This is a genomic window from Streptomyces sp. NPDC050211 (assembly GCF_040656035.1).
Lineage (GTDB): Bacteria > Actinomycetota > Actinomycetes > Streptomycetales > Streptomycetaceae > Streptomyces.
Genome location: NZ_JBFALC010000012.1, coordinates 169,014 through 226,317, shown reverse-complemented (window position 1 = coordinate 226,317; position 57,304 = coordinate 169,014). Strand labels below are relative to the sequence as shown.

General features: G+C 67.7%; 48 protein-coding genes and 2 pseudogenes (1 of these 50 running past the window's edge). 25 read left to right on the top strand and 25 right to left on the bottom strand.

What is annotated here, in order from left to right; all coding sequences use genetic code 11:
- Window positions 1–109: 109 nt before the first annotated feature.
- From AB0I98_RS16155 to AB0I98_RS16140, 4 genes are all read right to left on the bottom strand, one after another.
- A complete protein-coding gene (locus tag AB0I98_RS16155; protein WP_362941288.1) occupies window positions 110–1,000 on the bottom strand; it encodes an SRPBCC domain-containing protein in 891 nt (296 codons plus the stop codon).
- Window positions 1,001–1,129: 129 nt separating this feature from the next.
- On the bottom strand, window positions 1,130–2,767 hold the full coding sequence (locus AB0I98_RS16150) for a polyamine aminopropyltransferase (RefSeq protein WP_362941285.1): 1,638 nt from the start codon (window positions 2,765–2,767) through the stop codon (window positions 1,130–1,132).
- A 58-nt stretch (window positions 2,768–2,825) separates the two neighbouring features.
- Window positions 2,826–3,416, bottom strand: a complete 591-nt coding sequence (locus AB0I98_RS16145; RefSeq protein ID WP_362941283.1) for a DUF2617 family protein — start codon at window positions 3,414–3,416, stop codon at window positions 2,826–2,828.
- A 382-nt stretch (window positions 3,417–3,798) separates the two neighbouring features.
- A complete protein-coding gene (locus tag AB0I98_RS16140) occupies window positions 3,799–4,047 on the bottom strand; it encodes a hypothetical protein (protein WP_362941280.1) in 249 nt (82 codons plus the stop codon).
- A 129-nt stretch (window positions 4,048–4,176) separates the two neighbouring features.
- Here AB0I98_RS16140 and AB0I98_RS16135 point away from each other — a divergent pair.
- The 7 genes and pseudogenes from AB0I98_RS16135 to AB0I98_RS16105 all read left to right on the top strand — a co-directional run.
- Window positions 4,177–4,935: pseudogene (locus AB0I98_RS16135) on the top strand (aminotransferase class I/II-fold pyridoxal phosphate-dependent enzyme); the annotation flags it as partial.
- Window positions 4,936–5,216: 281 nt separating this feature from the next.
- The gene (locus tag AB0I98_RS16130) at window positions 5,217–5,387 is read left to right on the top strand and encodes a hypothetical protein (protein WP_327344343.1); all 171 of its coding nucleotides are present in this window, start codon (window positions 5,217–5,219) and stop codon (window positions 5,385–5,387) included.
- Window positions 5,384–6,892 (top strand): N-6 DNA methylase, encoded by a 1,509-nt coding sequence (locus AB0I98_RS16125; protein ID WP_362941277.1) that lies wholly within the window; start codon window positions 5,384–5,386, stop codon window positions 6,890–6,892. The genes AB0I98_RS16130 and AB0I98_RS16125 overlap by 4 nt, the downstream gene beginning before the upstream one ends.
- Window positions 6,892–8,202: a hypothetical protein gene (locus tag AB0I98_RS16120; RefSeq protein ID WP_362941274.1), complete on the top strand. Its 1,311-nt coding sequence runs from the start codon at window positions 6,892–6,894 to the stop codon at window positions 8,200–8,202. Before AB0I98_RS16125 ends, AB0I98_RS16120 begins: the two co-directional genes overlap by 1 nt.
- 13 nt (window positions 8,203–8,215) lie before the next feature.
- A complete protein-coding gene (locus AB0I98_RS16115) occupies window positions 8,216–9,385 on the top strand; it encodes a pyridoxal phosphate-dependent aminotransferase (RefSeq protein ID WP_362941271.1) in 1,170 nt (389 codons plus the stop codon).
- Between the two features lie 626 nt (window positions 9,386–10,011).
- A complete protein-coding gene (locus AB0I98_RS16110) occupies window positions 10,012–11,565 on the top strand; it encodes an AAA family ATPase (protein WP_362941268.1) in 1,554 nt (517 codons plus the stop codon).
- The gene (locus AB0I98_RS16105; protein ID WP_362941265.1) at window positions 11,565–12,473 is read left to right on the top strand and encodes a hypothetical protein; all 909 of its coding nucleotides are present in this window, start codon (window positions 11,565–11,567) and stop codon (window positions 12,471–12,473) included. The genes AB0I98_RS16110 and AB0I98_RS16105 overlap by 1 nt, the downstream gene beginning before the upstream one ends.
- Window positions 12,474–12,590: 117 nt before the next feature.
- Here AB0I98_RS16105 and AB0I98_RS16100 read toward each other — a convergent pair whose 3' ends face one another.
- The 5 genes from AB0I98_RS16100 to AB0I98_RS16080 form a co-directional block, all read right to left on the bottom strand.
- Complete coding sequence (locus AB0I98_RS16100) at window positions 12,591–15,671, bottom strand: HsdR family type I site-specific deoxyribonuclease (protein WP_362941262.1); 3,081 nt, start codon at window positions 15,669–15,671, stop codon at window positions 12,591–12,593.
- A gap of 3 nt (window positions 15,672–15,674) precedes the next feature.
- Complete coding sequence (locus tag AB0I98_RS16095) at window positions 15,675–16,868, bottom strand: hypothetical protein (protein WP_362941259.1); 1,194 nt, start codon at window positions 16,866–16,868, stop codon at window positions 15,675–15,677.
- Complete coding sequence (locus tag AB0I98_RS16090) at window positions 16,861–18,429, bottom strand: class I SAM-dependent DNA methyltransferase (protein WP_362941257.1); 1,569 nt, start codon at window positions 18,427–18,429, stop codon at window positions 16,861–16,863. Before AB0I98_RS16090 ends, AB0I98_RS16095 begins: the two co-directional genes overlap by 8 nt.
- A 362-nt stretch (window positions 18,430–18,791) precedes the next feature.
- Complete coding sequence (locus tag AB0I98_RS16085) at window positions 18,792–20,108, bottom strand: DUF6009 family protein (protein ID WP_362941254.1); 1,317 nt, start codon at window positions 20,106–20,108, stop codon at window positions 18,792–18,794.
- 56 nt (window positions 20,109–20,164) lie between these two features.
- Window positions 20,165–22,603 carry a UvrD-helicase domain-containing protein gene (locus AB0I98_RS16080; protein ID WP_362941251.1) on the bottom strand — a complete coding sequence of 813 codons (2,439 nt, stop codon included), beginning with the start codon at window positions 22,601–22,603 and terminating at the stop codon, window positions 20,165–20,167.
- Window positions 22,604–23,146: 543 nt separating this feature from the next.
- Here AB0I98_RS16080 and AB0I98_RS16075 point away from each other — a divergent pair.
- Window positions 23,147–25,171: a hypothetical protein gene (locus AB0I98_RS16075; protein WP_362941248.1), complete on the top strand. Its 2,025-nt coding sequence runs from the start codon at window positions 23,147–23,149 to the stop codon at window positions 25,169–25,171.
- On the top strand, window positions 25,168–25,530 hold the full coding sequence (locus AB0I98_RS16070; RefSeq protein ID WP_362941245.1) for a hypothetical protein: 363 nt from the start codon (window positions 25,168–25,170) through the stop codon (window positions 25,528–25,530). Before AB0I98_RS16075 ends, AB0I98_RS16070 begins: the two co-directional genes overlap by 4 nt.
- A gap of 210 nt (window positions 25,531–25,740) precedes the next feature.
- Here the strand turns inward: AB0I98_RS16070 and AB0I98_RS16065 are convergent, their stop codons facing one another.
- On the bottom strand, window positions 25,741–26,913 hold the full coding sequence (locus AB0I98_RS16065; RefSeq protein WP_362941242.1) for a serine hydrolase domain-containing protein: 1,173 nt from the start codon (window positions 26,911–26,913) through the stop codon (window positions 25,741–25,743).
- A gap of 72 nt (window positions 26,914–26,985) precedes the next feature.
- A complete protein-coding gene (locus tag AB0I98_RS16060) occupies window positions 26,986–28,329 on the bottom strand; it encodes a transcriptional regulator (protein WP_362941239.1) in 1,344 nt (447 codons plus the stop codon).
- Between the two features lie 252 nt (window positions 28,330–28,581).
- Here AB0I98_RS16060 and AB0I98_RS16055 point away from each other — a divergent pair, with 252 nt between their 5' ends.
- The 5 genes from AB0I98_RS16055 to AB0I98_RS16035 all read left to right on the top strand — a co-directional run bounded on the left by AB0I98_RS16055 (window position 28,582) and on the right by AB0I98_RS16035 (window position 31,769).
- Window positions 28,582–29,073: an ATP-binding protein gene (locus tag AB0I98_RS16055; protein WP_362941236.1), complete on the top strand. Its 492-nt coding sequence runs from the start codon at window positions 28,582–28,584 to the stop codon at window positions 29,071–29,073.
- Between the two features lie 44 nt (window positions 29,074–29,117).
- Window positions 29,118–29,390, top strand: coding sequence for a hypothetical protein (locus tag AB0I98_RS16050; protein WP_362941233.1), 273 nt, complete (start codon window positions 29,118–29,120; stop codon window positions 29,388–29,390).
- 147 nt (window positions 29,391–29,537) lie between these two features.
- Complete coding sequence (locus tag AB0I98_RS16045; protein ID WP_362941230.1) at window positions 29,538–29,705, top strand: hypothetical protein; 168 nt, start codon at window positions 29,538–29,540, stop codon at window positions 29,703–29,705.
- Window positions 29,706–29,781: 76 nt separating this feature from the next.
- The gene (locus AB0I98_RS16040) at window positions 29,782–30,978 is read left to right on the top strand and encodes a cupin domain-containing protein (protein ID WP_362941227.1); all 1,197 of its coding nucleotides are present in this window, start codon (window positions 29,782–29,784) and stop codon (window positions 30,976–30,978) included.
- The gene (locus tag AB0I98_RS16035) at window positions 30,912–31,769 is read left to right on the top strand and encodes an aldo/keto reductase (RefSeq protein WP_362941224.1); all 858 of its coding nucleotides are present in this window, start codon (window positions 30,912–30,914) and stop codon (window positions 31,767–31,769) included. The genes AB0I98_RS16040 and AB0I98_RS16035 overlap by 67 nt, the downstream gene beginning before the upstream one ends.
- On the opposite strand, the gene AB0I98_RS16030 is transcribed toward AB0I98_RS16035, so the two are convergent.
- Window positions 31,757–32,614 carry a hypothetical protein gene (locus AB0I98_RS16030; protein WP_362941221.1) on the bottom strand — a complete coding sequence of 286 codons (858 nt, stop codon included), beginning with the start codon at window positions 32,612–32,614 and terminating at the stop codon, window positions 31,757–31,759. The genes AB0I98_RS16035 and AB0I98_RS16030 overlap by 13 nt on opposite strands.
- A 1,045-nt stretch (window positions 32,615–33,659) precedes the next feature.
- Here AB0I98_RS16030 and AB0I98_RS16025 point away from each other — a divergent pair.
- From AB0I98_RS16025 to AB0I98_RS16010, 4 genes are all read left to right on the top strand, one after another.
- Window positions 33,660–34,859 carry a Shedu anti-phage system protein SduA domain-containing protein gene (locus AB0I98_RS16025; RefSeq protein ID WP_362941218.1) on the top strand — a complete coding sequence of 400 codons (1,200 nt, stop codon included), beginning with the start codon at window positions 33,660–33,662 and terminating at the stop codon, window positions 34,857–34,859.
- Between the two features lie 255 nt (window positions 34,860–35,114).
- Entirely contained in the window at window positions 35,115–35,864 is a 750-nt protein-coding gene (locus AB0I98_RS16020; RefSeq protein ID WP_362941315.1) for a DUF317 domain-containing protein, read from the top strand.
- Between the two features lie 106 nt (window positions 35,865–35,970).
- Window positions 35,971–36,429 (top strand): hypothetical protein, encoded by a 459-nt coding sequence (locus AB0I98_RS16015; protein WP_362045337.1) that lies wholly within the window; start codon window positions 35,971–35,973, stop codon window positions 36,427–36,429.
- 251 nt (window positions 36,430–36,680) lie between these two features.
- Window positions 36,681–37,223 (top strand): hypothetical protein, encoded by a 543-nt coding sequence (locus tag AB0I98_RS16010; protein WP_362941215.1) that lies wholly within the window; start codon window positions 36,681–36,683, stop codon window positions 37,221–37,223.
- Between the two features lie 134 nt (window positions 37,224–37,357).
- Here the strand turns inward: AB0I98_RS16010 and AB0I98_RS16005 are convergent, their stop codons facing one another.
- The 8 genes from AB0I98_RS16005 to AB0I98_RS15970 form a co-directional block, all read right to left on the bottom strand.
- On the bottom strand, window positions 37,358–37,750 hold the full coding sequence (locus AB0I98_RS16005; protein WP_362941212.1) for a hypothetical protein: 393 nt from the start codon (window positions 37,748–37,750) through the stop codon (window positions 37,358–37,360).
- A 103-nt stretch (window positions 37,751–37,853) separates the two neighbouring features.
- A complete protein-coding gene (locus AB0I98_RS16000) occupies window positions 37,854–39,557 on the bottom strand; it encodes a mobilization protein (RefSeq protein ID WP_362941209.1) in 1,704 nt (567 codons plus the stop codon).
- A 4-nt stretch (window positions 39,558–39,561) separates the two neighbouring features.
- Window positions 39,562–40,167, bottom strand: a complete 606-nt coding sequence (locus AB0I98_RS15995; RefSeq protein ID WP_362941206.1) for a plasmid mobilization relaxosome protein MobC — start codon at window positions 40,165–40,167, stop codon at window positions 39,562–39,564.
- A 35-nt stretch (window positions 40,168–40,202) separates the two neighbouring features.
- Window positions 40,203–41,492 carry a hypothetical protein gene (locus AB0I98_RS15990; protein ID WP_362941312.1) on the bottom strand — a complete coding sequence of 430 codons (1,290 nt, stop codon included), beginning with the start codon at window positions 41,490–41,492 and terminating at the stop codon, window positions 40,203–40,205.
- A gap of 352 nt (window positions 41,493–41,844) precedes the next feature.
- Entirely contained in the window at window positions 41,845–42,534 is a 690-nt protein-coding gene (locus AB0I98_RS15985; RefSeq protein ID WP_362941309.1) for a hypothetical protein, read from the bottom strand.
- Window positions 42,535–42,539: 5 nt separating this feature from the next.
- Entirely contained in the window at window positions 42,540–43,385 is an 846-nt protein-coding gene (locus AB0I98_RS15980) for a helix-turn-helix domain-containing protein (RefSeq protein WP_362941203.1), read from the bottom strand.
- 335 nt (window positions 43,386–43,720) lie between these two features.
- A complete protein-coding gene (locus AB0I98_RS15975; protein ID WP_362941200.1) occupies window positions 43,721–43,936 on the bottom strand; it encodes a hypothetical protein in 216 nt (71 codons plus the stop codon).
- Between the two features lie 332 nt (window positions 43,937–44,268).
- Complete coding sequence (locus AB0I98_RS15970) at window positions 44,269–45,717, bottom strand: recombinase family protein (protein ID WP_362941197.1); 1,449 nt, start codon at window positions 45,715–45,717, stop codon at window positions 44,269–44,271.
- Window positions 45,718–45,746: 29 nt separating this feature from the next.
- Here AB0I98_RS15970 and AB0I98_RS15965 point away from each other — a divergent pair.
- Window positions 45,747–46,178 (top strand): annotated as a pseudogene (locus AB0I98_RS15965) (aminotransferase class I/II-fold pyridoxal phosphate-dependent enzyme); the annotation flags it as partial.
- Between the two features lie 106 nt (window positions 46,179–46,284).
- On the opposite strand, the gene AB0I98_RS15960 reads toward AB0I98_RS15965, so the two are convergent.
- On the bottom strand, window positions 46,285–46,812 hold the full coding sequence (locus AB0I98_RS15960) for a YbjN domain-containing protein (RefSeq protein ID WP_210579884.1): 528 nt from the start codon (window positions 46,810–46,812) through the stop codon (window positions 46,285–46,287).
- Window positions 46,813–46,949: 137 nt separating this feature from the next.
- On the opposite strand from AB0I98_RS15960, the gene AB0I98_RS15955 reads away from it, so the two are divergent.
- The gene (locus AB0I98_RS15955) at window positions 46,950–47,081 is read left to right on the top strand and encodes a hypothetical protein (protein ID WP_362941194.1); all 132 of its coding nucleotides are present in this window, start codon (window positions 46,950–46,952) and stop codon (window positions 47,079–47,081) included.
- 36 nt (window positions 47,082–47,117) lie between these two features.
- Here the strand turns inward: AB0I98_RS15955 and clpB are convergent, their stop codons facing one another.
- The gene (gene clpB / locus AB0I98_RS15950) at window positions 47,118–49,715 is read right to left on the bottom strand and encodes an ATP-dependent chaperone ClpB (RefSeq protein ID WP_362941191.1); all 2,598 of its coding nucleotides are present in this window, start codon (window positions 49,713–49,715) and stop codon (window positions 47,118–47,120) included.
- Window positions 49,716–50,023: 308 nt separating this feature from the next.
- Window positions 50,024–50,362 carry a hypothetical protein gene (locus AB0I98_RS15945; protein ID WP_362941188.1) on the bottom strand — a complete coding sequence of 113 codons (339 nt, stop codon included), beginning with the start codon at window positions 50,360–50,362 and terminating at the stop codon, window positions 50,024–50,026.
- Window positions 50,363–50,716: 354 nt separating this feature from the next.
- On the opposite strand from AB0I98_RS15945, the gene AB0I98_RS15940 reads away from it, so the two are divergent.
- Together AB0I98_RS15940 and AB0I98_RS15935 are read left to right on the top strand one after the other, a co-directional pair.
- Complete coding sequence (locus tag AB0I98_RS15940; RefSeq protein WP_362941185.1) at window positions 50,717–51,661, top strand: helix-turn-helix transcriptional regulator; 945 nt, start codon at window positions 50,717–50,719, stop codon at window positions 51,659–51,661.
- A 23-nt stretch (window positions 51,662–51,684) separates the two neighbouring features.
- On the top strand, window positions 51,685–52,668 hold the full coding sequence (locus AB0I98_RS15935; protein ID WP_362941182.1) for a helix-turn-helix transcriptional regulator: 984 nt from the start codon (window positions 51,685–51,687) through the stop codon (window positions 52,666–52,668).
- Here the strand turns inward: AB0I98_RS15935 and AB0I98_RS15930 are convergent.
- Entirely contained in the window at window positions 52,631–53,653 is a 1,023-nt protein-coding gene (locus AB0I98_RS15930) for a helix-turn-helix transcriptional regulator (RefSeq protein WP_362941179.1), read from the bottom strand. The genes AB0I98_RS15935 and AB0I98_RS15930 overlap by 38 nt on opposite strands.
- A 268-nt stretch (window positions 53,654–53,921) precedes the next feature.
- Here AB0I98_RS15930 and AB0I98_RS15925 point away from each other — a divergent pair, with 268 nt between their 5' ends.
- From AB0I98_RS15925 to AB0I98_RS15915, 3 genes are read left to right on the top strand one after another with little or no spacing between them, the layout of a single operon-like run.
- On the top strand, window positions 53,922–55,463 hold the full coding sequence (locus AB0I98_RS15925; protein WP_362941176.1) for a circularly permuted type 2 ATP-grasp protein: 1,542 nt from the start codon (window positions 53,922–53,924) through the stop codon (window positions 55,461–55,463).
- Window positions 55,460–56,392 (top strand): alpha-E domain-containing protein, encoded by a 933-nt coding sequence (locus AB0I98_RS15920; RefSeq protein ID WP_362941173.1) that lies wholly within the window; start codon window positions 55,460–55,462, stop codon window positions 56,390–56,392. The genes AB0I98_RS15925 and AB0I98_RS15920 overlap by 4 nt, the downstream gene beginning before the upstream one ends.
- A 2-nt stretch (window positions 56,393–56,394) precedes the next feature.
- A complete protein-coding gene (locus AB0I98_RS15915; protein ID WP_362941170.1) occupies window positions 56,395–57,237 on the top strand; it encodes a transglutaminase family protein in 843 nt (280 codons plus the stop codon).
- Between the two features lie 40 nt (window positions 57,238–57,277).
- Here AB0I98_RS15915 and AB0I98_RS15910 read toward each other — a convergent pair whose 3' ends face one another.
- Window positions 57,278–57,304, bottom strand: the final stretch of a protein-coding gene (locus tag AB0I98_RS15910) for a substrate-binding domain-containing protein (protein WP_362941167.1). The gene runs 1,080 nt beyond the window's last position; 27 of the gene's 1,107 nt are visible here — the last part of the coding sequence; the start codon falls outside the window, past its right edge — the gene reads right to left on this strand; its stop codon occupies window positions 57,278–57,280.

Genomic DNA, 57,304 nt, shown 5'->3' with positions numbered 1-57,304 from the left:
CGTCCGGCGTTTGAGGACGAGGCCGTTCAGGCCGAAGCGGGGGTCTGGGGGCGGCAGCCCCCAGGGATGGGACGGGTAGGGGCGGCGGGGGCGAGAAAATCCCCGCCACTCAGCGCCGCTTACGCAGCACCCTGCCGACAACGATCGCCGACGCCAACACCAGCGCCGCCGCCGGAGCCGCCCACCGAAGCGTCGAATGAGGGGCCACCGTCTGAGGCGCGGGAACCGGCGCATACCGGCCACGCGGCGGAGCGTGATCCACCTCTTCCGCACTGCGCCCGATCATCGTCCGCCGAGCATGAGCGGCTTCGGCAGGCACAGGCTCCTCGGCCTCGGCGAGCGGATCGAGACCCGGCGCAGGCACGTCCGTCTCGAATACGGAGGACTCATCCGGCGTCTCGACGACAGCGTCCGCAACGTCCGCGCCCTCCGCCCCCCTCGGTTCCTCCGGCGTTTCGACAACGGCGTCCGCGGCTTCCGCGACCTCCGCCTCCGTCGGCTCCTCCGGCGTCTCGACGACGGCATCCGCAGCCTCCGCGACCTCCGCGGCCCCCGCCCCCCTCGGCCCCTCAGACCCTGCCTCCTCGGCCCCCAGATTCTCCGCGAAACGGTTCAGCAGACGGCCCACCGCCGAGGTGACCGCATCCCCCGCCAGTTCCGCCACGCGCCCATCCGCGGTGGCCGTGCCCTCGAACGTGAGCGTCGTGCCACCGTCCGTGTCGCGGAGGCGAAGGGTGAGGGCGAGCTTGACCGAACCTGTGCCGCGGGCCTCGGTCGCGTCGCCCTCGATGGCGTACGAACCGTCGTCCTGCCCGGAGAGCCGGGCGGAGCCGCGGTAGGTGATGGTGTGGCCGCCGACGCGGACCTTCAGCCTGCCGGTGACGGGCTCGGCACCGGCGTCCTGCTGGAGCCCGGGGACCGCCCGGGCGATCCGTGCGGGGTCGGCCAGCGCCTCCCTCAGCCGCTCGGCCGGAACCGGAACGAACACCTCATGCTCCATGTTGGCCGAGCGTACCCGCAGGTGCCGTTCGCATGCTCCCGTTGGCCACAACTCGCTCGGCGTTTGTGCGGACGTCGCCTGCTGGCTGCCACCTGCCCGGCATCCACAACAAGGCCCCCTCAATACCGCTCAATACCGCGGATGCACCAACGTCGAAGCCCCCACCCCCCTCACCCGCATCCCCTCCAACACCCTCGCCCCCGCCGTCAACTCCCCCTGAGTCAGCGTCCGGAGCGCCGGCTCCGCTCCGAGGACCAGCGGCGGATTCCCCCCGGTCGTCGCCAGAACGAAGCCCCAGTCGTGCGGGCCATCCGCCGTGCCGCCGGTCGAGCGATCGGGCCCGGCGCGGAAGCCCGCGTCGTGGCCGGTGATGCCGTAGGGGGAGGTCGACAGGGACGCGGCGCGCATCGTGGTGTCCACCGTCCAGAACGCCTTCGGGCGGGAGGACACCGGACCGGCGTGCACGACGAGGCGGCCGTCCCGCGCCAGCGCCCGCCGGGCCAGGCCGTAGAACTCCTGCGAGTACAGCTTGGTGCTCGCCGTGATCCCGGGGTCCGGCAGGTCGGAGATGACCACGTCGTACGCCGATCTGGGCGCCGACCGCAGCCAGGCGAAAGCGTCCGCCGTGGTCACGTGGACGCGGGGGTCGTCGAAGGCGTGATCGTTCAGCGCGGACAATCCCGGGTCCGCGCGCGCCAGGCGGACCACTCCCGCGTCGAGTTCGACGACGTCGACGCGGTGGACGTCCGGGTGGCGCAGCACTTCGCGGGCGGCCAGCCCGTCGCCGCCGCCGAGGATCACCACGCGCGCGTGCGGGCCGTTCATCGCGGGGTGGACCAGCGCTTCGTGGTAGCGGCGCTCGTCCTGGCCGCCGACGCGGAGCCGGCCGTCGAGGTAGAGGTCAAGGGGGCGGCCGTCGGTGTCGCCGGTGAGGACGACCTCCTGGACGTCGGTCTGCACGGCCACGCGTACGTCCCTGCCGTACACGGCGTGCCGGGCCGCACGTTCGAAGTCGTCGACGTGGACGGCGGCGGCCGCGAGGACGCCAAGGACGGTGAGGTTGGCCAGCACCAGCAACCACCGGCTGCGCAGGGTGAGATCGCTGCGGAACAGGCCCAGTACGAGCGCACCGCCGACCACCGCGTTGACCGCGCCCGTGATCAGCGCACCGGTCAACTGGCCCAGCTGCGGCAGGAGTACGAAGGGGAAGGCGAGGCCGCCGACGAGCGCGCCGACGTAGTCCGCCGCGAACAGGTCGGCGACCGCGCCGCCCGCGTCCTGGCGGCGGATGCGCTGGATCAGCTCCATCAGCAGCGGGACTTCGGCGCCGATCAGCAGGCCGATGGCAAGGGAGAAGGCGACGAGCAGGAGCCGGGGGCCGTGCGCCCACAGTCCGCCCCAGTCGCCGGTCCAGGCGAAGACGGCGTACAGAGCCATCGCGCTGCAGCCGCCGACCAGCGCGAGTGTCGCCTCGATCGCGCCGAAGCCGGCCGCGGCGAGGCTGCACAGCCGCTTCGCGGCGAGGGAGCCGATGCCCATCGCGAAGACCATCACGGACAGCACGACGGAGGCCTGGGTGACCGAGTCGCCGATCAAGTACGAGGCGAGGGCGACGAGTTCGAGTTCGTACACGAGTCCGCAGGCAGCGCAGACGAACACACCCGCGAGGACCAGGAACCGGCCGACGCCGGGCCGGACGGGCAGCCGCGCGGGGCGGCCCCAGGGCGGCGGTGTGCCGGGTGGGGCGGGCGCGTGCGGTTCGATCACCTTGCGACGGTACGTCACGCCGCGGGCACGCTTCGTCACCCACACGTGTGGAGTCGGTTTACAGTCGGCGGATACCGGTTTGGGCCGCGAACTCCCCCGCGCCCAGGTGGGAGGAGACCGGCGACGGGCTCGGCCGGCCCGCCGGTACCCGCACCCCGACCCGGGTCCGTGTCGCCACCAACTGCCCGTCCTGCGGGTAGGCGTGCCAGGTCCGCCAGTGCACCTGCCCCTCGTGCCGCTGGGCCAGCAGCGCGGTGAAGGCGTGCGGGCTGCCGGGGAAGACTCCGGCGAGGCCGTGCGGATGGTCGGAGACGAGGGCCAGCAACTCCTGGGCGCGGCCCGCGAAGGAGCCCGGGGAGAGCATCTCGACGCGCGCCGCGAACTCGTACTCCCAGTCGCCCACCCGCTTGGCGACGCCGAGCGGGAGCGGTGTGCTGCTGCCCGGAATACATGCCACCGTCTCCGAGCAGACGCCCTGTTCCTCCTCCAGGAGCACCTGGTGGGACGCGCCGAGCAGTCTCAACTGGAGCTTGGTCCCGGTCAGTTCGAGGTCGAGGGTGGCCAGTGCGGGAAGCGGCTCACGCCCCAGGGCCCAGGCGAGGTCGGCCGCGCGCGTGTCGGTGTACGAGGTTTTCAGGGTCGTGAGCATGGGTCGGCTCCGCTAGAAAACAAAGAAAAAGGGAGGGGTGGTCCGGCACTTCCCGGTCCACGCCGGGAGATCAGCCCGGTCAGCCCGGTCGGGAACAGGTGTCCGCGGGACGTCCGAGGGGCCGCTTCGGTGATGTAGAGGGAATCATGAACTGAGGCGCCTCCACAGCGTTTTTACCCAACTTCGTAGGGTTTCCATCCCTCAGTGGGCTCCACAGCTCAACTGTTCAACCACGGCGTGCGCCTCAGCGCATTTGGCGTGCACCGGAGCGCACGAGCGCCCGCCGGGAGCTGTCCCCGGCGGGCGCGATGCGGGACCGGCGGCGAGCGCGGGTCCCGTGGTCGGATGCGGTTCCCCCTTGGGGGAGCTCAGCTGCCCCGTGTCAGCTGCCTCCCCCACCGCATCCGCCACCGCCGCCGCCCCCGCATGACGACCCGCCGCCGCACGACGAGCCGCCGCCGCTGTCTCCCCCGCCCCACCAGCTGCCGCTGGCGCCGCCGCCGCTGTCGCCGCTCCCGCCGCTGTACCGCCCCGCGCGCCGGCGACGCGCCTGGCCGCCCCTGCGTGCGTTGGCGACCATGGCCGCGAAGAACAGGACGATGAAGACCGTCAGGATGATGCCGAAGGTCATGGCGTCACCCTCCTTCCGTTTACCCCGGAGCGGCCCCCCGTGGGCGCTCCGCTGGTTGCGTGACCTGGGCATGCCCGGCCGCATTGACTGTCAAAGCAGAGTTGAGGAACTCCAGAGCTTGGGCGCAGGATGGCCGGCATGACCTCCAGCGCACGCCCGCTCCTCAACCGCCGGCTCGCCGAGTTCGGGACGACGATCTTCGCCGAGATGTCCGCGCTCGCTCTGCGGACCGGGTCGATCAATCTGGGCCAGGGCTTCCCCGACACCGACGGGCCCGACGAAGTCCGGGAGGCGGCGGTGCGCGCCCTGCGCGACGGCCGCGGCAACCAGTACCCGCCGGGTCCCGGCATCCCCGAGCTGCGCGACGCCGTCGCGGCGCATCAGCTACGGCGGTACGGGCTGTCGTACGACCCCGACCGCGAAGTCCTGGTGACGGCCGGCGCGACCGAGGCGATCGCCGCCTCGCTCCTGGCCCTGCTCGAACCCGGCGACGAGGTGATCGCCTTCGAGCCGTACTACGACTCCTACGCGGCCTGCATCGCGATGGCGGGCGGCACGCGCGTGCCGGTCACTCTCCGTCCGCACGACGGCAGCTTCCGCCTCGACCTCGACGAGCTGCGCGACGCGGTGACCGACCGCACCCGCCTCCTGCTGATCAACACCCCGCACAACCCGACCGGCACCGTCCTCACCCGCGAGGAGCTGACCGCGATCGCCGAGCTGGCCGTCGAGCGGGATCTGCTGGTGGTCACGGACGAGGTGTACGAGCATCTGGTCTTCGACGACGCCGAGCATCTGCCGCTGGCCACGTTCCCCGGTATGCGCGAGCGGACGGTCACCATCGGCTCGGCCGGGAAGTCCTTCTCCTTCACCGGCTGGAAGGTCGGCTGAGTCAAGGCGTTTTCGCCTACCTATTTCAGTCGGACCGCAGGGCCCGACCGCGCCGAGCGGCTGATTCGCTCGCTTGATTCCCAAATCCCGTGCGCTGCCTAATTGACCGTCATGCGGCCGCGGGTTCCTAACAAAATCCCAAACACCGTGCTCCCAGTGGCGCGTGGGCCGCGTCTTCTACTGTCCTACCTGAAGCAGGGGATCGCGCGGCTCACGTCGCGCTCCTACAGATCCCCTTGGTCTCAGGAAGGAAGCCAGTGGAGCAAAGGTCGTTGTACGTGATCATCGCGGTCCTCACCGCTTTGGTGGCCGCCCTCGCCGGCAGCCTCGTGGCCGTCGTCGAAGGGGGCAGGCTCACGGTGGCCTTCAAGACGGGAGTAGTGGCCTTCGCCGCCGCTCTGACGTTGGCGCTCGGAGTCATGGCTTCTCTTGGCGTGGTGGGCCCGTGAAGAACGGCATGACCCCTCGCCCAAACGCCCGCCACGCGACGGGCGTCGCGCGGGATGCGTCAGTGGAGGTCGGTCAGCTGACCGCCGACCTGGCCCGCCTGATGAACTCCCATGACGCCGCCCGGCTCGTCCTCGGGCTCCTCTACTTGAGCCGCACCGCGCACGTCGATTCCCGCTTCTCCGTCGCCCCCACCTGGCCGTGGCTACTAGGCCAGACCACGAAGGAGGAGGTGCCGATCAGACGTGCCGTAAGCCAACTGCTTGCCCATTGGCTGCCGGCAATCGACGCAGAGGGCAACGAGACAGGCATAGGGGATACCGTGCCCTCTTTGCCTCCCAACATCGACGGGCCCCTGCGCCGACTCATCCAAGCGATCGATGCCGTACGCCTAGTGGGGGACTTGCTCGACCAGTGCCTACGAAACCTCTCGGCTGTCCAGGCACGCGGTAGCCACTACTTCACGCCTCACGACATCGCCCGCCTCATGGTCGGCGTCGCGGCTCCTCAAGACGGGCACAGGGTGCTCGACCCCGTCTGCGGTTCGGCGGGCCTGTTGGTCGAGAGTCACCGCTACGTTCATGAGCGTGTCGGGCTGAATCCGACCATGTCTCTGGTCGGGAAGGAGCAGCACGCCCACACCTCACAGGTCGCGCACATGAACCTCGCCGTACGGGGCATCGAGGCGCTCGTTTTCGCACCGGGAGACAGCCTCGCGGAGCCCGAGGCCGACCCGTGCGACATCGTCTTGGCCAACCTCCCGTTCAATCAACCTGCCTGGGCACCAGAGAACCGGAAGGATCGGCACTCGCGGGAGGGTCGGTCGGAGCGGCCGTCCATCGATCCCCGATGGCCGGATGAACCCCCGCCCAAGGGTTCCGCCAATTCCGCGTGGATCCTGCATATCGCGCACGCGCTCGCTCCGCAGGGTCGGGCAGCTTTCCTGATGGCCGACATCGCGGCCAAGAGCCCTCAACCGGCCGCACGAAAGCTCAGGGAGCGACTGGTACGCGACGACATCGTCGAGTGCGTGATCGCGCTGCCGCCCCGCGTGTTCGGCCATACCGAGGCCACCGCGTGCTTGTGGGTGCTGAACAAGGATAAGAGCCCGCGTCCCGGCTGGGGCAGCGTCGACCGTCGCGGGCAGGTGCTGTTTATCAATGCACGGCGGGCCTTCGAACCCGTCCCGGGGTCGAGGGCACGGAGGCTGGGAGACAAACACACGGAGTCGATCCTGACCACCCTGGCAACCTGGCGCGGCATCGCGGAGAACAGTGCCACCTCCGCGTTCTACGGCGATGAGCCGGGCTGGTCCCGAAGCTGCTCGACCGAGGAGATCGCCCGCCGCAAACACGACCTCATGCCCACCTCCTACGCGGTGGAGCCCGCAGGTCCCGAACGCGACACACGGAGCCGGATCGACCAGCTCAAGCTGGAGCTGGTCGAGAAGCTCGACCAGGTCCGCGCCCTCGAACCGCGGCTACTGGACGCCTTGGAGGAGATCTGATGGAGGCGACGGCCCACTACGACGGCTCCGGCACCGAGGCGTGGCAGAGGACCTCCATCGGCAAGTTCCGGGAGGAGGACATGTACACCACTTCCGGCGTCCTCGACGAGAACGCTCCCGATCAGACAGGCATTGTCAGCTCGACCTACGTAAGGGGCGGGAAGATTCACTCGCCGCAGACCGGCAAGCGCATTCCGGGGGACTCTCGCCCCCATCGGGCGACCCTCAAGGAGGGCGACCTGGTCGTCGTACTCGTCAGGCGACCGGGCGACACCGCTTTCGTCACGGCTGAGCACGCGGGTTGGACGGCATCCAGGTCGATCGGCATCATCCGCGCGGACCCGCACGTCGTTAGATGGCTCCGCATCTGGCTACAGACACCCACGGCGAAGGCTCGGATCGACGAGGACGTGACAGCACACGTCGAGCCCACGGTGAGCCTCGACACGCTCCGCAGCATGCCCTTCCCGCTTCCGCCTCCGGACATCATCACCAAGTACCACAGGGCCTTCAGCCTCATCGAGGAAAAGATCAACCTCCACGAGCAGGCCGCGCGAAAGGCAGTGGAGCTGGCCGACGCGATCCATGACGACTGGTCCACCGCGAGTCCGGTCTGGGAAACACGACTGCTCCGCGAGGTGGCCAAGGCGAAGACGGGCAGCGGTTCCGCGCGCTCCATCCCTCGTGAGACCGAAGGACCCAGGGTCGACGCGGTCACCCCGACCGACCTCTTCGACCTCGCAGTGCCCCACGTGGAGAGGTTCCGCCTGAGCAGCCCCGCGTATGCCTCGGAAGCGTGGCCCCCCGGCACCTTCATGTTGAGTACCCGCCCCGACGGTGCACACATCGTCGTGACGCAGCACCCGGCGTCACCCACCAGAGGTGTTGTGGCGGTACGGCCGGCGGACGACAAGGACAGCTGGTGGCTGCTCCACGAGCTGAGAAGCCGGAGCAACAACATCGTGCAGATGGCTCAGGGCCGGAACGCCCGGGAGATCTCCGCGCGCGCCCTATCGCGCATGAGCATCGCCTGGCCCGACTCGATCACCCGCGCCGACTTCCACACCATGACCGACCCGCTGCACGCCATGGCAAGGCAGCTGGTCTCTGAGAGCGCGACCCTGCACGACTTGAAAGACGCACTCCTGCGCGACATCTCGGCAAAGGCCAGCGTCCTCCTGGAGCAGGAGGACGAGCCCCACGGAGAGCGCCTACATCCCCCTCGGCCCTCGGTGGTCTTTACACCGCACGAGGCCACGACCGGCCATGAGTCAGGATGGTCCCTGGAGAATCGACGAGCACCCGAGTGAGAACGGTGGAGACATGAATGCCAGGCCGCTGCTGAACCGAAGGCTGGACGGACTCGGGACGACGATCTTCGCGGAGATGTCGGCACTGGCGACCGCGACGGGCTCGATCAACCTGGGCCAGGGCTTCCCGGACACCGACGGGCCCGAGGAGATCCGGGAGGCTGCCGTCCGTGCCCTACGGGAAGGGAAGGGCAACCAGTACCCGCCCGGCCCGGGCATTCCGGAACTGCGCGCCGCGATCTCCGACCACCAACAGCGCTTCTACGACCTCTCCATCGACCCCGACACCGAGGTCCTGGTCACCGCCGGCGCGACCGAGGCCATCGCCGCCACCATGCTGGCCCTGCTGGAGCCGGACGACGAGGTCATCGCTTTCGAGCCCTTCTACGACTCCTACGCGGCCTGCATCGCGATGGCCGGCGCGACGCGCGTGCCGCTCACCCTGCGTGCCCCGTCCTTCCGTCCGGATCTGGATGAGCTGCGCACCAAGATCACACCTCGGACCCGTCTCCTTCTCCTCAACACCCCACACAACCCGACCGGCATGGTCCTCACCGCCGACGAACAGAGCGCCATCGCCGCACTCGCCATCGAGCACGACCTGCTCGTCGTCACCGACGAGGTGTACGAGCACCTGGTCTTCGAGGGCACGCACCGCCCCATCGCGGCCCTGCCCGGCATGCGCGAGCGCACAGTCACCATCGGCTCGGCCGGCAAGACCTTCTCCTTCACCGGATGGAAGGTTGGCTGGGTCACGGCGAACGGCCCGCTCGTCTCCGCCGTCCGGACGGCAAAGCAGTACCTGACGTACGTCAGCGCGGGCCCGTTCCAGTACGCGATTGCCGAAGCTCTGCGGCTGCCGGACTCGTACTTCGACGGCTTCCGTGCCGACCTCCGCCGCAAGCGCGACCTGCTCGGCAACGGCCTGCGCGCGGCCGGGTTCGAGGTCTACCAGCCCCAGGGCACCTACTTCATCACCACCGACATCACCCCCTTCGGCGAGAAGGACGCCTATGCCTTCTGCCGTGCGCTCCCCGAACGGTGCGGAGTTGTCGCCATCCCCAACTCCGTGTTCTACGACGACCCGGACACCGGCCGCAGCCAAGTTCGGTTCACTTTCTGCAAGAAGGACGACGTCCTCCAGGGAGCCGCCGACCGCCTGCTACGCCTGGCGTCGTCCTGAGCTCCCCCCTTCGTCCCGGAGGAGTCCAAGGCAAGGTCACCACGGGCGTGAGCGGTTTCGACTCCCAGGCCGGTCTGTACTCATTCGAGTGCAGACCGGCCGATCGAACTCGGCAATATCCAGAACCCCGTAGCGTCGCCAGAGTGGAGTCCAGACGCGTAGCTCAAGGCGTGCCGCTTGAGGAGTATCAGCTAACGCGTGCGGATCACCGTCGGCAGGCAGAGGCCGTGGCCATGGCGGACTGGGTGCAGCGCCAAGTGGCCAAGGCACCACGATGGTCCGACGAACAGTTCGAGGCCATTCAGGCACTGCTGGGTCCGCCGCCTCGCCCCTACGAGTTCGCGCGCTGGCGAGTGCGCCTGTACTGCGGACACATCCGCGAGGTCAGGCGTTTGCGGAGCCAGGAACGGCCTGACGGAGGGGTCACCGACCATGAGCACTGCACAGAGTGTGGCCTCGACCCGTCGGTGATCGTGGCCTTCGAACCGATGGCTGGCGAAGGTTAAATGCCGCCTCTTCGGATACCACACGCTGCCGGGCCCTGCCCTCGCGAAGCGGCGCGGTAGTGTGCGCATCCAGCGCCGTCGATGTGCGCACACCCGCCACCAACTCCGGAGGCCCGACGCGTGCAGTTCATCGTCCAGCCCTATGGCGATCTCGTGTCCAGTGGCTCCGAAGCCTTGGTGCTAGAGGCCGATGACTGGGACGACTTCGGTTACCGCACCACCTATCACCTTTGGTACCGAACCCATACCGACACGTGGAATCTGGGCCCGGTGAAGATCGCGGTGGCCGGCCAGGAAGTCGGCGCGGTTCCCTTCGAGTACGGGCGCTACGACGATGGGTTGCCCGGCGAGTTCTTCTCGCTCGGCCAGTCAGACAACTACTACGACGAGATCAGAAAGCTCGGTCGTGACAAGCGTGTCGAAATCCTCGAAGCCCTCTGCGACCTGGCCTATTTCCCCGACCGGCTCCAGGATGCAAAGCAACACCGGGTGACGGAGGTCTCGCTACTACGAAGCGTGGAAGAGCAGACAGTCAGGGCACAGTTCAACCGCATCGCACGGGGCGGAGTCCGGTTGACCGAATACCGATTCCAATACGACGCACCCGGGCAGGACGCGAGTGGTGGTGTCGACTTCCAGGTAGTCCCGGAGTCCAGCCCCTCGAGCAATATCCACGTCCTTATCGGCCGAAACGGCGTCGGTAAGACGACTCTGCTTCGCAACCTCGCCGGCGCAGTCGCCCGCCCTGATCTGGATGACCGCTTCGGAAGCGTGGCCATGCTACCCACGTCTGCCTCGGAGGCCGATGAACAGTTCACCAACGTCGTCTCTGTCACCTTCAGTGCCTTCGACCCATTCGTCGACATCGAAGACCTTGCCCCTGACACTGACAACGCCTCGCCCCGGGCGGCGTCATACGTCTACGTCGGACTTCGAGGTGGTGTGGACCACAGCTTCTTCGTCGAAGACCGCCTCAGTCTGCAAGACGGGCTACGGAACGACTTCAAGGCGGCACTTAGCGAGATCTTCACCTCGCGCGCTTTGTGGGACTGGCGCGAGGCCATGCTGCTGCTGAGCAGGGATCCGCAATTCGCTGATTCTGGAATCGCAGCATTCGCCCGCGACATGCGCTCCGGCATGAGACTGCGCCCCAACTACGTTGAGGACTTGGTCTCAGACTTCTCACAGTTGAGCTCGGGACACGCGATCGTGGCGCTGACGATGACGCAGCTCGTCCACAGCGTGGCCGAGCAGTCGCTTGTTCTCCTGGACGAGCCCGAAGCGCATCTCCATCCGCCACTGCTGGCCTCCTTCATACAGGCCCTGTCGAAACTACTCACCGACCGTAACGGCGTGGCCGTCGTGGCCACCCACTCGCCCGTTGTCCTGCAAACGGTCCCGCGTTCGTGCGTCTACAAGTTGATCCGCTACGGGGAAACCAGCAGATTCGAGCGGCCCCTGATCGAGACCTACGGGGAGAACGTGGGGGCGCTGACACACGAGGTGTTCGGGCTGGAGGTCATGCACTCCGGCTTCTACGCGGAGATCACCAAGGCCGTCGCGCGTATGGACTCCTACGAACAGGTACTGACCCACTTCAGCGGACAGCTGGGCAGTGAGGCGAGGGGCTTGGTCCGCATCCTCCTCGCGGAGAAGACGAACAGGGGCGTGTGATGTGGCCTCTGAAGATTCCGCTGATCAAGGCCGCGGACAGTTACAAGGCGTGCGTCGCTACCAGCATCACGAAGGGCGACCGCCGCAAGAACCTACTGAACGCTTCCGGCACGGTACGAGAAGCAGGCCAGAGACTTCGGGAGGCCGCTTCCAGTAAGTCCTTGCACGACCTGGACGACAAGCACTTCTCCGTACCTGGGATTGACGCCAAGCACTTCGTGAAGTGGGTCTACAAGAACGGCATGGACACTCTTGCCGGCACCAGGATCCGCGGGCAGCTCATGGTCGCTCCTCCCGATGCACGGTGCCCGCTGTGTCGGCAGGGAACCGTCCACCAACTCGACCACTTCATGCCCAAGAGCCTCTTTCCTGCCCTGTGCGTTGACCCGCTCAACCTGGTCCCGGTGTGCGAGCGGTGCAACCAGATCAAGGGAGACCGACGGCCCGACCAGTTGGAGAACACTCTCCTGCATCCCTACCTGGACCGGATATCCCATGAGCGGTGGCTTGATGCTCGTACCGCCCATGATGGCGAGATGGTCCGACTGGAGTTCTTCGTCACTCCTCCAGCCACGTGGGACGCCACCCTCACTGCTCGGGTCGCCCACCATTTCCAGCTCTTCGAACTGGGTCAGCGCTACGCCATCGCGGCTAACCGCGCCATCGGAGACCTGGCGTTCCGCGTTGACAGACAGCGGACCCTCGGCGCGGACATGGTCCGCACCTATCTTCAGGAAGAAGCGGAATCTCGCTTTGCTGCCGACGCCAACAGCATCGAAGGTGTCACCTACGCCACCCTCGCAGCCGACGACCGCTACTGCCGAGGTCCTGCCGCAACCAGCCCCTCGGCAAAGCCCACTTCCGAGACGAATCAGTGGCACAACTCGATACGCATGGCGCCAAGTTGAAGGACATACGTGAGGCGCTGTGAATGCGTCAGCCGCAAGGGAGGAGCGCAGCACCTCAGCAACTTGGTGAGGCCCGGCAACTCGCCACAGAGATTGTCGGGCAGCCTCCGTGCATCGTCAGTCGACGAGGTAGTGGGCTTCGATGTATGCGACGGTGGAGTCATACGGCTCCCCCACCGGCTTCAACAGGTAACGGCGGAAGACCGCAGCGGTGCCACGGCGGACGCCTCGGTTGCGAGCGTCAGCGTTGTCCCACGGCTGAGTAAGGGTGCGGGTGACCACCTTGTCAATCTCCTCAGCCAAGTTCCGTTCCAGCACTGTGAGTCCGGGCGGCGCGTGGTCGTGGATGATCCGTGACAAGACGCCTACGTGGTCGTCGTCGAGTACGACCACCGCTTCGGCGGGGTGCTTCTCGGCGTCCACGATGGCGCGGGCGACTCGAAGTGCTTCGGACAGGAACTCCAAGGCGTCCTGGGAGTTTTGGATGATCCGGTCGCGCAGTTGCCTGATCCGTTCCGCGAGGGCGGTGTACTTCGCAGACCCGGGTTCGACACCCCTTTCGAGGGCGGCCTTGATGTGATCCAGGATCTCCGCCACGGACGGCGGGGTCTTGTCCTTGCGGTCGCCCTTGTCGGGCTTGGGGCGAACGAGGGCCAGCAGTTCCTTGAGGACAGCGATGCCCTGGGCGTCCAGGACGAGGGCCTCCTCCTGGGAGGCGACTACGGAGAAGGAGTGGACGTGGGCATTGATTATCTCCAGGACCATCGGTCCCAGCTCAGCGAGCCGTTCTCTTCTCTCCTCGTCAGAGGACTTCTTGAACAGGGTCGTGTATACGGATCCGAACAGCCCGAAGCCGTCCCGGAACTTGGCGACTCGCTTGTCGGTGTTTATGAGCGGGTAGAGGCGGGCCAGGAGCCTGTAGTCCTTGGCAAACACTTCGGCGGCGCTCAGGTTGGCGTCCAGAAAGACGTTAATTGCGCGTACAGACTCGTATCCGTGGACCGTGAGGTCCAGGTCGTCTACGTCAGCGAGGAGATCTTCGATGCGGGCGAAGACAATGCGGAACTCAGCGATCAGTTCGGACACGTCACTAACGAATCCGCCGCCCTTTCCGGCAGCCGCCTCCGAAGTGGGGTCGACGACGGCCCGCTGGACCTCTTCAGCCAGACCGATGTAGTCCACGACCACGCCTGAGGTCTTCACGAACCCGTTTGGAGACACCCAGGTGCGATTGGGCCGGGTGATCGTCTGGAACAGGTTGTGGGATTTCAGCGGCTTGTCCAAGTAGAGGACGCCCTCATTGGGGGCGTCGAACCCTGTCATCAGCTTCGCGGTCACCACCAGGAAGCACAGCGGGTCATCCGGGGTGAGGAATCGCCGCTTCTGCTCCTCCTCCTCTGCCTCCGAGAGCTGGAACGGCCGCATGGCGCGGTCCTCGTCCTTGGAGTCCGAGACGGAGATGTTCACCTCTGCGGTGATCCGGTCATGCTTCCCGACCTCGGCGAGCACCTGGGACGCCTCGGAGCCAGCCAGCATTTCGTTGATCTTGTCCGTGTACGCCACGGCCAGCTCACGGTTGTAGGCGACGACCTGGGCTTTGAGGCCGTTTCGGTACGCCCCGGCCAGGTAGTGGTCCACGACGTCCTGGCACACCGCGTGGATGCGCTCCGGGTTGGTGAACACCGAGGTGAGCCGCCCGAATTTGCGGGACAATGCCTCGCGATCGGGGTCGTCGAGGTCGAATTCGTCAGCAAACTGGTCGAACTCGGCCTGCAACGCCTGGTCGTTCATCTCGAAGAGGACCGGGTGCGGATCCAGCATGACCGGGACGGTTGCCTCATCCAGCAGGGACCGGGACACCGAGTACCGATGCAGCACCCTGTCCGGGTCGGTTTCCTCGCCAAAAAGGGCGAAGGTATCGGTGGCGAGGTTCCTGACTGGTGTGCCGGTCATGCCGAAGAACTTCGCCTGCGGCAACGCTGCGCGCATCTGCCCGGCGAGGGACTGCGACCTGGCGGACTGGGTGCGGTGTGCCTCGTCGACCAGCACGATGATGTTTTCTCGGGTGGACAGGTTCTTGCCGGCCTCGGCGAATTTGTGCACGGTCGTCGAGATCACGCCGCGCACGTCGCCGGCGAGCAACGCCCGCAGCTTGGCACTGGTGGCGGGCTGGTGGAAGTAGGCGTCCCCCATCGCAGAGGTGAACACCCCGGAGGTCTGCCGGACGAGCTGGGTGCGGTCGGACAGAAGAATGATCGTGGGTGACTCGGTACGGGTGTCGGTCAACAACAGGGAGGCAGCGAACACCATCAACAGCGTCTTGCCGGACCCCTGGTGGTGCCAGATCAACCCCTTCGCCCCGCCGGCCAGGACCCTCTCGTGGATCAGGTGCGCGGCCTCCATCTGCGGGTAACGGGGCAGGTACTTCTTGTCCGTCCCACCTCCGGACGTGTCGAACAAGGCGAAGTTCGCCAGCATGTCCAGGATGGTGGCCGGGTTGAGCAGCAGTTCGACAGAGCGCTGGACATCAGCCTCACCGGACAAGTTCTCGTCGTCGCTCGTGGATCGGAACGGCTGCCACTGGTTCGTGGGCGCGCCGACGGCGCCGAACCTCAGTTTCAGCCCGTCGGAGGCGATGGCGAAAACATTGGGGGTGAAGAACCACGGATACTCAGTGGCGTACACGTCGTTGATCTCGCGGGCGGCGTCGGCCCACCCGGACTTCGCGGTCGGCGACTTCACCTCAACCATCACCAAGGGCAGGCCGTTAACCCAGTACACGAGGTCGAACCGGCGGGATGTCTTGCCGGGGACGGTGATGGTCACCTCGTCTGAGACGACCAGCTCGTTGGCGTTCGAGTGCTCGAAGTCGATGACCTTAAGGGCGTGCCACACGCCGTCGGCGTTCCGGAACTCCTGATGTCCGCGCAGCAGAAGCAGCACCTGCTCGTTGGCCCGCACCAGCCCGCCTTCAACTGCATTGACCGTGGAGACGATCTCCTCAACCACCGCACTCACGTCGAATCCGTCGATCACCCCCGGGTTTAACCGGACGATGGCATCCCGTAGCTGGCCGGAGAGCACCGTCTGCGTTGTCTCGCGCGGCAGCGATCTGCCCGCTGTGAAGCCCCACCCCATCGGGAGAGACCACTGGATCATCAGGTTCTGGAACTCGCGCTCCGGGATGCCCTTCACCACGGCTCAGACCTCCCGCTCGCCGGACTCGATATCGACTGTGCGGTCGAGTAGCCCCGACAGCAGCCCTGCCCGGACTCCACGGAGACGGGTGGCTTCCGCGCGCGTCGCCTCCAACGCAGACTCCATCGCGTCGAGTTCCACGGCCATCTCACGTTGGCGGTCGAGCGACGGTAGGCGCACAGCCATGCCCTTCGCCCGCTTGGCGCTGATGTGCTTGATGTTGGTACCACCCGCAACGTCGAGGAAGGCCCTGGATTCGTAGGCCCACATGCACCAATGAAAGACGAACTCAGGAATGCAGACCCCTTCCCGAGCCCGGAGACGGAGCAGAGTCATCTGGGTACAGACAGGTGCGGGCAGCTCGTCTCGCCACATGGCTGGCATCCCGACTGCATTCGCACTCGCGCTGCCCTCGGACACCACAACATCGCCGTAGCGGAGACCGAACTTCTCGCGCTCCGCCGGGTCGTAGTTCATCTCGAGCACGTCGGACAGATCGAGCGTCCCGTAACCGACGTTCGCAGAACGGAGGTAGGGCGTCATGTACGGGCCAGCCGCCCTGTCAGGTGTCCGGCGTACACCAGTGGAAAAGCCGAAGGCGTGCTCGGCCCGCACCGCTTCAACCGAGTTGTCAGTGATGAGGTCGGCTCGCCGGCGACGCAGTACCTTTGTCAGCGCCCTCATCTCAGCGTCGAGTGCGGCGATCTGGTCATCGATCGCGTCTATGACCTCGATGATCCGCCGTTGGACAGGAAGCGGCGGCATGGGAACCATCCACGCCTCGAAGTCGGCCTCCTTCCATCTAGCACGTCCTTCAGAGCCTGCGCGCATGGCACTGATCTCTCGCAAGACGTCTGGCCGCTGGAAGTTGAGGAGCAGGAAACGGGCGTCCAACTCCGCTTCGTTCACTTCGTAGAGGGGGAACTCGTTCGTCGCCAGGGCACCATCAAGCCCAGCGGAGACGACATCGAATGCACCCTTCTGTGTGTCGATCCGATTGAATGTGAAGTCTCCCTCCCGTACCCGGTAGAGGGACTTGGCCTTGACGGTCTCAGTTGTTACGACTCCCCTGTCGTAGGCGCCTTTGCTGTACCACCGCACACCCATCGTGTGGTATTCGGTCCCAGGAACCAGGCGAACGATCTCCCGCCGCTGGCGTGCGATCTTCCCTGCAGGAACGCGCTGCCACTCACTCATCGAAGCCCTCGATCCCAGCGTCGGAGAGGACAGCGAGCATGCGTTGCTCGGCCTTCTGGCGCTCAACTCGGGCGATGTTGTAGGCATCGATGAGGGTGGCGAGGTCTTCCTGCTCGGCAGCGGCTTGCTTGATGTACCGGCCGATGCGGAGGTCGTACCCGTTCGACACGATCTCCGTAGCGGGAACGAATCGCGCCGCAAGTCCGCCTTCTCCGTCGAGGTCCACGGGGTTGCCGTCAGTATCGAACTTCGAGTAGACGGTCACGACGTCGGCGATGTCGGCGTCGGTCAGGACGTTGCGATTCTTGGCCTTGGTGAACCGCTTGGAGGCGTCGATGAACAACACGCCGTCCTTACGCTCCGGGGCCTTGGAGCCGGGTGCACGGAACACCAAGATCGCCGTGGGGATGTCGGTGTTGTAGAAGAGGTTGGCCGGCAGGCCGATAACCGCTTCGAGCAGGTCGTCGTTCAGGACGCGCTGGCGGATGGCCGCTTCCTGGCCGCCGCGGAAGAGCACGCCGTGGGGTAGGACGATGCCGGCACGGCCTTTCTGCGAGTCCATGCTAGCGATCATGTGCTGCACGAACGCCCAGTCCGCCGACGATTGCGGTGCGATACCGCCGATGGCACGGGGGTCCGCAGTCCAGGGCTTCCACTTCAGGCTGTAGGGCGGGTTGGCGACGATCACGTCGAACGTCGCCACGGACCCGTCCGGCTTCTTGAAGCGCGGGTCCTTTAGTGTGTCGCCGACCTCAACCTTGAACTGGGTGAGGTTGTGCATGAAGAGGTTCATGCGTGCCACACCTGCGGTGTCCGGTACGGCCTCCTGCCCACGCAGGGTGAGCGTGTAGCCACGCCCGCCGCGGGCCTTCAGGAGATTCGCGGAGGCGATAAGCATGCCGCCTGATCCGCAGGTCGGGTCGTACACCGACTCGTGGCTCTTGGGATCAAGGACTTCGACGATCAACTCGACGACCTCACGCGGGGTGAAGAACTGGCCGGCGCGGGTGCCGGACCCGTCGGAGAATCGCTTGAGCAGGTACTCGTACGCCCCGCCGAGTACATCGTGGGACATGTTGCCCTCGTGCATCTTCGGGGTGCGGTCCATCGCTTGCATAACCGCCGCCAGCACCTCCCTGGACAGCACCTCTTCGGAGGTCCAGGTCATGGCACCGAACAGGCGTGAGAACTTACCAGGGTTGGCGGTCTCAATGGCTTGCAGAGAGGCACGGACGCGCTGGCCGAGGCCGGCTTGGGTGATGGTCGCAAGGATGGACGACCAGGAGGCGCGACGCTGCTGGACGGTACCCGGGTGGATGAACGGGATCTCGAACGACTGGTAGTCGCGGTACTCGATCTCGCGGGCTTCCTCAGCAGAGAGGTCGGCCAGGTCGTTTTCCTCCAGGAACTCCTGGTGGTGGTGCTCCCAAGTGTCCGACAAGTACTTCCAGAACATCAGCGGAAAGACGACCGAGGAGTACTGCGCTTCGGGCATCGCTACGCGCAGTTCGTCGGCGGCGTCCCATAGCCGGTTCTCAATCTCCTGCTGAGTCACTGCCATCAGTCGGTGGTGTCCTTGCTCGTCTAAGGGTGGCGGCCCGAAGGCCGTAGTGTTCCTGCTGGTCACCCTATTTCCGGCGTGCCCAGCATGTACACGCCGGACGTATCCTGTCGGGTGGAGAGCACGTCCGGCGTCGCATTTCCTGTACGGGCGACTCGCCAACGATATCCATCCCGAGAGCCGCAAAAGATGGCAAACAGCCCAATAGGACGACGCGGCCATAGCAGTCGCCATCCGTCCCCGGCCGGTTCCAGTTCCACGGGGCCGTACGTCGTCTGAGACCGGAACAGCTGGACCCGTTGCGGGTGCCGCATGAAGTGGATCCGCCGAGCTGTAGATGCTGCTGTCAGACGGTCGGCCCGTCAGGTGAGCGAAGAATTCCCGCCCCGTAGCGCTTGCCTCGCGATGGTGGCAATGCGTTCGACATGCTCGCGCAGCTGGATCAGGTCTGCGGCCTCCTGTCGGCCCGCGACGACTTCGGACAGGGCAGCGATGACGGTTTCCTGGTGATCGCTGGTGCCCAGTATCTGGGCGGCACGACCAAGCAGTGCGGCATCCACATTGACCGAACAGGTCAGCTCAGGCACCGGCAAGGTGGTGTGCTCAGCGGCCCGCCTGGACTTGGGGAGGAGCGAAGACGGGGCGGACGGTGCGCGAGCAGGCGTGGGTGCGGCCGTCGGCGGAGGCTCCTGTGCAACAGCGTCAGGGCTGCCGAGCACCGTGACCACCGGCCTTCGGTAGCCGACGTCCATTCCTGTCTTCGTTGTGAAGATGAACAGTTCCATGGTGAGGTCGCAGACCGCCGGGCCGCCGACACGCTCCAGCGCGACCATCAGGTCGGAGAGCTGCGCAGCGAATTGCCACGAGGTCGTGGTGAAGTGGAACTCACCGAGCACGGGTTCTGCGGCGATCCGGAAGGTGAGGTCGATGAAGGGCGTCGGGCCGCGCCCCTCCTTGGCCGCCAGCTTCTTGTCCTCAAGCAGTGGTGGGCAGCCGCAGGGCTGTCCCTTCTTCTCTTCCGGTGACAGAAACTCCGATCCGTCGCACTCGTGGGCCATCCCTTTGCTACCCCAGAGACGCATATGAGCTGCCACAGCGTCGGGTCCATCCACGAGCACGCGCACGCTCTCACTGGTCGTCAGTACTTCGTGGGCGAGGCTTCCTCCCCCTTCGTTCGGCCGAGTTCGGCCTCCCAGGAGCTCGGCGACGCGGGCAGCCACGTCGGGGGCGCCGGTGGTGACACGCCAGGCGTCCAGGACCTGGGGCTGTCCATCGGACAGACGTCCCTGATGGAAGCGTCCGGCGCGGGCAGCTGCGCTCGGAAGTGGTGAACCCCAAGCTCGTTCTGTCAGCTCACCCCAGACGCCAGGGGCAACGGTTCGAGGGTCTACACCTTCACTGGGCGCGGCAGTCTTGTAGACGCCATCGGGGCGCTCGGAACGATCGTGCTCCTTGACCCAGAAGACTCGTCTGGTGAATCTGCCGGCCGAGTCGTGGCTCGGTGCGTCGCGCTTGAGGGTCGAGTATCCGACTCGGCGACCGGCTCCGTGCCAGGGAACCGGGCGTGCCCGTGTGCCGGCCTCGGTGGTGAGGGACTCGCGCACGTAGTCGAATCCCTCGATGTCCTCTGTCCAGACGATCCGTTCCTCGTGCTGAATGTCGGCTGAGTCCTTGCCCATTTGGATTCTCCCCGGGTGTCTGTTCGTCGCGGTCGGGATGGTGGGAAACCGCGGCGTTACGGCTTGTGGTTCCGGCCTGCGCTGCGTAGATGCTGGCGGAACTGGTCACGCAACTGTCGGAGCGGAGCGTCGCCACCGAGCCGTCGGAGAAACTCACCGACCTCCCATGTGATCAGGCCGCCCTGGCGGGAAAGGTAGAGGCCGACGTGGTCGATGCCGTACTGGTCGTCGTAGTCGAGGAGCAGGTACCCGGCGATCTGATAGATCTCGTCGCGGCCCAGGCGGCGAGGATCTTTCGTTGCTTTGCAGTCCAGCAGAAGGCCGTCGAGGATGTAGTCGGCGTCGGCTCCGCCGATGTCGCCACTGCCGGTGAACACCGGGCCGCAGACACGCGCCTTGGACGGCAGACTGCGGAAGCCGGCGAAGGGGCTGGTGGCGAGCTGCATCTGCTGGCCGATGTCTTCGACTACATACGTGGGGACAGCACCTGTGAGGTCGTCCAGGTTGGTCGCGGGGGTGGCCCCGGCAAGCATGCTGAATCGGCGGATCTGACCGGTACGGGCGATGTCCTCGAAGAACCCGGCGACGAAGCACAGCCGGGTGAGCGCGTCGTCGTCCACAATTCCCGGTGCAGCGAGGTAGGCGTCCACGGTGGCCAGAAGCTGCTGTCCCGCAGCGTGCAGAGCCTTCCGGCTCTCCGGCCCGGGGCCCCCGCGAAGGGACTCGGCGCCGTCAAGGGCCCAGACGCCTAGGGTCACAGCGGGCCCGAGCCTTCCACCGAGCGACAGACGCAGCCGGTAGTCGATGGCGTGGCCGAGCGCCGACCAGTTCGGATGCTGTACGTCGATGGGCTGGACGGGCTGCGGAAGGTGAGCGATACGGCCCAGGTAGTCGCGCACCAGGTTCTCGCTGTAAGGGAGGTGGTGCGCCATGAACTGCGAGATGGGAGAGGTGTCGTACTTCAACTGTCCGGTCAGGCTCAGCTCGATCATCGGTCGCCCGGCCACGGTGCCATCCCGGCCTGCGCCGGCCATGGAGGTCTCGTACGCGTCGATCCAGCTGATCCCGTCGATATCCAACTGATGACGGGCACGGGTCACCGCGACGTAGATCAGGCGTGCCTCGCTGGAGTTCAGCGAACGCTGCAGGCCGTCATCGTCGACGGAGGGAGCCATGAAGCCCTTGCCGATCCGGACTGAAGGCCACTCACGGCCCTTGGCCTTGTGCGCGGTGGAAACGGTGACCTTCGCGTCCTGCTCGGGGGAGAGACGGTCCACTGCCGAGATGATCTGGTCCGGGCCATAGGTGTCCACCAGCTGCACGATGGCCTTGAGGTCCTGGGCGGCCTTGTCCTGCTCGGCGTACTCCTGTACCTCGCCCCAGGAGCTGAACAAGAACAGCTCGGGGTGGCTGGTGCGCTTTCCGGCTTTCAGTTCCATGGCGGCTGCCGCGATGCGGTGGAGCGCACTGCCACCGCCGGTGAGCGCTACCGGGACGCCGAGATCCAAGAAGGCCAGGACTTCTTGCATGGCATCGGCGTTACCCCTGCACAACACCGCGTCCGGGTGCGCAAGTTTGTCGATGCGGGAAGAGCTGGGGCCGTGCCCGGTGAGCTGCATCTCGGACTCGGCGTGCCTCAGCCAGCGATTAGCCACCGTGGCGATCGCCGGACCGAAGCGGAAGGACTGGGTGAGGTGGAGGTGATCGGCCGGAAAGCCGGTCATCACGTCCCGCGCGCTGCGCCATCCGTAGATCTGCTGAGCCGGGTCACCGACACAGATCCGCTGCGCCTCCTGGGCGAGAAAGACCTCCTCCAGGACGGGATTGGTGTCCTGGGCTTCGTCGAGCAAGACGAAGTCGGCGGGTAGCGCTGGCTCGGTCATCGCCCACAGCTTCATGTAGTGATCGTGCTCGAACCGCAGCTTGCCCGCGATGGAGCAGATGTCTTGCCAGGCTCGATGCGCGTAGGGCAGCAGAGTGCGCGCGAGGAACTCCTGCCCCTGGCCGTCGAGGCCGTTGACCCACTCCATGTGGCGGGCCATGACCTGTCGGTCGGTCGTATAGCAGAACCGCCGGATCATGCCCATTACGAGGCGCGCCTGGTGATTGGCCTTGATACGGCGGGAACTGATATCCAGGTCGCGGGTGATGCCCAGCATCTGGGCGGTGTATCTGGCCGGGATACGTGCCGAGTTGTTGAGGCGCTCGCGGTAGTGATGTCCCACTGCCTGGAAGGCAAGGGAATGCGCCGTGCGGCATTCCACGTTCGGCCCGAAACGTCCGCGTGCGTCGTCAGCGATCGACCGGTTGAAGGCGACGTACAACCCACGCTTACGGGTCGCGGAGCCCATCAGGATCAGCGTGGACGTTTTGCCGGTCCCGGCCCCGGCGACCAGCGCCAGATCCCGTTCCGAGGCGAATAACTCGCGGGCAGCCTGCTGCTCTTGGGTCGGCGCAATGGCCACAGGAGTCCTCTCTGGGAAGCGCGGCTTCATGTACCGCAGCCTGCAAGGCTGCCCTCCCTCGTAACCAACCGTCAATATCGTCTTACGTTCGGTGTCCGGAGGTGCGATAAGCGTGCCCTTTGGGTGGAGGCTGCGGCAGGAGGGCGGAAACTGGTGGCCTGCGAGGGGCTGCGGAGACTCCTGCGATGAGCCGTTCACTGGGGGTGCACCGAGGGTGCAGGAGGCGGGACAACAGCACTTTGCCCACTGTGAGTTGATTGCCTCGTGCTACTGTCGATGCCGCCTGCGACGCGTGGAGCGGAGCATGGTCGCCTCAGGAGTCTCCTGGGGTAGGCAACGTGGAGGCATGCTTCCTCACGCCGCGGACCATGCCGAGTGCCGTGCTGCCGCCGAAGACCACGCTGGGGCTTGCCTCAGAAGTGTCGGAGGGGATGCGCCTGACGGCTTAAGTCGTCCGACCTCCCGGGCACGGACCACATTCGTGTGGCACCCGGGAGCAAGCGGGACGATCAGTAACTCCACTGTTCCGTGCTCCTTTGGTGTGCCCAACTACGCCCAGGAGGGCGACGGAACATGACTGCGATCTTCGAAGAGACGGCCGCTCCACACGATCACGTGCCTCCGCGACCGGTGGACAAGCTCCCCGAGCTTGCTCCGATCGCTGCCCGCCGCAAAGCGGCTGAGAAGCTCGTCGACACGTTCGACCTCGCGCCAGATGCGGCCGAGTGCGTCGCCAACGCCGTAGTGGACCCGGCCGAACTCCGCCGGTCGATCGAGACTCCGACGGCGCTGGCCATCACGGGGGGTACCCTCATCGCTGTTCGTGCGCGGGTGTGGACGCGCCGCACGCTGCCCGATATCCGAAACCCCCGCATCGGTGATGCCCGCCGCCATCCCATCGCGATCGAGCCGGGGACGGACGAGGAGTCTCGGTTCGCGCCCGTTGACGACCCCACCAGCAACGGCATCACGCCCCACCTCGAAGTCGAAGTCGAATCATCCGAGCACATGGCGTGGGCCTCGGCCCTCGCCGCCCGCGCAGTGCTCGCCGCGAACGACTGGCGATACTCGATCCGCAATCAGGGCGTACTGACTGAGGTGTGGCTTGTTGCCAACCGCTACACGCACACCGGCGAAGAGAGCTCAGACCTGTGGGCTATGACCACTGCCGAGGGGTCGTCGCGAACCACTGCCGCCCACGACCTTCTCGGAGACGGCAACAGCGTTGAAGTCGTCGTGAAGGCCGAGTCCGACACCTTCATGAGGGGTCGGATCAAGGAACTGAATACGGCATTTGAGCAAGGCCCTACGGTCAAGCAGTCCGAGGCGCTGCGCTGCGAGACCATGCCGGCGCTCATTCTCGTCGGTTACCGACCTCTGCCCGGCGGGCCCGACCGCTTCTCCTCCGCGGTCAAGTCGCTCGTAGCGCTGCGGCATGTCGACGCCCCGAAGGAATGGGGCGAAGGACCGGAACTCGAGTCACTCGCGGACGAGGCGCTGACCGTCATGGAGGACCGTGGGATCCTCACCCCTCTGCGTCGTAGGTGGCTAGCCGGCGCCATCAGCCGTTCCCAGGCTAAGACTGCCCATCTGCCGACCGACCCGGCTATTCGGGCGGCCGAGATCATTGCCCTGTTCACCAGCAACGACCAGGCCGTTCGTGACGCGATCCGAGATGCTGTGACCCGTCAGTCGACCCGCAAGCGCATCACCAAAAATGTCCGGGTGAAGCTCGCGGTGGCTTTGATCGTGAGGTCTGTGGCCGGGGAAGGGGCCAGTCCCGACCGGGTGCGTCGCTACATGCAGCACGGATTCGTCTCGGTGCGCGACAACCCCTTCAACCCCACGCACCGTGATGCCGACGCGGTACTTGGTAACGCCCTCAGCGAGTTTGACGCAGACCCGGCGGGAACGCCTGGCCAGGCACGACTCGAACTCGCTGCCCGTGCCGCGTACCCGCTCATCGCCACGCTGTCGCTGTGGGCCGACCGAGGTACCAGCAACAACCCGAACGCTGATGACCGGCGCCGTCCGGGTGAGGTCATCGACACGATGCTCACGTCACGCCTAGGAATCCAGCAGCTGCATCGGGCCATCGTCGACCACAACGACGGCCGTTCCGCTCTGCGTGCAGTCAACGAAGACGGCACCATTCGTCTCACCGATGACCGTGCGCAGGATCAGACACTCAACGACGTATACCTTCGCTCGACGTTCCCGAAGGCGGGCTCGCCGGCTCGCCCGACATCCATGGACACCCCTGACGACGCGTTGCGTGACGCTGCTGCTGTCCTCGGCGCCGCTGTACGTCAGCTCGAAGAGACCATGGCTGCCCTACGGGGAGTCAAGGCGGGGGATGGAGCGGACCACGTCGAGACGGTGGGCATCGACCTCAGCCATGTCAAGGAATGGAAGGGCATTCTGGACGCAGCCGGCGCCGACCTCGACTTCTGGGGGCGCATCTGGGAACGCCGCAACCGCAGGGGAGGCCATTCGACCGCAAGGCGGGAAGACAGCTGGTCTGCCGAGTTCCTCGACAGCCCGGACGAGGCGGTTGAGGAGTGGAACGACCAGGACGCTGCTGAGGTCGCTTCGTGACCCCTGGAAGACTTGCGTCCCTCGCGGCATATGCAGGGGACTGGCTGCACAACGACGGACCGGCAGGGCCTCTGCCGTTCGGGCCGAAGGCCGCCTTCAGCGCGGCTAAGGCGGTCTACGTCGTGTGTGGCTGGTCTGGCCGAATTCTCTACGTCGGCTCCACCACGGTTGGGGTCGCCACTCGGTTTGCCCAGCATGCCGGGGACGTCCGCAAGACGATCGACTGGACCACCGCGTACGTTATCCCGCTCAAGGACAACACTCCGGTCCGGTCCGTCCGTCGTATCGAGGGCCGCATCGGCCTGGCTGTGGGGCCGGAGCGCAACAAGGCGCTGCCTCGTATCACGGTAGCTCGCTGAGGTCGTCGTCTCTTCCCTGGTGATACGCCAGGGAAGAGACGATGAGGCGCGCGAGGCCGGAGGGAGGGAGGATGGCCCGGCGTCGGAATCAATGCTGAGCCCAGGCAATGAGCGGCTAACGTGCGCTGACCAGGTGGTGGCTGCCCTCATTGAGTCGCGCTGCGAGGTTGAGAGGGCAGCCACCACTTACTCGGAGTGGTCCCTGGCGCCTCACGCCAAAGACCTTCGCACCGCTTCAACCAGCAAAGCCGCCCGCACATCGTCGGCTCCTCCGATGATGTTGTTCATCACGTAGCCAAAGGCGACGCCGTTCTCCGAGTCGGCGAAACCGAGCGAACCGCCTCGTCCCGTGTGGCCGAAGGAACTTGGCCCGGTCATGGGGTTGGCCTCGGTGGGCAACATGTACCCGGAGCTGAACCGGCTCGGGATCAGCATCACCTGGTCCTTCCCACTGGCCTGCTCTTTGGTGGCCGACTCCAGGGTTTCCGGTGTAAGCAGGCGCATGCCGTCCACCTCACCGATCAGTGCGGCGTACATGCGGGCCAGTGCGCGTGCAGTGCCGATGCCGTTGGAGGCCGGGAGTTCCGCGGCCTGCACCTCGGACGAGTCGAAGTCGATCTCGGCGGGGTCGGTTACCGCGTACGCCCTGTTGCTGAACGACCGCGGATCCCGCCACGCGGCGACCTGTTCACGGAGTTCCTCGGGAACCGAATCGGCGGGCACGGTCGTGAGGTCCACGGCCGGCCGCTGGTACACCATGCGGCTGACCCGGTCGCGTTCACGCGCCGGCAGTCCGATGAAGAAGTCCAGTCCGAGGGGGGCGGCGATCTCGTCGACGAAGAAGCGGCCCGGTGTCCGGCCGGATACCCGGCGGATCACTTCGCCGACGAGCCAGCCCCAGGTCCTACCGTGGTACCCGTGCGCCGTGCCCGGAGTCCACAGGGGCCGCTGAGCGGCCAGCGCGGCCGCCATCGGGTGCCAGGCCAACGCCTCGTTCAGCGGCACAGGTTGGTCGAGTGTGATCAAGCCGGCCTGGTGAGACAACAACCAGCGCACCGGGACGTCCGCCTTGCCGTTCGCGGCGAACTCCGGCCAGTACTTCGCCACCGGCGCGTCCAGGTCCAGCGCACCGCGCTCGGCCAGCATGTGCGCCGCGGTCGCGGTCGCCCCTTTGGTCGCCGAGTAGACGAGTTGCAGCGTGTCCCGCGTCCACGGCCGACCGGTCTCGGAGTCGGCGATGCCGCCCCACAGGTCCACCACTGGTCGGCCGTACTGGTACACGCACACCGCAGCGCCGATGTCCCCGTGCTGGGAGAAGTTCGCCGCGAACGCGTCACGCACCGGTTCGAACCCAGCCGCGACCTCACCGTGGATCGTCGTCATGCCGTCCATCCTGGCATTCGGACTATGTGCTCCGAGGCGGTGGGCTCAGCCTGGAGGTCCTAGAGGTGACGGTCATGCCGCGACGGGCACGGCTTGAAGGCGCTCGCGGAACTCACGCACGGCGGGGACGGACTTGCGCGGTTCGAGGTGCGCGGAGAACTCCTTCAAACGGTCCAGAGCCCGTACGGAACTGACACTGCTCTCCAGGAGTTCGGTGCCGTAGTTCGCGGCGTCGAGCGCCCCGTCCAGGTCGCCGCCAGCGAGCCGGGCCTCGGCCAGGCGGCTGGAGCGTACGGCCTTGTCCCGAGGAGCCGCGCGCTTCACGGAGGTCTCGAGGGAACCCGTAGCGCGCTCCACCTGCCCGGATCGCAGCAGGACCTTGCCCTCGGTCGACTTCAGCTGGGCTTCGCCGAACCAGTTGAGCCAGTCCGGGTTCTCCTGCATCGTGTGGCGTTCCCAGTGGGACACGGCGCGGTTGAGTGCTGTTCCAGCGTTCCGGTGATCGCCGTCGCGGGACAGTGCCTCGGCCTTGTGCAGGTAGAGGAAGGACTGGGTGTACGGCGACAGCGTGCGAGGGGCGTTGTCGATGGCGGTCGAGATGAGGGCGACGCGCTCGGCGGTCCGTCCGGCCTCGGAGACGTGAACCCCCATCTCCGCGAGGATGAAGGCGCCGAACGCGTCGTCGCCGGCAGTACGGGCGCTGCGCAGAGCCCCGACGTAATAGCGCTGGCCGACGGACCGCAGCCCGGCGTCGTAGGCCATCCAGCCGGTCAGGTGCGACACCCGAGCTGCCAGGGCGTAGAGGCGGATTCGGATGCTCTCCGTGTACCTGGCGGCGCTCAGGAGGCCGGTGACAAGGGCGAGATCGCCGCGTGCCTGCTCCAGGAGCGTGGCGCCGCCGAGTTGGTCGTCGAGGGTACGGAGCGTGCTGATGCGCTGCTCGATCGTCGTGACCATGGTGTCCGTGACCTGATCCCCGCCCAAGGCCGAGGCGAAGGCGGACGGCGCGTCCACCCAACTCGCCGCGAGGCCCGTCAGGGCGGCGCCGGTGATGGTGAGAAAGCCCCGGCGATCCATGCGGCCACTCCCGACGAGTTCGGACAACGCCTCAACGGTACCGGCCTCGGTCCACGGGGCGGTGAGTCCCGTGACCTCCCAGACCGGAAGCCATCGGGGCCAACCTTCCTTGCGCGCCTGCTCATACGGGACGCGCAGGAGGTCGGCGAGTACGCGCTGGGCGTCGGCGTCCGGCTCCTGCCCCTGCTCCCACTTCCATACCGTGGTCCGGTTGGTCGCGAGCGGAATTCCGAGCAACCGCCCATGCGCCTGCATGAGGCGGGCGAACTCGGCCTTCCCCCATCCGCGCGTCTGGCGAAGGAAGCTCAGCGGGTGGACCGCCAACGGCTCACCAGGCATGTCATCACTCCCGTCATCCCCTCGCGGCGTAGTGGGGAGGCTACTTCGCGTGGCCGCCTGCGGGGAGGGCGTCCCCATGAGGAACCCCCTAGAAACGTTCCGCCTTGCTGGCTGGGGCCGTTGACTGAATATCAGCCGTCCACGGAGCCCGCGCAGGGTGTCAGCTCCCGGAACGGTTTTCAGATCGGCGGCTCCGCTCCTGCTTCCCCGTCGGGGACGGAGCCGCTCTCCAACTCCTCGGAGGCGTCAGCCATGCCCACGCTTGTCCATCGGTTCGTCCTCGCGGGTGAGGAAAAGGAAGTGCCCCTCGCCCGGCGCAAGGTCGTCGACAAGGTGTGTGCGTGGGGCGTGCCGTTGGACGACGAGACGGTTGACGCCATCCGTCTTGTCGCCTCCGAGCTCATCACCAACGCCGTGATCCACGGGGAAGGGCCCGTCACCGTCACGCTGTACCACCGCCCCGGTCGCCTGGTGATCGACGTCCTCGACGCCAATCCCTGCGCCCCGCAGACGAGTTGTGCCCAAGCCGACGCAGAGAGCGGGCGTGGTCTGGCACTGGTAGAGGTTCTCGCTTCGCGGTGTGCCTGGGAGCCTGTCGGCAGGGGGAAGCGCGTATGGGCGGAGATCGCGCTGCCCAAGGCGGCGCCCGCCATCCGAGCAGCCGTTCTGCGCAAGTTATTCGTGCCACGGCCGAAGCAGGGCCTGGCAGCCGAGCCTGAGTCGCTCTCTCTGGCGGTCGCGTGATGGGACGGCACGCTTTACGAGCGAATCCGCTTCCTGATCCCGACATGGTCTTCCGGCCTACCCGCCGCGACATCGACCCCGTCACCAGGGAGCCCACTGACTACGCGCTATGGGATCGCCACGAATGGCAGGCACGCGGCGAGTGCTGGCTGTGGTGCGGACGCGACGACGTCGAGGTGACATGGATCGGGCCCGTCCGGTCGAGCGGCATGCACGCAGCCCTCTACGCCTGCCGCGCGTGTCTGTACGAACTGGACCAGCGCGTTCTGGAGATCAACATGCGCGAGGACGCCGGCGGTCTGCCGATTCACCGCTGACCTGCCCTGTCCGTGGCGCCGGACTGCAGCGCATCGCGCGCCCAATGACCGCCGCCCCACGGCAACCCCCTCCTCCCACGGCCGTGGGGCGGCCATCGACCTCCCGTCGGAATCCCAGCGGGAGAACCGAAAAGGAAGGAGCACGAGGTGACAGAGCCCACGACACCGCCTCCGGCCCGGAGCGGCCTCCTGGTGGCGGTGAAGGAGCTGACCGCTGTCCACGACCGGTACGACAGCCTCCGGTCGGACAACCAGGGCAGTTCCGGCGACGCGCCGTGGCCGGGTGGCGACGGCAACCTGCACGACAGCGAGTAGGCACCAAGCGGTAAGGGCCGACGCGGTCGGCCCTCACCGTGTCTGCATCAGTGATCGAACCCATGGAGGACGCACGATGGAACACCGGTTGATCAGCGCCATCGAGGCAGCGCTCGGATGGAGGGGAGCCGAGGAACTCGGCAAGGACTTCGTACGCGGGAGCATGGACGACCCCGCACTCGTCTCCCGCATCATGACCCCGAACCGCCTGCTCGACATCGCGATGCGCAGGAGCCTGAACCGCCCGCAGTTCCGCTGCTTCCAGAAGGGCGAGGAGGTCCATCCGGCCATCTACTACACCGACAGCGTCAGCCCTCGCGGCCAGAGCATCTCCATGGTCAACATGCGCAGCCTGGGCAGGCTTCTGGGAGAAGGCGCGACGGTGATCATGGACCAGGCCAACGTCTTCGATCCGACGATGGAGGTCGCTTGCCGGGCCCTGCAGTGGTGGTCCCGCGAGCGAGTCCAGGTCAACGCATACCTGACGACCAACGACGCCTCTGGCTTCCCCTTGCACTGGGACGACCACGATGTCGTCATCGTCCAGCTGGCCGGCGAGAAGGAATGGGAGGTTCGCGCGACCTCCCGCGCGGTCCCGATGTACCGGGACGCCGACCCCAACAGCACACCGAGCGACGAGATCATCTGGTCGGGTCTGATGCGGACCGGCGACGTCATGCACATTCCGCGGGGCCACTGGCATCAGGCAACACGGACCGGCAGCGGCTCCGGCAAGAGCCTTCACGTCACGTTCGGCATCACCAAGCGCACAGGGGCGAGCTGGCTCGCGTGGCTGGCCGACTGGTGCCGCGAGCGCGAGATCTTCCGCCACGACCTCGACCGCTGGCACGGAACCGGCTCCGACGCCCTGACCGAGGCCGCCGCCCAGCTGATCAGCGAGCGACCGCCGGCCGACTTCTTCGACGCATACGAGCAGGCGACGACACTGCCTCGGCACATGCCGTTCCTCGACATACTCGGGCCGCTCGACGCCGTGGTGTGCACCACCCATTTCCCGCCCCAGATCCAGGAGCACGGAGAGACCGTCGACATCGTGGCCTCGGGGAAGAAGCTCACCCTCGCGGCCAAGGCCCTGCCCGCACTGCGTCTGCTGCTGAGCGGCAGGCCGGTCGAGCTGGAACAGGCCGCGGCCGTCGCCGGAGCCGAAGTGACGGAGGTTGCTGAGATCCTGGTGAAGGAGGAGCTGTGCGCGGTGCTGACCCCCGAGTTGTTCTCGGGCTACACCGGTCTCGTCACGAACGCCGGCTCCTGACCGGGGCGCTCGACCTCGGCGTCACAGCACTCGACACCAGCACCAACTACCTCGGCTTCCGCTCGCATCAGGTCCTGGCACAGACGGCAGGCGACCTGCTGCCGAAGTTCACCGTCTCCACGAAGGTGGGCTACTTTCCGCGACCGGGCGGGGCGGAGCATTCCCTGGACCCCGTACGGCTACACGCGGCCGTGGAACAGGCGGCTGGGGACCTGGGGAAGGAGCCGGATCTGGTGCTCCTGCACAACCCGGAACACTCACTCCGCGAGGCAGGCCCTCACGGCCAGGAGCTGCTGGCAGAAGCATGCGCTGCGCTCGATGACGCTACGGGCAAGGGCCTGTGCGCCGCCTGGGGCATCGCGTCCTGGGATCCATCGTCCCTGGTAGGACTGATCGACCCGACCATACCGAGGCCAGCGACGCTCATGGTCCGCGCCGGCCTGCTGGTCGGAGCCAGAACGCTGGATGCCGCAGACGCCCTCATCAAGGGGTGGAACCTGGACCCCAGCGAGGTATGGGGCATGAGCCCCTTCGGCGGCAGCACCAGCGACCCGGTGTGGGCCAAGATCGACCCCCGTGTCTTCCTCGGTGATAGCCGTCAACTGTCCTGCGTGCAGGCTGCGTTCATAGCCGCCTATCACCTGCCGAGGGTCTGCACTGTGGCTGTGGGCACTGACGAGCCCGCCCATCTGGGCGAACTCCTCGGCGCCCTGGTCGCCGACGTCGAGGAACGAACGGTCCAGGAGTACCGGAGTCTCCTGCGAGACCGTTCACGCGATCAGCCGGCCTGAAGCTCCTTGATGACCTGCTCGGCCATGCGCCGGGCGGGTTCCAGCCGAGGGTCTTCCGGGTGCGCGTACGGCCCGAGGACCTTCGAGCAGGCGAACAGCGTCATCACCTTGCCGTCCCGGCTCTCGAAGTCGGACCTGCGCTCGTGCCATACGCGGTCGGCCAGAGCCGGGACTGCAAGGGAACTCGCCCACAGCGAGGCCGAGTCCAGCCCCAGTGGCGCGTTACCCCAGTCCTCCCAGTCGAAGAGACTGAACGCCGGAGCGGTCACGTTGGCCCAGTTCAGGTCCGCGTGTGCTGGCACCCACTGCTCGATGGTCGTATCAAAATCGACAGAGAAAACACCTCGGACGGACTCGGTGACGAGGGCTTGGGTGATGGTGTCGGTGTCCGGTGTGGCGACCCGCCTCGTGCTCTGGGCCGCCAGCGCGTCCAGCGATGCGTTCAACGCCTCCCACCAGCCGTCCGGCAGCTTCGGGGCTTCGCTCAGGATGGCGCTTCCGACAGGAGTCCCTGGCAGGAGCTCGGTTTCGTCGACTCGCCACATCACCGGCCCGTCCGTGGCCCGCCAGACCACGCATCCGTGCCATTCAGGCTGGGCGATGCCCTTCAGCCGGGCGGCACTCTCGGTCCCGTTCCACCCCTGTTCGGAGATCTTGTCGAGTAGGCGCCGCTCGATCCGTACCCAGGTGTCGCGGTCTGTTCTGGCCCCCACGGATCGGCGCTTGCGCACCATCGTGTCCGGAAGCAGGCCCACCTGGAGAGACCGCTCGACGCGATCAAGAACCTCGTCAACCGGCTGTACGCGAAGGTCGACAGCCTGACCCGTGGAGACCGAGAGCGCCATGGACGCGACCGTAGCAGTGGTGCGGCAAAAGGCGCCCGTCGCCGAGGATGTAGTCGCGCGAGATCGCTGGGCCCCACGCCCTGCGGCGACTGCCTGCAGCACTTCCTCTGGCAGGTGATCTTGACCGTTACCAGGCAGGTTTGATCGCTGCAACCGTTCCCCAGATCTACCTCCGCCGGCCAGACCATGTTGGCTACCGTCCCCCAATGAAGTCACAGGTCGCCGAAGTCACCGAAGCTTGTAGCTGCCCGGCGAAGGGCAACATCTGTCAGGACTGCAAAGGAGAAGGGTGGGTGACGCCGTTGCCAGAAGATGGGCGTCGGCAAGATGCCACTGGCAGTTGCAACTCGTGCGCTGGGCGAGGAGGCCACCGCCTGCCGCACGAACCGACATGCCCCGTGATGCGAAAACACCCCAGGCTTGAGTACTTCGCACCCCAGCTCATCAGCGACACGGGCAACATCACGTTCTTCAGCACCGGCAACGCTCTCGCTCGACCAGAGGTACGGCAGCGTCTCGCACAGATCTTGTTCGGGCCGCGACCCTGACGGTCGGGGTCGTGCTGCACACAGAATCTGCCTAACAGCTAGTCAAGATCACTTATCACGGGACGGTTTGTCCTCTGTCACCCATTCGAGGCGTTTGATAGCGAACTCTGCTGTTTCGACTTCTATGAAAGTGAACCTAGTTGTGCGGGCGAGCACACTGGGGGTGCTATATGGCTGGGGCGGACGGGGCAGCCGTGCGGTGCGTCGGCGGCGACTGAACCGTGTTCTGCCATCGCCGAGACGGCGAGGTGTCGTGTGTGGATGCCGCACGCGAGCGTCGGCGGCGTCCGCTGCTGGACTGTGCAACAACCGGGTTCGAGGACGCGGGTCCGGTACGGCCGTATCGGTGGGCGGAGGGCGAGCGCTGCACACAACTAGCTTCGCTATCGATGGGCGCGAGCTGCGCCGGGTGAGGCCGTTCAGCCCGTATGGCGAGAACAACATCGACCACCAACAAGACCAGGCCCGACCCTCCGACATGAAGGACACAGCCCTCGGTGACTGAGACCAACTGGCAGCCGGTCGCGGATGCGCTTGGCCATCTGTACGCAGGGCCGACCGCAGAGCAGCATGCCATCGCCGATGAATTGATGTTTCCCCTGGCACCGGGCACACCCACCCCGGTCGCCGCCGCTCTGCTCCGCGCTCACCTTGCGAAACCCCTGCGGCTTCGGGAGCACCCGCCGATCGACGAGCCGGAGTATGACTACCTCACCCGCGTAGCAACTGAGACGAACCTGGACGTCCCAGTCCTCGAAGAGATGGGCAGCCGGGATCTTCTGGACGCGTGGCTCGAAGTCGCCTGGGCCCGGCGAACGGTCCACCACCTCGAACGTCTGCGCCCCGAAGTGGGCGATGTCGCCATCACCGTGAGGAGAAGGAAGCCCGAGGAGGACCGGTACGGGCAGATCAGCTCGATCAGCCTCAACGGCCAGCTGAACTTCCGTGGTGGTCTCGGCAGGAGAGCGTGGCCCCACACCGTCAAGCGCCTCGCGAAGGTCGGGGACGCCGACCACGGCGAACTTCTCACCAAGGCACGTGAGGAAGTCGTCGCAGAGGACCGGCGCCCTGAGCGTGTCACCAATCGCGAGCTCGCGTTGCTCGACAACTGGAAGGTCCCACGTCGCTCCTCGCTGGCGGACTGTCGAGCTCTCCAGGAGACGCTGGACAGCGCCACCGAGGAACGCCCAATGCAGGTTGTTCTGGAGAACCACCCAGCACTCCTCGCCAACGTGATCACAGGCAACCACGGGGTATGGGTCCGACCGCAAGTTCGCCTGGGCGACCAGTACGTCTCCGACTTCCTCATCGCCAGCCAGACCTCGGCGGGGTTGCGCTGGCACCTCGTCGAACTCGAATGCCCCACAGCGCGGCTCACCAACGTCGGCAACCAGCGCGAATCTCCCACACTGCGCCATGCCATCGATCAGATTCAGGACTGGCGCGAGTGGCTAAAGACCAATCTCCTGGCCGCCCGGGAAAAGCTCCCAGGGATCACCCTGGACGCACGCGGGCTCATCATCCTCGGGCGGGAGGACGGGATGGACAGCGCCCGCGAGATCCGGGATCGCCGGTCCGCCAATGACCGGATCGAGATCCGGACGTACGACTGGCTCCTGCGCGCCGCCCGCCGCGCCGACTCCTTGGCTTGGGGTCTGCTCGACGAAGAAACCGGAGACCTCAACCAGGACTGGTAGCAAGGACGGCGCCCGCCAACGCAGTCGGGCACCGCAGGTTCCCCGCATAAGGACGGGGAGCATGACGAGTCCGACCCCAGATCAGCAAGCTCGATCCAATCAACCCAGTCTGCGCAAGTTGGAGACTTCGACCGGACTGGATTCGCTGTCAACGGACACAGTTCGCCCGGGGCAGACAGGAAAGATCCCGCAAGCACTGGTACGGCGCGGGAAAGGATGTCAACGTACAGCACCCTGCCGGAGAATCCCGAGTTCATGGAGGCGCCCCTGCGTCCGCACCACCCCAGCGACACGCCTCATCCCGACTCCCCGGACCCGGTCTACTGGGTCACACCGCGGCACCTGGCTGGTGACGACGGCATACTCGCCGAGCGGATCGGCGACACCCTTGCTGGCCTCGGCTGGCGCATGTGGCCCACCTCCCGCAACACCCTGCTGTACGTGAGCCCCAACGGGCTGTGCGGTGCCGAGTGGATCCTCGCGGCCTACCCGTTCGAACTGGGCGGACTGCCCGTGGCCTGGCAACTGAGCGCTCGCCCGCACGCCGACTCCGCGATGATGGAGTGGAACGCCTACTTCACCACCGGTATCCCGTACGAAGCACTCGCCGACCTCCTCATGGCGATCGACACCCGTGAGGCACCCGACATCGGCTTCGAGGGGCCCGAAGCGGTGCTCAACGCGCTCGGTGCCCAAGGCTGGGTCCGCGACGTGGACTGTCCCCACACCACCGCCATGGACCCCGGGTTCTCCACCACCGTCTCCCTGGGACTGCAGCCGCCGCTTGTCCAGGACGCGAATCCACGCCCGGACTTGATGGGCTGGCAGGCGTGGGCGGAACCCGTTCTCGGGGCCCCGTATCTATGGTGTGCCAGCTTCAGCGCCGGCGTTCCCCATGACCTGGTCGCCGCCTTTGCCTCCGCTCTGGCTTCGCCGGCATTGGTGTCCCGCCGCACCCTGCCCAAGGACGCCGAGGGCCGGCTCATGGTCGTCCGCCGCAGCTGACCACCTGTGCCCCAGGAGTAGCTGTTGTGCTGCTCCTCGCCGACTGCCGATTTCCCCTGGGCGGACCGTTCCCCGTACTCGCCAGATGGCAGAGAAGGAGACCTATATGTTCCGAAGGTTCCGGCGCCGTGCTCGCGCCGACCGTGAGTTCCGTGATGCCCAGCGTGCGGGCCGAGCGCTGCTGCAGATGCACGCCGAATTGCCCTGGCCCGGTGCGCCCGGCCCGGTCGCCGCCACCGCCGAGCACACCCCGGAGGCTGCAGCGGAACCCGGCTTCCTACCGCCGGAATTTCGAGCGCTGTCCCGCCAAGACGTCGCCGGGTTCATGATGCCCTGGGACCAACCGCTCGTCATCGACGGCGAGGTACGTGAATGTCCTGAGTGCGGCGCATACCGGAACTGGGTTGTCCTCTGCATGCGCGACGACTCGGTGTGGCTGCGGTGCCGTGCCGGTCATACGGCGAGGGAGCCGGGCCTGGACGCGGCCTGGTACAACCGCCACTCCGGTCCGGCCGACCACTGGCACCCCACCCTTGAGGACGGGCTGCGCCATCTCGGCCACTGAATCCCACGAACCCCCTGCCCCCTCCCCTCCAGATCGCCGACCCCGGAGAGCCGGGTTGGTCAGACCGTTCGCTCCGCACCAACATGGGGTTCCACATGCGTTTTCCCATCACGACCGCGCTCTGCCTCGGTACTGTGTCCGTCCTGGTCCTGACGGCCTGCTCCAACGGCAGCGCCCGCGCCACGAACCCGACGTCTTCCGGCTCCGCTTCCGGACGCCCAGAGGGCAAGAACGCCCCATCTGCGGGGCCGTTGTCCTCGGCCGCGCTGGCAAAGAGGCTTCTGGACGAGGGCGACCTGGGCGAGGGCTACACCCGCAAGGCGGAGCAGCCCGGTCGGCACGATGACGTCACCGTGATCGGCTGTCCCGGGCTGGGTGAACTCGGCGGCGACGCTACGGCTGGCGGCGGCCTCGATTTCCCGCGCCGGGCGAAGGTCTCCTTCACCTACGCAGGCGGCACCGGCTCGGAGGTCTCCGAGGAGTTGTACAGCGGCACCGCGGCCGAGCTTTCCAGCGGAGTAAGCCGGATCTTCGAGGCGATGACCTCCTGCTCCAGCTACCAGGTACTCATCGGCAGCACGGCCGTCACGGTCACCAATCAGAACGTGTCCGTGCCCCGGCTGGGGGACGAGCGCTGGAGTCAGCTGCTCACCTTCACCGTTGACGGGCACAGCCACGTCGTCAAGCAGACGGCGGTTCGTGTGGGGATGGTGGTTGCAGTGGTCTCGGGTTCGGCCGCGCTGGTTGATGCCCACGTGGTGAAGGCGGTGGCAAAAGCCCGTGTGACCACGTGAGTTCGCGTGGATGCCGCAGGCCCGGCCGGTGTTTCCGGTCGGGCCTGCGGCGTGTGTGGTGCCAGGGTGCGTGGTGCTGAGGGTGTCGGCCGGTGGGAGGAGTCCTGAATTGCCGCCCGTTGGTGTGTGGTCAGTCAGTCTTCTTCGAGTTCGGCGTGCTCTTCGAGTGCGTACAGGGCGCTTTGAAGTGCGGTCAGACGCTCGAACTCCGCGTAGTCCTCATCGGTCATGAGGTCGTAGACGCTGTCAGGGGAGTCGTCGGGCAGCTGGTACGCGTACTTCATGTACAGGCTGACGAGGGCCTTCGCCACCAAGTCGCCTTCGCTCATCCAGTCGGCCTCATCAGGCAGCCCGTGCGCAACGGCCATGGCTATCTCGTCCGAGGTGCTGGTGGCGAACAGGTCGTGCTCGGCGCCGGTGAGCGGGCGGCCGTCGCGGCGGTACAGGCGACCGGGTTCGTCGCGGCGGGAGGTGTCCACGTCGACGAGGAGGACGACGACGCGGGGGCGGATATCGGTCTGGGCCATGCAGGTGGTTCCTTCCGGAGATCGGGGTTGAGGCACAAATGCTCCGGACGATCCCCGGTTTCGGTAACCGGGGATCGTCGGCTACAGTCCGCGCGCCTGTGGATCAGCGCCGCCGTCCTGGAGGCCGCTGCTGGAGCGGAACGCCGGCCGTGGGGTGGGCTGCTGGGATACCGGGGCGTTGTGCGGTGCTGCGGGCCACGGCTGCCTGGGCGCGGGGGCTGGGGGCGTGACGCTCGCCGAGGCGCCGTATGCGCCAGGTCAGCGCGCGGGCGGGGCTGTGGGCGTCGTCGAGCGTGCGCTGACCGAGGGCCTGGTCCAGGACGGTGGCCGCGTTGTGTCCGGCGGCCTCCGCCTCGGCGAGCACGGTGGCGAGCGCTTCCCAGGAGGCGTCGGTGAGGATGCGCTCGGCGTGCTCCGGCACCGCCTCCTGGAGGTGATGGGCGAAGCGGCGCTTGATCTGGTCACTGGGGGCGCGTTGTGCGAGGCCCGCCAGGACCGGCTCGGCGACCTGCCCGCACGCGATCTGCAGATGGACGAGTGCCTGTTCGGCAGCTGCTTCCTGCTGGGCGTGGTGGTGGGTGCGGTGCCAGTGCACGGCGAAGGCCACGGCGGTGAGGACGGCGTCGAGGAGCATCGCCAACCCCGTGCCGTCACTGTCCTGTGGGCGATCGCGCCAGATCGCCTGGACGCTGCGGCGCAGGGCGCGGGTGCTGGCGAGGTCGGCGGTGATGCGGGAGCGGGTGGCGCGCTCGAAGGCGGCTGCGGCTCGTTCGAGTTCAGCCTTCATCGCGGCCGGAGCGGCGGCTGGCAACAGGTCCAGCGTCACACCGAGCGCGACGAGTTGACCCTGGGCGGCGGGGGCGTCGTCGTGGGCGAGGTGGCGGGGGATGCGTTCAGTGGCGGCGGTGGCCTGGTGCCACGGGTTGCCCGGCCAGGTGGTGGCTGGTTCGGAGCTGGTGGCGGGGAGGCCCTTGCGGATCTTGGGCAGGGACAGATCGGGAGAGAGGGTGGAGCCCGCGTAGAACACCGGCTCGCCCTTGTCGTTGGTGTCTCCGGGCAGGGCGAAGTTGCAGCCGAGCGCGTCGCCGGAGGGGCCGAGCTTGAGGCGCACGATCACGTCGGTTGCCTGCAGCAGAGCGAAGAACTCGGCCTCGTCGGCCGCGGCGGCGACCGCGCGGCGAACCCGCAGACGCAGCACGTCGCGGGTGGCGGCGTCCTGGCCCAGACGCTTGGCCTTGAAGTGTTCCTTGCTGGTGGGGCGCTTGGCACCGGTGCCATCTCCCTGCGTCAACTGCCTGAGCCCGTAGTCGATTTCGATCTTGCGGGCCTCGCGTTGGACGGCGCGCTGGTCATAGCCGCGCTCGGGTCGGCGGCCGTCCTGGCGTACCAGGGTGGCGGCGATGTGGATGTGGTCGTCGGCATGGCGGACGGCCACCCAGCGGCAGGCGTGCTCGTCCCCGTCGGGGGCGATGCCGGCGGCGGCCACGATCCGGCGGGCGATGTCGGCCCACTGGGCGTCGGTGAGGATCGGGTCCTCGGGGGCGGCGCGGACGGGGCAGTGCCACACGGTGTCCTTGGGTGCCTTGTCGCCCAGCATCTTCACGGGCTGGTCGAGTTGTGCGACGAGCTGAGCCATCGCGTCCTTCGGATCGCGGTGGGGGCTGCGGCCGGGGTCGGGGGCGAAGCCGTTCCAGGAGGCCACCAGGTGGGGGTCGATGTGTTCGTTGGCCCGGCCCTTGCCGAAGAGGTAGCCGATCGTGCGGCGCGTGGCATACGGGCCAGCACTCAGAATGATCTTGGGTATCACCCACTCACCGCCCCTCGGTGACCTGCGCGATGGCGGTGTCCAGCTCGGCGATGGATGCCTCGACGCGCGCCAGGAGCCGTTGGACGATGTCGGGGTGGGGCCAGGCACCGTCCTTGTGGAGGTGCCAGGTGAGCTGGTTGAGGTTGCTGCCGACCATGCCGAGCTGTCCGTTGGCAGCCATCAGCGCCTTGACCATGGCGCGGTAGTCGGCAACCGCCGCGGTGGGGTCGTCGCTGCGGGCGGCGGCGAGCGAGCACTCTGCCACATAGCCGCCAAGGGCCATGCTGCTCAGGGCGGCTGCGTTCTGGACGAGGGCGAACTCATCGTCGTTATAACGGGGATGGACTCGGTGCTCGCGCAGCTGCTTGTCACGCAGACGGCGACGCGGCGCAGGCTGCTGCGACACGCTCGACGAGGGCTCGGCTCCCCCTGTCCCGGTCGGCTCCCCCGGGCCGGCCGACTCCGGTGCTGCCTCGGCGCCGGACGCCTCCGCCCCCTCCAGGGCGGGGGCCGGATAAGGACTCCTTATCCGACAACTTGCTGCGTGTGTGACGGGAGTGGTGACCATCTCCTCCTGGGTAGTGAGGAGTTCATGGTGGGGGTCGTGCATTGAGCGGCTCTCCTCCGGTGCTGGGTGCGAACGGGTCACTGGGGGTGGCTGGCGCGAGCGGCCTTCAGCTCGGCCTTGACGGTGCGGACGACTTCTCCGGCGGTGTCGCTGGCGACGCTGTAACCGTCCTCGCGCACGGCTTCCTCCAGCAGGTCGCGGGAGAGACGCCCGGTTTCACGGAAGATGCGATGGGCGTACTCGGTGAGAAGAGCGGGTGTCGCCCGCGGCTTGTTGCCCGGTCGATTCGGCTTCGCCCGCGCGACCTCCCCCGGATTGGCGTCCGGCGGTTCCTCGCTCGGTTTCAGGTCCGGGCTCGTGGAAGTGCGGGCGGGCCGGTGCGGGCGGGCTTCGGGCTCCGGGCGGGCAGCCCGGTGTGCGGCGTCATCGCCCGCATCGGTCTCGGGCGGGCAGCCCGGATTCTCTGCCCGCTTTGCCGCTGTGGCCCGCGGGCGGGTGGTCGTGGAGGTACCCGTCGTGTCCGGGGTGAGGCCGGGCCAACGCCGAGGCAGCGGAACGGCGGCCAAGGCGAGCGCCTGTTGGCGGGTGGCGAGCTTGCGCAGCAGTAGCTGGTCCTGGCGCTCGTCGCGGTCGACGTCGGCCTGCTCCAGGGCCTGGTGCAGACGGTGGGTGAGGCGCCGGCCGCGCCGCTTGGCGCGCTTGTCGGGTGCCATGGACTCTGCCCGGAGGATCAGAGTGACGGCTTGGTCGAGGGCGCGCTCGCGGATGATCCGGGCGGCGTCCGCGTCCCGGTCGGCGACGCCCAGGCGAGCCAGCAGCCGCTCGCGCGCCTGCCGGGCGAGGACGGCGGTCAGGCTGCGGGAGTCGGCGTGCGGGCTGCGGTTGCGTAGTTCGATGCCCATGGCCAGGTGCCACAGCACCGCCGCCAGGACCGGGCCGACGAAGGCCCGCACAGTGCCGCCGACCAGCCCGGACTCGGCGTAGGCGGGCACGATCTGCACGCCGGTGATCACCCAGGTGAGCGTGCCGGGCACCCCGGGCGCTTGCTTCGGGCCGTTGAGGTTCATCCGGCCCATCAGCGCGGCAGCGAACAGGGCAAGCTCGGCGACGGCGAACATCGCGGCGCGCTCGACGGTGCCGCCCATGTCTAGGTAGTCGGCGGCGAACCGCCAGCTGGTGTCCGCGCTGTAGGCGGTACAGCCGATGGCCGCGACAGCCGCGACCGGGATGGCGGCGCTGCCACGTCGCCGCCCGGCACCGGGCTTCTGGGCGCGTCGACGCAGCAGCCGTCCAACGAGCAGGACGACGACAAGGACCAGGAGGGCGCTGGCAACCGACGGGGTGGTCCAGTGAGGCAGGGGCGGCATGATGCCGCCGTCGGCGCTTGTGTGTGCGGTGTTGCCGAGGGCCATGCAGACGGTCTCCAGGGGGAAGGCGAGGGAATGAGGAGCATTCACGGAGGGGCGTACGCGCGGGCCTCCTTAGGGGCCCCGCGCGTGATCGGCTACGCGGGCCGAGAGCGGGGTCAACCGACGGCGGTGAGGTGGCGTACTGAGGCGTAGTGGCGGGTCTGCGGCCAGCCCTCGGCTCCTCCGACGACGCCGTCGGCCCTGGCCAGCCGGCCAGGCTGCCGGTGACGAGGTTCAGACAGGTGTCGGGGTCCGTGCAGGCAGGTCCCGGCGTGTGATCTGCGCGTCCGCAGCAGGGAGTCAGTGTGGGTCACGCCGCTTCTTCCCGGGCGCGCTCCGCCGCGGCGAGCTCCACGCGGGTTGGGTGGGGCGTCGCCCGAGGCGCGTTGCCCCGAGCGCGGCCGTCGAGACCGACGCGCCGGTAGCGGCAGGGCTCGCCCTGGGCGGCGTGGCACCACTGGCACGGAACGCTGAGGGCGTCGGGCTGTCCCGCGGCAACAGCTGCCTCGCGTGCGGCCCGGGCCGGCCGGTAGGGGGCCAGTTCGGCGCGGATGGTCGGCGGGATGCACGTTCCGATGGCGGCGAGGCGGGATTCGATGTCCGGGTGCGGGGCATCACTGGTGATCTGCCGGTGCGTCGAGGGCTCGGCCCTTCCGGCGGCGACAGCGTGCCGCGTGCGGAGCAACTCGGCACGCCAGGACACCGAGTCGTCCGGATCGGCGTACGGGGTGGGGTCGGTGTGTCGGTCGAGGCGGTCGCGCCGGTACGCGCGCCACTTGCGGGCGATGTCCACGGGCAGCATCGGGTACGGGGAGTCCAGGACGTGTGCTCGTAGCGCCTCGCGGACATCCCAGCCGTGTTCCGTCGCGAGCGGCACGTCGCCGAGCAGCTCGTGCCATTGGACGAGTTGGTCACGAACATCGTTCGTGCCGGTGCGGATGGCGCGGGGGTCGAGGCGGCCGATGTAAGCGAGGACGGCGGCGACTTCGCGTCGTTGCAGGGTGGTCACTCCGTTTCGTTCGGTTCGTCGAGGGCGGCGAGCAGGGCGGCCATGTGCGCCTCGGAGCGGCTCATGCCGATGGCTGGGGCAGGGGCGTTGCCACCGGGCAAGGCGCGTAGACGCGGGCGTTCGGGGGTGGGGGGGTGTTCGCGGGCGATCCACGCGCGCCAGTCGGCGGCCCACGCGGCGGCGGTACGGGGCGCCCATGGAGCCCGGTAGGTGCGCCATTTCTCGTCGGCGGCGTGGAGGGCCTGCTCGCCGAGCCGGTCGAGGTGGCCGTGGTGCTGGAGCCAGGCCCGGGCGTCGTCGTCGATCTGCCACTCGGTGGCGGAGATGAGCGGGGCAGAGCTGCTGCTCTTACCGTTCACCTTCGGTTCTCTTCTGTTCTGGGGGTCGGAATCCGCACCCCCACCGGGCCGGAATCTGAACCCCCCAGGGGTCGGATTCCGCACCGGGGGATCACATTCCGACCCTCCGTCGAAGGCGTCGACAGGGTCGGATTCCGGTCCCTCCAGGGTCGGAACCCGATCCCCCAGGAGGGTCAGATCCTGATCCCCCTCGGCGACCTGTTCGGCCAGGAATCGGGCCGCGTCGGGCAGGTGGTAGTACGTCTCTCCGCGCGGCCCTTTGCGGCCGATGAGCGCGGCCAGCTCCCCGTCGGCGATCAGCTTGGCCAGGGCGTCACGCACGGCCGTACGGGAGGCGTTGGCGCGTTTCATGAGGGTGGGCACGGACGCGTACGCGATGCAGCGCCGGTCGGGGCACCGGTCGGCGATCAGGGCGAGGACCATACGGGCGGTGCCCTTGCTGCGGCTGTGGTCCCACACCCATTCGCGGGCGTCAAGGCTCATCTGGAGGCGGCTCCTATGTCGAGGCGGAAGGCTGCGCCGGGGGTCTTCTTGGGGCGGCGCGCGAGAAGGGGGCGCGACTTGGAGTTCTTGGCGCGGCTGCGGTGGCCAGCACCGCTGCGCGCAGGCGTGTGCAAGGGGCACCTTGGCCCCCGCGATGGCGTGTCGGGGATTCGCGGCTCCGGAACCAGCGTCCCGGGCGCACGACCAACACAGCCACACCCACCAGGCACAAGTCCAGCACTACGCCGAGAAAACGAACAGCTCAGGGCGAACGCGTCCTGTGCCGCATTTCCGGAGCGGAAGAGCCGAATCCCAGGCTGCCGAAGCGGGCATGGTCATGCCGCCTGGGCATAGCTCGCGGCGGAGAGCAGGTCCGCGAGCCGAGCCGCGCTCCGCGGGCTGATCGTCGCGGTGAACCCGTCGCACACGCGCCGGAGAGCGGCCTCCCTGGCCTCATCCGGCTTCTGGCGGCGGCCGGAGTCGCACTCGGGGGCGATGCCAAGATCGGACTGGATCTCGGCGAGCTGTGGCTGTGGCTGTCGTTGGGGCATAGACGTCCTCAGGGCATACGGGGCGGCGATCCACCTGCCGGACGCGGAGCGAGCGGGCAGGCGGTGAGTGACGTCAAATGATCCGGAGAATCCCCGGTTTCGCTAACCGGCGATCATCGGCTATGTTGCCTGGCTGCGCGCAGGCTCGACACCGTGAGCCGCTCTCGATCCCGAGCACCAACTACTCTTCCCCTACCCGCACTTGGGCAGGACTGAGAAGCGGGCGGACACGACACGAAGGCGGCGACGCTGCGCCTGAGGACGTCGTTCGACCCACGCCCTGCCTCCCCGAGCCCCCAGCGGGACTTCGCGAGGGCTGGGCCGCCAACCCGCTACAGCGGGTTCTGCTCGATGCCGATCCGGTCCCAGTCCATGTACCGGCCGAACTTCTTCGGCTCGTCGATGACCACCCCGGAGAACAGGAACCTCAGCACCGCGTTGCGCCGCTCGTCCGTCATGTCCTCGGCGTTCCAGGCAGCCCGCGCGCCCGCGCCCGTGAGGCCGTCGAGGAGCACCATCGGCCGCACGACGACCTTGCGCTGCGCCTTGGCGATCCGATCGGTGATCTCCTTGCGCATCTTGCGGTACTCCGCCGTGGAGATCTCCTTCTCGGTCCACATCTGGTTCAGCTCGCCGAGCTGCCGCTGGTCGTCCTCCAGCTCCTCGGTCACGCTCTCGGAGAGGTTGCTGCTGGCGAGCCGACCGTCCACCCGCAGCTTGCCGAGCAGTTCGACAGCGGCGTCGACGACGAAGTCCTCCAGCGTCTGAGCCATGATCGACCGGGTGCACTTCTTCTCGTCGTTCCGGCCCCTGCGGTTGCACTGGTAGACCGGCCCGGTGCCCTTGGCATTGCCGGACATCAGCGTCCCGCACCGCCCGCACATCACCAGCCCCCGCAGCAGGTAGTACCGCTGCGCCGGCTTGCTAAGCGCCTCCCGGTGCACCGCCGACCGGTACTCGCGCCGCGTCCGCACCTCCGCCCACACGCCCGCGTCAATGATCGCGGGCCAGGTTCCGGGGCCAGCCTCCTCGCCCTGGTGCATGCGGATTCCGGCAACGTGTCGGGAGTCGAGCAGGGCACGGACGGTGCCGCTGTTCCATGCCTTGCCGCTGGCAGTGCGGATGCCCCGGCTGTGCAGGTCCTTCGCGATGGGCGCCGCGCCCTCGCCCTTCAGATAGCGATCGAACACCTCCCGGACGATCTCGGCCTCCTCCTCGACGATCGTCATCCCGTCCTTGGTGTAGCCGAACCGCCGCACGCCGCCCTGCGGCTTCCCCTCCCGCGCCCGGTCCTGCATCGCAGACTTCAGCCGCCGCGAGGTGTCGTCCGAGGAGCGGCAGGCGTGGGCGACCTCGATGCGGAGGATGAAGCGGTCGTCGGGGTCGGAGAGGTCCCGCCGGTTCGCCTCACCGTGGAGCGTGATGGCGTGGTCGTCGGAGACCTGGAGCAGCTCCTCCAAGTCCCGGGGCTGCCGCATGAGCCGGTCGGGGTGGTAGGCGATGATGTGCCGGAAGCCGCGATTCCGGGCGTCTTCCAGCAGGCGATCCCAGCCGGGACGCTTCCGTTTGCGGCTCCAGGCGGATCGGCTGTTGTCCACGAAGACGTGGGCGGGATCGATGACGAAGCCACGCCGTTCAGCGATCTCACGGCAGATGCGCTCCTGGCGGTCGACGCCGGTCTGGTCGTCATCGTCCGCCTGGGATATGCGGCAGTAGATCGCCGCCGGCTCACCGGGGATGGCGGTGCTGGTGTTGCCCCTGGTGGGCTTGTTGCGCGACATGTGAATGAGTGTACGAACGAGGTGTCGCCTGGGTGACCTCGACGCCGGAGCTGGTCACGGCGGTGCGCTCGGCGAAGCAGTTCCTGACGTACGTCTCCTCAGGGCCGTTCCAGTACGCGGTCGCCGAGGCGCTGAACCTCCCGGACACGTACTTCACGGCCTTCCGGGAGGACATGCTGGTCAAGCGGGACCTGCTGGCGGCGGGGCTCGCGGAGAGCGGCTTCGAGGTGTTCAAGCCCGCCGGCACCTACTTCATCACCACCGACATCCGCCCCCTCGGCGAGAGCGACGGCTTCGCCTTCTGCCGCGCGCTGCCCGAACGCGCAGGGGTGGTCGCCATCCCGAACGCCGTCTTCTACGACCACCGGGAGGCGGGCGCACCCTTCGTACGGTTCGCGTTCTGCAAGCAGACGGACGTGCTGGAGGAGGCGGTGAAGCGGCTGAAGGCGCTGACCGGCTGAGATCAGCAGAGTTTTCCACAGGCTGTGGACGGCGAAAGCCCGACCCCGGCATGCGGCCGCAATGGCCCATGCCCTGGCCGGGCTCCGCTGAAGACCAGGACTTGACTTACTCGTCGTCCTCGGGCTTCTCCGCTTCGTTGACCTCCTGCTCGAGGCCGAGCTGCTCCACGAGCCACTTGTCGAACTCGATCGCGGCCCGCACCCAGCTGACCGTGGACGAGACGAAGTGCTCCAGGCTCACGCCCGTGCCGATCAGCATCTGGGCCTCGCCGATCAGGCGGACGGTGCCGTCGTCATGGGTGTGGCTGTACACCTTGGGCCACAGGGTCCGCCGGTTCCAGTCGTCGATGGACTCCAGCAGCTGCGGCTTCTCGTCGATCTGGTGGGGCCGGTCGTAGAACGTCCGCACCGAGAAGACCTGCTGGTCACCCTCGCCGCGGAACATGAAGTACGTACGGAACTGCTCCCACGGTGCGACGAGGTCACCCTCCTCGTCCACGAGGTGCTTCAGCTCCATCTGGTCGAGGAGCTGCTTAACGAGGTCCTGATCCGGGACGACGGGGCCCGCCGGTCCTTGGGGCTGCGGCTCGGGCTGGCCCCCGAAGTTCGGAATCGAGGACGGGTCGATGGTCACCGTGAATTTCCCTTCGTACGGATTCCGCCATCCTCCCCCACTGGGGGACCCGGTTGGCAACCCCGACAGGAAGTGTCAGCCGTCAGCTGACAGGATCTGTCCGGTAGGGGACGTCCGCTGCACGAAGGGTGGGGCTCATGGCGATGACACAGAGTGGCGAGGCGGTGGGTCGGACCAGGTGGTGGGTGGTCTCCCTCATCCTGGGGCTGCCGGCGGCGCTCGTGGCAGGCGTCCTCACGCTGCTCGCGGTGTGGGTGGTGGCTGGGTGACACGGAGGGCCCCTTCCGGGAGCCCCCCGCGCCCCCTCACAGGGTCTTGCCGGTCACCGGGCCGACGATCAGCCCGTCCCCGAAGGAATCCACCCGCACCGTGTCGCCGTCCTTGACCTCGCCCGCAAGGATCTCCTTGGCGAGCCGGTCGCCGATGGCGGTCTGGACGAGGCGGCGCAGCGGGCGGGCGCCGTAGGCCGGGTCCATGCCCTCGTCCGCCAGCCAGGTCAGGGCCTCGTCGGTCACCTCGAGGGTGAGGCGGCGCTCGGCGAGTCGCTTGGTGAGGCGGTCGATCTGGAGCCTGGCGATGCGTTCCAGTTCGGTCTTGGTCAGTGCCGAGAAGACGACCAGGTCGTCGAGACGGTTCAGGAACTCCGGCTTGAAAGAGGCGCGGACCACCTCGAGCACCTGCTCCTTCTTCTCCGCCTCGCTGGTGATGGGGTCGACCAGGAACTGGCTGCCCAGGTTCGAGGTGAGGATCAGGATCGTGTTGCGGAAGTCGACCGTCCGTCCCTGTCCATCCGTGAGGCGTCCGTCGTCCAGCACTTGGAGCAGGATGTCGAAGACCTCCGAGTGCGCCTTCTCGACCTCGTCCAGGAGGATGACGCTGTACGGCCGCCGCCGCACCGCCTCCGTCAGCTGGCCGCCCTCTTCGTAGCCGACGTAGCCGGGCGGGGCGCCGACGAGCCGGGCCACGCTGTGCTTCTCGCTGTACTCCGACATGTCGATCCGGACCATGGCCCGCTCGTCGTCGAAGAGGAAGTCGGCCAGCGCCTTGGCGAGTTCGGTCTTGCCGACGCCGGTCGGGCCGAGGAAGAGGAAGGAGCCGGTGGGGCGGTCCGGGTCGGCGATGCCCGCCCGGCTGCGCCGGACGGCGTCGGACACCGCCCGCACGGCCTCCTGCTGGCCGATGAGGCGCTTGCCCAACTCCTCCTCCATACGCAGGAGTTTCTGCGTCTCGCCCTCCATGAGGCGCCCAGCGGGGATGCCGGTCCAGGCGGCGACGGTGTCGGCGATGTCGTCGGCACCGACCTCCTCCTTGACCATGGTGTCCTTGGAGGCTTCCTCCTCGGCCTGCGAGGCGGCCTCCAAGTCCCGTTCCAGGGTGGGGATCTCGCCGTACAGCAGCTTGGAGGCGGTGTCGAAGTCGCCGTCGCGCTGGGCCCGTTCGGCCTGCCCGCGCAGTTCGTCGAGCTTCTCCTTCAGCTCGCCGACGCGGTTGAGGGACTGCTTCTCCTTCTCCCAGCGGGCGGTCAGGCCCCGCAGTTCCTCCTCCTTGTCGGCGAGATCGCGCCGCAGCCGCTCCAGCCGTTCGCGCGAGGCCGGGTCGGTCTCCTTGACCAGCGCGAGCTCCTCCATCTTCAACCGGTCGACGGCACGCTGGAGTTCGTCGATCTCCAGGGGCGAGGAGTCGATCTCCATGCGGAGGCGGGAGGCCGCCTCGTCGACCAGGTCGATGGCCTTGTCGGGGAGGAAGCGGGAGGTGATGTACCGGTCGGAGAGCGTCGCGGCCGCGACCAGCGCGCTGTCCGCGATCACGACCTTGTGGTGGGCCTCGTACCGCCCCTTGAGCCCGCGCAGGATCGCGATGGTGTCCTCGACGCTCGGCTCGGCGACCAGCACCTGCTGGAAGCGGCGCTCCAGCGCCGGGTCCTTCTCGATCCGCTCGCGGTACTCGTCGAGGGTCGTGGCACCGACCATGCGCAGCTCACCGCGGGCGAGCATGGGCTTGAGCATGTTGCCGGCGTCCATCGAGGAGTCCCCGCCGGCGCCGGCGCCCACGACGGTGTGCAGCTCGTCGATGAAGGTGATGATCTGTCCGTCGGAGTCCTTGATCTCCGCGAGGACGGTCTTCAGCCGCTCCTCGAACTCACCGCGGTACTTCGCCCCGGCCACCATGGCGCTGATGTCGAGTGCGACGAGCCGCTTGTTCTTGAGGGACTCGGGCACGTCACCCTTGATGATCCGCTGGGCGAGCCCTTCGACGACGGCGGTCTTGCCGACGCCGGGCTCACCGATGAGCACGGGGTTGTTCTTGGTCCGGCGGGACAGCACCTGCACCACCCGCCGGATCTCCTGGTCCCGCCCGATGACCGGGTCGAGCTTGCCTTCCCGCGCCGCCGCGGTGAAGTCGGTGCCGAACTTCTCGAGCGCCTTGTACTGGCCCTCGGGGTCGGGTGTGGTCACCCGTCGCCCTCCCCTGCTCTTCTGGAACGCCTCCAGCAGCTTCTTCGCACTGGCGCCCTGCTGGGAGAGTACGTCGCCGGCCTGACCCCCCTTCGCGGCGATACCGATGAGAAGATGCTCGGTGGACAGGTACTCGTCCCCCAGCTCCTTGGCCTTGGCCTGCGCGTCCGCGATCACGGCCAGCAGCTCACGACTGGGCTGCGGCGGCGCGACGGTGGACCCGGTCACGCTGGGCAGCCCGGCGAGGATCTTCTCCGCGCCGGCCCGTACGGCGGCCTGGTCGGCGTCGACGGCGGCGAGCAGGTCGGTGATGTTCTCGTTCTCCTGGCCCGCGAGCAGTGCGAGCAGCAGGTGCGCCGGGGTGAGATCGGGGTGTCCCTCTTGTACGGCCCGGTTACTGGCCGCGTTGATGGCGTCCCGGCTCCGGTTGGTCAGCTCGGCGTCCACGTATCCGTTCTCCTCCTAGGCGTCAGCCGTCCACACTGACGTGAGCAACGTACACAAAGTTGAGTCTATTCCACTCAAGGGGGTGTACGGGAGGTTCGGCGGCTGAGTTCAGGCGTCGTGGACATACATTCCCGGGACTCGGCCGGCTCGGCCGACTCGGGTGATCGCAGTGTTTTCCAGCCACAGACCGACCGCATCGATGTCCCGAAATATCCCGCAAAACTGCAGCGGCGTCACCGTGTTCAGGTCACGGTGACGCCGCTGCGGGGGGAAGCACCTGAGCGATCTGTTACGACGGGGGAATCGCGTCAGGCACTGCGGGGGGTGGCTGGGACGGCCTGTGGGGCGGCCGGGGCCTCGGGTTCGGCCAGCTGGTGGTCACGCTGGTCGAGGTTCACAAAGATCATTCCGTATCGGATGGCACACCTCACCGGCTGCGGCGCCCCCCGAGGACGCCGCAGACACCGGTACGCCCGGACGTCGTCGTCCTCGTCCCGCGTGACGACGACCGGCTCACCGAAGACGGTCACCATCAGCGAGTCACCGCTGTGGGGGATGGCGGTGGCGAGGTCGATGAAGTGCCAGCCGGAGCGGTAGGCGGTCGCCATTTCACGGCGGAAGGAGCGGTCGTCGGGTGGGGTGGTCACGTCAGCTCCCGGCTCCATCTGTCGTGGCGTTCGTGTTGCCGGCTTCGGCGTTAACGGCCACGTTCGGCCAGCTGCTGTTCGCCCGAGCATCGTCCTTCACATCGGAGAAGCCACTCAGCGCACCGAGGGCCACAACGGTGGAGAAGGCGGCGACAAGCAGCGATCGAAGCATTCTGTTACGCATAGTCGGCTTCGTCCTCACTTGAAGGTCCCCTTTTCCCCCGTCAGGTAAGACGATGGCTCATTCAGGCACGTCATGACCACACAATCGATGCATCATGTTCCTGCATGTTCAGGACCCTGGGGGGTGGAGATTTGGTGACGAATGAGACAAAGGCGACACATCCCCATTCAATGACCGAGTGGTGCGAGGAGGGCAGCCGCCTGTATGCCGCCGCTCTGCGTACCGGACGCATCGCTCGGACAGATGTGGAGCCCGCCCCTTGCCTGGTGGAATTCGCCCTGCTCCATCCCGATCCCGACGACCCGAACTGGTTGCTCCCGGTACCCCCCGTGATCGCCCTGTCCCGGCAGCTCAATCCCCTGGAACACGAGATAGCCGAGCGCAGGCGGCTGGCGGTCGAACTGTCAACCATCTTTCAGCCCTACATGGCCTTGAGTACCCAGGTGGTCGCGACCAGTGACTCGATCACGGTGCTGGAAGGCGGCGAGCGGATCAACGCCGCGCTCAACATGGCCACGACCCAGTGCCAGACCGAGATGCTCACGGTCCAGCCGAGCGACCGCATGTCCGAGCGCAGCCTGGAGCAGGGGCTGGAGCGCGACAAGCCGCTGATCGAGCGCGGGGTGCGGATCCGCACCCTTTACCAGCACACGGCCCGGTACAACCCCGAGCAACTGGCCTACGCGGCTCGGCTCTCCGACGGCAAGGCGGAGTACCGCACCATCGACGAGCTGGTGGAACGCCTGATCATCTGTGACGAGACGGTGGCCTTCATCCCCGCCCGGGACGATCAACAGGTTGCCCTGGAGCTGCGCCACCCCGGCATCATCCGCTATCTGATCAAGCTCTTCGAGTACCTGTGGGACCGATCCGTCCCCCTGAGTGCCGGCACCCCGTACGAGGCGGCCTCCGACGGCATCACCGACATCCAGCACTCCATCGCCAAACTCCTGGTCGAGGGCCACGTCGACGAGGCCATCGCCCGCCGCCTCGGCATGAACGTACGCACCTGCCGGGCCCACATAGCCAAACTGGCCAACGCCCTCGGCAGTGGCAGCCGTGCCCAACTCGGCTATCTCATAGCTCAGTCGGGGATCCTCAAGCAGGACCAATAGGCACAGCGAGGAGACAGCCACACGTGACAGAGGCGCACCCACACGGAGCGGAGGAGATGTGCGACGCGGGCCTGGAGCTGTACGCCCACGCCCTGCGCGAGGGGCGCGTGCGTGCCGGGGCCGTGGCAGCGACGCCCTGTCTCATCGATTTCGGACTGCTGCAGCCGGACGCCGGGGACCTGCGATGGCTGCTCCCCAACGCGCCGGCCTTTGCCCTCCATCGTCTGCTGCGCGTCGTCGAGGACCGCATCGCCGACGAGCGACGTATCGAGGAGCGGCTGGCAGCCACGTTCCAACCGTTGATGCGGGTCAAGGGCCGCCATACGGCAGCGACGGACACCCCGACCATCACAGCCCTCAGCGGTACGGAGCAGATCAACCGAGCCATCAGCCAGGCCATGGCCGACGCGACCCGCGAAGTCCTCTGCGTCCAGCCCAACACGCACTACTCCGACCGACGCGGTGAGACGGCCCAGTCCGTGGCCTTCGCCCGCGATCAGGCCCTGCTCGACCGCGGCGGCCGCATCCGTACCCTCTACCAGCACACGCAGCGCCAGATGCCCCTCGTCCTGGCCCGCTACGAGCAGCTCAGGGGAGATGCCGAGGCCCGCACGCTCGACGAGATCACCGACCGCATGATCATGGTCGACCGCACCGTCGCCTTCATCCCCGCCGACCCCGACGGCACCGTGGCTCTGGAGATCCGCCACCCCGCGATCGTCGGCTACCTCGCCACCACCTTCGATCGCCTCTGGCGCCTGGCCACCCCCATGTACCCCGAAGCCGTCGAACGCCCCACCCTCGACGGCATCACCCCCCGCCAGCGCGCCATCGCAAGCCTCCTCATCGAAGGCCACACCGACGCCGTCATAGCCCAGCGCCTCGGTCTGAACATCCGCACCGCCCGCGTACACATCGCCAAACTCGCGGCCACCCTCGGCAGTGAGAGCCGTGCCCAACTGGGCTATCTCATCGGACAGTCGGGGATTCTTGACCGGGAAGCGTGAGGGAGCGGGGCGGGCCGTCGAGCCCCACCTGGGCGATACGGACGCCCAGTTGGGTGCGGCTGGCCGCGCCCAGGGTCTCCGAGAGTCGGGCGATGTGGGCACGGCATGTGCGGACGCTGATCCCCAGCCGCTCCGCGATCACCGCGTCCTGGTGGCCCTCGGCGAGCAGCGCGGCGATGGACTGCTCCCGGTGTGAGATGCCTTCGATCCCGGTGTCCGGGAGGGGAGCCGTCAGCGGAATCGCCAGTCGCCACAGGCGTTCGAAGACGGTCACCAGGTAGCCGACGAGCGCCGGATGACGCAGCTCCAGCGCCAGCGTGCGGTCCGCGTTCGCCGGGATGAAAGCCACCGTGCGGTCGAAGAGGATCAGCCGGTCGATGACCTCGTCCAGGGTCCTGGCCTCCACCGCGTCGCCCATCAGCTCCAGGTAGTTGAGCAGGCCCTGGCCGTGCCGGGCGACGTGGGTGTACAGGTCCCGCATACGCACGCCCCGGCCGCGCAGGGCCAGGGCGCGATGGAGGCCCTCCGTCAGTTCGTGTTCGGGGCGGATGCCGCCCGGCTGCACGGTCAGCACTTCCGACGTGCACGCCTCGGTCGCCTCGTCCATGGCGGCCTGGATGCGGGAGAGACCGTCGAGGACCCGGATCGAGGTGCCCTCGGCGGATACAGACGAAAGGCGCGGGCCGAGTCCGGCGAACCGCTCCACGGCCGCCACAACCGACCCGACCCGCCGCTGGCTCGCGCTGACCTCGTCGTACACCCCGCGCAGCAGCCGGGTCATGACCTCCTGCGGGGAGGTGGGGACCAGCCAGTCCATGTCGTCGGGGTCCGGATGCAGCAGGGCGAGTTCGAGCAGGCACGGCACCGGCTCCGCGTCCTGACGCCGCACGCGGCCCCGCCGTACGGCCCGGGAATACACGCGATCCCCGGCCTCGCACAGTCGGTCAGCACCGTGTGGATGCTCGTCCGTCCCGTGCCCGGCCATCGCCCATCCCACCCCCGGTTCAGCCTCTTTGCAGCGCAACTATGAACGGACCGGACCTGCTCCGCAACACGCCTCCTCCTCGCGTGGCGGTGATATTCGGCCTCTTTGCCCGGCTATCTCCGCGCCTCCGTCCGTTGAATTGCAACAAGGTGATGGTGGCGTGGCGTACGCCCGGGGCGGCTTCGGCGCGGGGAATCCCGAGCGCCGCGTGAGCTGCCCGAAATCACCGGGTGATCGCCGTGTTACGTACCGCGCTTAACGTCCAGTCATGGCGGACATATTTGACGCATACGCGTTGGCCGATGCGTGGGACGAGATGTTTGTGCGGCCGGGTGAGGTCAGGACCGCCTATGAGCCGGTGCTGGCGGCTCTGCAGCCGATCGAGCCGAGTGAGCTGCGGTTCCGGGCGGACCAGATGGCCCGGGCGTTCACCGACCGTGGGGTGACCTACGCCTTCGCGGGCGAGGAACGGCCCTGGCCGCTGGATCTCGTGCCCAGGATCCTCGACGCTCTGGAATGGGATCTCATCCAGCGCGGGGTGGCCCAGCGCGTGCGCGCTCTGGAGGCCTACCTCTCCGATGCCTACGGGCACTGCCGCGCCTTTGAGGACGGCGTCGTGCCCTGGCGGCTGCTGCTCAACTCCGCTCATTTCCACCGGGCGGCCCACGGGGTCGAACCACCCGGCGGGGTCCGCATCCATGTCGCCGGCATCGACCTCGTACGGGACGAGGCCGGGGACTTCCGGGTGCTCGAGGACAATGTGCGGGTCCCGAGCGGGGTGTCGTACGTCATCGAGAACCGCAGGGCGATGACCAGGATCTTCCCCTCGCTCTTCACGGAGCAGCATGTGCTGCCGGTGGACGGGTACGCGCAGCGGCTGCTCGCCGCGCTGCGGGTCGCGGCACCCGGCGGCACGGTCGACCCCCGCGTCGTCGTCCTCACCCCGGGGCCCAGCAACGCCGCCTACTTCGAGCACGCGCTGCTCGCCCGGCTGATGGGTGTGCAGCTGGTCGAGGGGCACGACCTGGTCTGCCGGAACAACCGGGTCTGGATGCGGACCACGCGTGGTGAGGTGCCCGTCCATGTCGTATACCGGCGGCTCGACGACGACTTCCTCGATCCGCTGCACTTCCGGCCCGATTCGGTGATCGGCTGCCCCGGCATCCTGAGCGCCGCCATGGCGGGCAATGTCACACTCGCGAATGCCGTGGGGAATGGGATCGCGGACGACAAGCTGCTGTACACGTACGTCCCGGATCTCATCCGTTACTACCTCGGTGAGGAACCGATTCTCCCCAATGTGGAGTCCTACCGGCCCGATGAACCAGGGCAGTTGGAGGCCGTCCTCGACCAGATCGACCAGCTGGTCGTGAAGCCGGTCGACGGGGCGGGCGGGCAGGGCATCGTCATCGGGCCGAAGGCCGACGCCGAGACCCTGGAGCGGACCCGGAAGGCCGTCGCCGCCGACCCCCGCGGCTGGATCGCCCAGCGTCCGGTCGCCCTGTCCACCTCCCCCACCCTGGCGGGCGAGCGGATGGCGCCGCGCCACATCGACCTCCGCCCCTTCGCCGTCAACGACGGCAACGACATCTGGGTGCTCCCCGGCGGCCTCACCCGGGTCGCCCTCCAGGAGGGCAACCTGATCGTCAACTCCAGCCAGGGCGGCGGCTCCAAGGACACGTGGGTGCTGGCCGAGGGCCCCGCCGAAGGGCCCGCCCCGGCGCCCGCCGGCGGCCTCCCGGAGGTCGCACCCCGCCAGCTCGGACCCGACGGCTCCCCCACCGTCGTACAGGAAGGGGCGCAGCAGTGAACGACGTGATCCTGTCCCGGATAGCCGAGGCGCTGACCTGGACCGGCCGCTATGTCGAGCGGGCGGACGCCACCGGGCGCATCCTCGACGCGTATCTGCACCGCATGCTGGAGGACCCCTGGCGCGACGAGGACGCGGCCTGCCGGTCGCTGTACGCGATCCTCGGCGTCGACGCGGGCGATGAGCGCGTCGACATGCAGCAGGTCCTCGACCAGCTCGCGTTCGACGCCCACTCGACCTGCTCCATCGAGGGCGCGCTGGGCGCGGCCCGGCTGAACGCGCGCAGCGCCCGTGAGGCGGTCTCCTCCGAGATGTGGGAGTGCCTCAACGCGACCTGGCACGCGCTCGCCGAACAGCGGCGCGCGGCCCGCCGTACCGGCCCGTACGCCTATCTGGAGCTGGTCCGCAGCCGGGCCGCCCTCTTCTTCGGGCTCGCCGACTCCACCATGAGCCGGGACGACAGCTGGCGTTTCGTCGTGCTGGGCCGGAGCCTGGAGCGGGTGGACATGACCGTACGGCTGCTGTCCGTGCGTGTGCTGGACGCCGCCCACGCCCCGGACTGGACGACGCTGCTGAGCGCGAGCGGCGCGGACGAGGCGTACGCGCGCGTGCACACCGGTTTCGGCGACAGCCCGCGGGTCGCCGAGTTCCTGCTCCTGGACCGGGCCTTCCCGCGCTCGGCGCTGCACGCGCTGACCACGGCCGAGGAGTGCCTCACGGCGCTGGGCCGCCCCCGCCAGGACCCGGCGCGCCGGCCGATCGGGCGGATACGCACCCGCCTGGAGTATCTGGACTCCCACACCCTGGAAGAGCAACTACCCCTGTTGCTGACCGACTTGCGGCAGTCCTGCATGGCCTCCGCCGAAGCGGTGGCGGAGCGGTTCTTCCCGTACCAGGGGCCCGTCGAGTGGGCCCAGGAAGGAGCGTGAGCATGACCCGCCGCCTCCGCATCAAGCACATCACCAAGGTCTCGTACGCCCAGCCGGCCGCCTCGTCCCACAACGAGGTCCGCATGACCCCGCTGACGCTGCCCGGCCAGACCACCCTGGACGCCCGGGTCAGCATCGCCCCGGCGACGGCGACCTGGTCGTACTGGGACTACTGGGGCACCCAGGTGACCGGCTTCGACCTCATGGACCCGCATGCCGACGTCACGATCACGGCGTCGAGCCTCGTCGAGACGACCCCGACGGCCCCCCTGCCCGACGCCCCCGACTGGACCGGGATAGCGGCGCGCACCGCCAACTCCCGCCTCCTCGAATTCGCGAACGCAACCAGTCGTACGACCGTCCCGGCGGAGCTGGTGGAGCGGGCGAGGGAGGTTTCCGCCGGCCTGGACCCGCACGGGACGGCGATCGCGGTGTCCGGGCTGGTCGCCGACCACGTCTCCTACATCCCCGGCGCCACCGGCGTGACCACATCGGCCGCCGAGGCCTGGGAGCAGGGCGCCGGCGTCTGCCAGGACATCGCCCACGTCACCATCGCCCTCCTCCGCGCCATCGGCCTGCCCACCCGCTACGTCTCCGGCTACCTCCACCCCGAGCGCGAGGCCGAACTGCACCGCCCCGTGGAGGGACAGAGCCACGCCTGGGTCGAGTACTGGGCAGGCGACTGGTGCGGCTACGACCCGACGAACCGCACCAGGCCCGACGAGTCCCACGTGGTGGTGGGCCGGGGCCGCGACTACGACGACGTGACGCCGCACAAGGGCATCTACCGGGGCGTGGCGGGCGGCCCACCGGAGGTGACGGTGGAGTTCACCCGGGTGGGATGAGCCGACGGGAGGGCCGGGCACTCCGGCCCTCCGCCCGGGATCAACCCAGCTTGAGCTCTTCGCACGC

Bases quoted from the DNA above. Each gene is read 5' to 3' on its own strand.
- AB0I98_RS16050 (WP_362941233.1), top strand. From the start codon at position 29,118: ATGGTCTTCCGGCCTACCCGCCGCGACATCGACCCCGTCACCAGGGAG.
- AB0I98_RS16030 (WP_362941221.1), bottom strand. From the start codon at position 32,614: ATGGCGCTCTCGGTCTCCACGGGTCAGGCTGTCGACCTTCGCGTACAG.
- AB0I98_RS15940 (WP_362941185.1), top strand. From the start codon at position 50,717: ATGACCGAGTGGTGCGAGGAGGGCAGCCGCCTGTATGCCGCCGCTCTG.
- AB0I98_RS16145 (WP_362941283.1), bottom strand. From the start codon at position 3,416: ATGCTCACGACCCTGAAAACCTCGTACACCGACACGCGCGCGGCCGAC.
- AB0I98_RS16105 (WP_362941265.1), top strand. From the start codon at position 11,565: ATGTGGCCTCTGAAGATTCCGCTGATCAAGGCCGCGGACAGTTACAAG.
- AB0I98_RS16155 (WP_362941288.1), bottom strand. From the start codon at position 1,000: ATGGAGCATGAGGTGTTCGTTCCGGTTCCGGCCGAGCGGCTGAGGGAG.
- AB0I98_RS15975 (WP_362941200.1), bottom strand. From the start codon at position 43,936: ATGCCCCAACGACAGCCACAGCCACAGCTCGCCGAGATCCAGTCCGAT.
- AB0I98_RS16060 (WP_362941239.1), bottom strand. From the start codon at position 28,329: ATGCCTGGTGAGCCGTTGGCGGTCCACCCGCTGAGCTTCCTTCGCCAG.
- AB0I98_RS15970 (WP_362941197.1), bottom strand. From the start codon at position 45,717: ATGTCGCGCAACAAGCCCACCAGGGGCAACACCAGCACCGCCATCCCC.
- AB0I98_RS16140 (WP_362941280.1), bottom strand. From the start codon at position 4,047: ATGACCTTCGGCATCATCCTGACGGTCTTCATCGTCCTGTTCTTCGCG.
- AB0I98_RS15990 (WP_362941312.1), bottom strand. From the start codon at position 41,492: ATGCCGCCCCTGCCTCACTGGACCACCCCGTCGGTTGCCAGCGCCCTC.
- AB0I98_RS16055 (WP_362941236.1), top strand. From the start codon at position 28,582: ATGCCCACGCTTGTCCATCGGTTCGTCCTCGCGGGTGAGGAAAAGGAA.
- AB0I98_RS15955 (WP_362941194.1), top strand. From the start codon at position 46,950: ATGGCGATGACACAGAGTGGCGAGGCGGTGGGTCGGACCAGGTGGTGG.
- AB0I98_RS16120 (WP_362941274.1), top strand. From the start codon at position 6,892: ATGGAGGCGACGGCCCACTACGACGGCTCCGGCACCGAGGCGTGGCAG.
- AB0I98_RS15915 (WP_362941170.1), top strand. From the start codon at position 56,395: ATGACCCGCCGCCTCCGCATCAAGCACATCACCAAGGTCTCGTACGCC.
- AB0I98_RS16015 (WP_362045337.1), top strand. From the start codon at position 35,971: ATGTTCCGAAGGTTCCGGCGCCGTGCTCGCGCCGACCGTGAGTTCCGT.
- AB0I98_RS15980 (WP_362941203.1), bottom strand. From the start codon at position 43,385: ATGAGCCTTGACGCCCGCGAATGGGTGTGGGACCACAGCCGCAGCAAG.
- AB0I98_RS15995 (WP_362941206.1), bottom strand. From the start codon at position 40,167: ATGCACGACCCCCACCATGAACTCCTCACTACCCAGGAGGAGATGGTC.
- AB0I98_RS16095 (WP_362941259.1), bottom strand. From the start codon at position 16,868: ATGAGTGAGTGGCAGCGCGTTCCTGCAGGGAAGATCGCACGCCAGCGG.
- AB0I98_RS16085 (WP_362941254.1), bottom strand. From the start codon at position 20,108: ATGGGCAAGGACTCAGCCGACATTCAGCACGAGGAACGGATCGTCTGG.
- AB0I98_RS16080 (WP_362941251.1), bottom strand. From the start codon at position 22,603: ATGAAGCCGCGCTTCCCAGAGAGGACTCCTGTGGCCATTGCGCCGACC.
- AB0I98_RS16040 (WP_362941227.1), top strand. From the start codon at position 29,782: ATGGAACACCGGTTGATCAGCGCCATCGAGGCAGCGCTCGGATGGAGG.
- AB0I98_RS16090 (WP_362941257.1), bottom strand. From the start codon at position 18,429: ATGGCAGTGACTCAGCAGGAGATTGAGAACCGGCTATGGGACGCCGCC.
- AB0I98_RS15925 (WP_362941176.1), top strand. From the start codon at position 53,922: ATGGCGGACATATTTGACGCATACGCGTTGGCCGATGCGTGGGACGAG.
- AB0I98_RS16115 (WP_362941271.1), top strand. From the start codon at position 8,216: ATGAATGCCAGGCCGCTGCTGAACCGAAGGCTGGACGGACTCGGGACG.
- AB0I98_RS16065 (WP_362941242.1), bottom strand. From the start codon at position 26,913: ATGACGACGATCCACGGTGAGGTCGCGGCTGGGTTCGAACCGGTGCGT.
- AB0I98_RS16075 (WP_362941248.1), top strand. From the start codon at position 23,147: ATGACTGCGATCTTCGAAGAGACGGCCGCTCCACACGATCACGTGCCT.
- AB0I98_RS16020 (WP_362941315.1), top strand. From the start codon at position 35,115: ATGGAGGCGCCCCTGCGTCCGCACCACCCCAGCGACACGCCTCATCCC.
- AB0I98_RS15930 (WP_362941179.1), bottom strand. From the start codon at position 53,653: ATGGCCGGGCACGGGACGGACGAGCATCCACACGGTGCTGACCGACTG.
- AB0I98_RS16005 (WP_362941212.1), bottom strand. From the start codon at position 37,750: ATGGCCCAGACCGATATCCGCCCCCGCGTCGTCGTCCTCCTCGTCGAC.